Raw genomic sequence first — 54,938 nt, forward strand, 5'->3', positions numbered from 1 at the left:
GACGCGCGATGGCATCGGCCAACCAACGGCCTGAAACGCATTAGATTCGAAAGCTTCACATACTCTGAGGTGCCCCGCAGGGGCCTCGAAGGGCGAGGGCGGCCACTCCGCTGCAGGTCTCCATCCGTGCACTCCGCCACGGCATACAAAAAGAAAGCCGGCGCAAGGCCGGCTAAGACGAACGCGGCTGGACAGGGGATACTGGCCGGTTCCAAGCACTTCGTGACTGAACAATAACTTTCACTACATGCCGAGGCAGCAAAAAAGGGGCGCAACGAGAACACCCGGAGACGGCTCCGCAAAGGGGTGGGCGGCGGGGCGGATGCCGGTGCTGGCCTCGGCTTTCTTATCGGGCATTAACATCACCGGATGATGACATCCGAAACCGGCGGCGGTCTTTCTTTTCAGCGGAAGGGCGGCTTTTCGCAAAGATCCAATGCCGGCTAACCCGCCCGCGTCAGCGGGCCTTCCGCGTCAGCGGGCCGTCCCGTTGGCGGTCAACGGTGTTAGCAAGGCGCGAATGCACTGTTCACGTTCCCAAGGATGTTAAAGCGTCATCAAGGGACTATATAGCGAGCAAAATACTTGGATAATTCTCAAGAGTTCCGCATGGCCCCCATCATTTCTGTTCAGAACCTCACCAAGACCTACGCCAACGGGTTCGAGGCCCTGAAAGGCATCAACCTCGACGTCGAAAAGGGCGAGATCCTGGCGCTGCTCGGGCCGAACGGCGCGGGCAAGACAACGCTGATCTCGATCATCTGCGGCATCGCCAATCCGAGCGGCGGCCAAGTATTGGTCGCCGGCCACGACGTCGTGAAGGATTTTCGCGCCACGCGGGGGATGATCGGTCTGGTGCCGCAGGAACTGACCACCGACCAATTCGAAACGGTGTTCAATACCGTCAGCTTTTCGCGCGGCCTGCACGGCAAGAAAGCCAATCCCGCCCATATCGAGAAGGTGCTGCGTGCGCTCTCGCTGTGGGACAAGAAGGACAATATGCTGCGCCAGCTCTCCGGCGGCATGAAGCGGCGGGTGCTGATCGCCAAGGCGCTGTCGCATGAGCCGGATATTCTTTTCCTCGACGAACCCACCGCCGGCGTCGACGTGACGCTGCGCAAGGACATGTGGCATGTCGTCGAAGAGCTTCGGGCCTCCGGCGTCACCATCATTCTGACCACGCACTATATCGAAGAGGCTGAGGAAATCGCCGACCGCGTCGGCGTCATCAATGGCGGGCAATTGCTGCTTGTCGAGAACAAGGCGGCGCTGATGGCCAAGCTCGGCCGCAAGCAGCTCATTCTCGATCTGACCGAACCGCTGAGCCGCTTGCCGGATTGTTTTGCCGGCAACGGACTGACGCTGGAAGCGGACGGCAACCGGCTGACTTATGATTTCGACACCGACAACGAGCAGGAAAGCATCGCGGCACTGCTGACGCGGCTCGGCGAGAACAATATTCATTTCAAGGATCTGTCGACGCGGCAGAGTTCGCTCGAAGATATCTTCGTGGCGCTGGTGGGAGCGGGCAAATGAACGTCGAAGCGGTCAAATCGATCTATTTCTTCGAGATGGCGCGCACGCGCCGCACGCTACTGCAGAGCGTCATCTCGCCCGTCATCTCGACATCGCTCTACTTCATCGTCTTCGGTGCGGCGGTCGGCTCGCGTATCCAGGAGGTGGAGGGCGTGTCCTACGGCGCCTTCATCACGCCCGGCCTGATCATGCTGACGCTGCTCGGTCAGTGCATCAGCAACGGCTCGTTCGGCATCTATTTCCCGAAATTCACCGGCACGATCTACGAGGTGCTTTCGGCGCCGGTGGCGATGACGGAGATCCTGCTCGGTTATGTCGGGGCGGCGGCGACCAAGGGCATGCTCATCGGCTTCATCATCCTTCTTACAGCCAATCTCTTCGTCGATGTCAGGATCGAGCATCCCTTCATGATGATCCTGTTCTTCCTCTTGACGGCCGTCACCTTCAGCCTGTTCGGCTTCATGATCGGCATCTGGGCCGGCAATTTCGAACAGCTGAACCTCATTCCGATGCTGGTCGTGCCGCCGCTGACTTTCCTCGGCGGCAGCTTCTATTCGGTCAACATGCTGCCGCCCTTCTGGCAGGCGGTCAGCCACCTCAATCCGGTGCTTTATCTCGTCAGCGGCTTCCGTTGGAGTTTCTACGGGATAGCCGACGTCAACCCGGCGATCAGCCTAGCGATGATCACGGTGTTCCTGCTGATCTGCCTGGGAACACTCGCCTGGATTTTCAAGACCGGTTACCGGCTGCGCAACTGATCGTTTTCTGAAGAAGCCATCGGAAAAACTCGATGACGTCATCGGTTTCTTCCGTTTTTCTTCCGCTCCGGCCTGGGGCATCTGCTGCGCCAGCCAAGAAGGAGACGGCAGATGACGGATATCAGGATCGAAGGCGCGAAGATCATTATTGTTGGCGGCAGTTCTGGAATGGGGCTGGCGCTGGCGCGGCGTTTGCTCGGGGAAGGGGCGGCGGTGACGATCGCAGGACGCAGCGAGGATAGGCTTGCGGCGGCCCGCCGCGATCTCGATGACCATCCTGGACTGGCGACGATTGCCGTCGATATATCGCGGGAGGAAGAGGTCGCGGCGCTGTTCCGCAATAGCGGGCCGGTCGATCACATCGTCAGCACGGCGGCCGATATCGAGGGGGCCTATCAGCTGCTGCCTTCGATCGAACTTGCGGCGGCGCAAAGGGTGATCGAGAGTAAATTCTACGGGCCGCTGCTGCTGGCGAAATATGGCGCCGCCCATTTGCCGCCCTCAGGATCGATCACCTACACGTCAGGTATCGCGGCCTACCGGCCTGCGGCGCGGGGATCGGTGGTCGCAGCCGTCAATGCAGCGCTGGAAGGCCTGGTCAGGGCGCTGGCGATCGAGCTGGCGCCGATCCGGATCAACGCGGTGTCGCCGGGATGGGTGGATACGCCGATCTGGAGCTACGTCGCCGGCGATGCCAAGCAGGCAACGCTTGATGCAATGGCTGCGCGACTGCCGGCTGGACGTGTCGGCAGGCCCGGGGATATTGCCGACGCGATCCGCTTCCTGATCGGCAACGGCTTCACCACAGGCACTATCCTGCACGTTGAAGGCGGGCATCGGCTGGTTTGACGGGCTGAAGGTTTTCGGACGCTGATGCCAGCAGGAGAGAAAGCGCCGACGGCTGGACACGCCGGCGGCGCCACATCATGATCAGCGAAGCGGCAGGTGGATTGCCCGGCCATGGCAGTTCGACGACGTCGTCCCGTGTTGCCGCCTGGCCGAGTGCAAGGCGCGGCACAAGGCCGTAACCGGTGCCGGATGAAACGAGTCGGATGATCGTCGCGATGCTGTCTGCCTCGGTGACGATCGGTGGTGTGGCGATGCTCGCCTCGGCAAAAGCGGTCTCGAACAGGTGACGGTAGACGCAGCCGATTTCAGTGGCGACGAAGGACGCCGTGCTCAGTGCGGCGAGGCTTGCGGGTGGTCGGGCTTGCGAATCGCTGCCGGCAATCAGCACCAGCGGTTCGCTGCAGATGCGGCGCGTCAAGAAGCGTTCATCCTGCTGCCCGCGATCGAAGGTGAAGGCGACATCGATCGAGCCGTGCTGCAATTGCGCCAGCAATTCGCCGCTGTTACCGATCTTGAGCTTGAGGCCAAAGCGGGGGTTCTTCTTGCGAAAGAGTGACAGCCAGGGCGCCAGCCTTTCGGTGGCGATGGTTTCGAGCGTACCCAGGGTAAGGGACAGTTCGGCGCAGCCGGCTGCCGCGCTGACGGCGGTCTTCGCCTCGTCGTTCAGCGCCAATATCTCTTCGGCATAGGCCTTGAGGGCCGCGCCTGCCGGTGTCGGGACGACGCCCTGTCGGGAGCGGAGGAAGAGCTCCGCGCCCAGCTCCTGTTCCAGCGCCTGTATCTGGTCGCTGAGGCTCGACTGAGCGAGATTGACCTCGGCAGCGGTGCGCGTGAGGTTTCCATGCCGGATCACTGCGAGGAATGTCTTCAATTGTCGTGGGTTCATATCGAGCTCCGGTATGGCGCGGAGGCGCCGTGACGCAGGATATCAACAAAGCGGAACCGGCTGCAACGCAGGAGCATGGGGCGGCGACCTGCTCGTCTTGTGTTGCTGCGTATTGCGCCAGTTCCCATCAGGCGTTGCTGACAAGGACGGCGCCCGAGATGATGAGGAGTGTGCCGGCGACGAGCTTCATTGTGTCGAGTTCGGAGGCTTCGCCGAGAAAGACGGCGCCGATTGCCAGCGTCACCAGCACGTTGCAGCTCCAGATTGGGGCGAGTTTCGAGACCGGGACGCCATAAGTGAAAAGCGCATAGCCGATGAGGCCGGTGCCGACGGCAAAGCAGGCACCAGCGGTGGCAGCAAAACCGAGACCTTGGGCGGTCCAGGGGGCCGGGCGCCAGATCAGGGCGGCAATCAGGCCGGCAAGCGCGCAGGCAGCGCCGAAGGCGATCAGATAGACGGCCGAGCCGGGCTGATGTGGCGCTCTGCTTCTGGAAGATGGCGGTGATGCCCCAGAAGAAGGCGGGCAGAATGCCGCCGATGACGATCGGCCAGAGTGAATTCATTGCGAAACTCCTGTCGCACCCATGGGTCAAGGCCTCGCCGCGGGCGAGGGCCGGTCGAACATGCGGTGCCACAAGACTAGGAGTTTCTTTTTGCTCTTTGTGGTCTTGTTGTTCTTGCGCTCAAGCTGGCAGATCCGGTCTCCGCCGTAAAGCGACGGGGCCGCAATTAGTCGCGCATGCGGAGTTCGTCGGTCTGCATCTGGAGCGAGCCCAGCGTTTCCAGGAAGCTCATGCCGAGCAGGCTCTGGTCGAGCCGGCCATCCTCGGAGACGCTGGCTGCGACATTGTTGCGGACGATCGGGCCGATCGCTACCTGGTCGAGCGTGACGGGTGCTGCGCGGCCACGGCCGTTGGCAGTCATGACGGTCATGGAGTAGGTGAGGCGGGAGAGGTCGATGCCGATCCGTTCGGCATCTTCACGTGACAGCGCCACCATGCTGGAGCCGGTATCGACGAGCATCTCGATCGTCTGGCCATTGACCGCGACATCGGCTTCGAAATGGCCGTTCAGCAGCTTGTGCAGGATGATCTCCTGGCCGCCCTCGCTTGTCGTGACGACGACGGCGTGGCCGGGAACGAGGCCGGCGAGCAGCCGGTTGCCGACGCCGAGCGCTTCCTGGCGATAGAGATAGACGGTGGCGAGCGCCAGGATGATGACCAGCCAGATCATCATCTGGCGCATCGTTTCGCCAACGCTGCGCCGGCTCGCCCAGATGCCGGCCGACAGCATCAGCGCGATCGGCAGGAGATAGACGACACGGCCGAAATCATCGCTCTGCAGGCCGAGAATGCGGCCGCTGTCATTGTTGAGGATCAGCACGGCAAGGCCGATGCCGATCACGACGAGGAAGACGGTCAAACGGATCATAAAGGCCGCTCCGGCCCGGCGAGAGTTGTTTTCATGTGGTTTGACGCGGCGGCGACGCCTGCAAGCCTTGCGGGCAGCAGCGCCATGATCCGCCTTCGCTCGGTGTCGGAATAGCTCGTCCAACTGCCGATTTCTTGAAGAGACCGGCCGCAGCCGGCGCAAAATCCGGTGGCTGAAACCAGGGAGCAGAGGTGAATGCAGGGTGTTTGCATGAGCGATATATCGGAGTTTCAAAGAGCCGTGGCAAGGGCGCAAAGAGTGGCGATCTCGCAAATCTGCTGCGTTGCGCCGAGCGTATCGCCGGTGTGGCCGGCAAGCTTGCGGCGGATGAAAGCGGTGAAGGCAAATCCTGCGATGCCGGTGGCGAGCAGGCTTGCGACGAGCGGCCGCAGGCCGAAGGCAGGCCAGATCAGAAGTGCCGCGACGAAGCCGGCTGCGGCGAGCGCAAACTGCATTGCCGGCTCGTCCGGCTGGCCGGTCGAGGCGGCTACGCCATCGGCCTTTGCCGGCGCCAGGCGCTGCCAGTGCCAGGCGATGGCGCCGCGGCTCAGCGTCGCGACGGCGGGAATGGCAAGGGCGGCAGCGAGTGGCGAGGAATGGCGGGCGATCACAGCAAGCGCGGCTGCGCGGATCGCGAAGGAGAGGATCAGCGCTATCGCGCCATAGGTGCCGATCCGGCTGTCCTTCATGATGACGAGGCTCTGCTCGCGGCTCTTGCCACCGCCGATGCCATCGGCCGTATCGGCCAGGCCGTCCTCGTGCAGCGCGCCGGTGATGAGGACCTGGATGGAAAGCGCGATCAGGGCCGCCATCAGCGGATCGGCGCTGAGCCCCAAAAGCAGCAGGAGGGAGAGCGCGGGAACGACACCGATGACGATGCCCGCGAAGGGAAAGGCGCGCACCAGCCGGCCGAGCCTGCCGTCATAGCCTTTGAACAGCGATTGCGGCATCGGAATGCGGCTGAGGAAGGCGACGGCGCGGGCGGTATCGACTGCATAGTCCTTGATCTTCATTCTGCTTCGTTCTGCCAGAGCTTTCGGCTTATGGTCGCGGCGGCGCTTTTTGCAGTTGTTCGCCTCGTCCGCCCGCTTTAAGAGAGTTGCCACCCGCAAGGAAGCTGATTTGCGTGGAAAAGACAAGAATACCGGATTCATAGGAAAACCGCACAGATGAGCGTTTCAGGCCTGCCGTTCGACGATTTCCGTACCCTGCTCCGCGACCTGCCGGGGCCGGATGCCCGGGCGCTGGTGGCCGCGCGCGAACGCGACGCGCAGCTGACCAAGCCGCCGGGCGCGCTCGGACGGCTCGAGGAAATCGCCTTCTGGCTTGCCGCCTGGACAGGCCGCACACCTGCCGTCAACCGGCCGCTGGTGGCGATCTTTGCCGGCAATCACGGTGTCACCAGGCAGGGCATCACGCCCTTTCCGCCTGCGGTGACGCAACAGATGGTCGAGAATTTCGCAGCCGGGGGGGCTGCGATCAATCAGATCTGCGTCGCCTATGATCTCGGGCTGAAAGTCTTCGATCTGGCGCTCGATTATCCCACCGGCGACATCACCGAGGAGGCAGCCCTTTCCGAGCGCGATTGCGCAGCAACCATGGCCTTCGGCATGGAGGCGATCGCCGGCGGCACCGACCTGCTTTGCATCGGCGAGATGGGGATCGGCAATACGACGATTGCGGCGGCGATCAACTATGCGCTCTACGGCGGCTCGGCGCGTGACTGGGTGGGGCCGGGCACCGGTTCGGAAGGCGAGATGCTGAAGCGCAAGATCGCGGCGGTGGAAAAGGCGGTGGCGCTGCACAGCGATCATCTCGACGATCCGCTGGAGATCATGCGCCGGCTCGGCGGCCGCGAGATCGCGGCGATGGCCGGCGCCATCCTCGCCGCCCGCATGGAGCGCATTCCCGTGCTGATCGACGGTTATGTCGCAACGGCGGCGGCGGCGATCCTGAAGGCCGCCAATCCGTCCGCACTCGATCATTGCCTGATCGGCCATGTCTCCGGCGAGCCCGGACATTTGCGCGCAATCGAGATGCTCGGCAAGACGCCGCTTCTGGCGCTTGGCATGCGGCTCGGCGAAGGCACCGGTGCGGCGCTGGCCGCCGGCATCGTCAAGGCGGCCGCTGCCTGCCATTCCGGCATGGCGACCTTCGCCCAGGCAGGGGTGACCAACAAACATTGAGGCCGCGGTCGGCGCCGCCGATCCCGCGGTCGGCACTGCCGATCCGCCTGCGTTCGCTTGCGCCGCCGAGGGGGATTCGCTATTTGCGTATTCGCTCATCGAAGGGGAGGCGGCAAGCCTTCCCGGGTCTGTGACGCAACGGCAAGAGGAGAGGGCGTCTTGACCAAGCCTGCGGTGACGAAAGAGACCGGATTTCGGCATTTCCTCGCCGCGGCCAGCTATTCCTGGGCGGGCTTCCTACGGGTGCTGAAAGAGGCGGCGTTCCGCCAGGAACTTGGTTTTTTCGTCCTTTCCATCGCGGCGCTGGCGCTCGTCGGTGCAAGTGTCGGCGAGATCGTCGTCGCGGTGCTTCTGTTTCTCGGGCTGTTTTCGATGGAGGCGATGAATACCGCCGTCGAAGAGGTGATCGACCGGATTTCGCCGGAGATTTCGATCGTCGGCAAACATGCCAAGGATCTCGGCTCCTTCGCGGTAACCTGCATGATCGCCGCCTGCTGCCTCTATCTCAGCTTCGTGCTCGGCAAGCACCTGCTATTTACCTGATTCGGAAAGGCGTTCAGGCAAAACTCTTGCGCTTGCGCGCGACGGCCTGAGCTTCTTCCACGGCCGGCAGGCTCTGAAGCACGCGCTTGGCCGGCAGGATGGCGATGACCTCGGTGCCCTCGCGCAGCTTCGATTTCAGCAAGAACTGTCCGTCATGCTTGGCAAGGATCGCCTGCACGATCGGCAGGCCGAGGCCGGTGCCCTGTTCGGCGCTCTTGATGGCGATCGAGCCCTGGCCGAAGGCCGATAGCACGACGGGGATTTCTTCTTCCGGAATGCCGGGGCCGTTGTCCTTGATCGAGATGTATTGTCCGCCGCCGGCCGTCCAGCCGACCTTGACGTGGATTTCGCCGCCCTGCGGCGTGAACTTGACGGCATTGGAGAGAAGGTTGAGCACCACCTGGCGCATCGATTTCTCGTCTGCCCAGATGGCCGGCAGCTGCCGCTCGAATTGATCCGAAATGGCGATGTTCTTGGCGCGGGCGCGCAGCTGGACCATGCCGATGCAATCTTCGGTGATATCGAGAAGCGAGATCGCCTCCTCGCTCAACTCGTATTTGCCGGCCTCGATGCGGGAGAGGTCGAGGATCTCGTTGATGAGATCGAGCAGATGCTGGCCGGAGCGGTGGATGTCGCCGGCATATTCCTTGTAGGTCGGATTGGCGAGCGGTCCCATGACTTCGGCCGTCATCACCTCGGAGAAGCCGAGGATGGCGTTGAGCGGCGTCCTGAGCTCGTGTGACATGGAGGCAAGGAAGCGGGACTTGGCAAGGTTTGCCTCTTCGGCACGGCGGCGCGCCTCGTCCGACATCGATTTCGCCACCTCGAGCTCGGCGATCAGGTCGTCCTTCTCCGACTGGTAGGAGAGGATCCTGAGGTTCGACTTGAAGAGCCGGTCGCTGATATAGTTGAAGAAGACGAGGGTGGTGGTGAAGACCCCCGTCAGGCTGATTTCGAGCAGGTCGCGCGACAGGCCGCTCTTGGCGGCGAGCGCCAGGACCGCCGGCGAGAAGGCGGCGAGCACGGCGGGCGTCAGCATGAAGTTCGACATCGCCGTGACGGAGAGCGCGATCAGCAGCGTCGCACCCTTATAAAGAATGAAGCTCGACGGCTCACAGGTGTCGCAGCCCTGCAGCGCGAAGATGGCCCAGCAGCAGCCGAGCAGGAACTGGCCGGCGAGCAGCAGGCGGCGCCATTTGCGGGCGCTCTCGGGGGTGATTTCCTGCCGGCGCGCGCGCCGCGCAAGCAGGATATTGCCGGTGTGACAGGTCAGCGTCAGCAGTGCCCAGAAGAGCAATTGCGTGTTCTGTGTGAAGTAGACGCCAAGCGCGGTGACGATGACGACGAAGAGCGGCATGATCGTCGCGCCCTGCAGCATCGACGCCACATACATCTTGAGCACGTCACGGTCGAAGGAGGAATTGGACGCATGACCGGACTGAAGACGTTCGCGCGTCTGCCGCACGGCCTTCGAAACGGCCTTGTTGCGGTGGCTGCGCGACCTGTCGACAATAATCTTGTCGGTCGATGTGCTGACGCCGGTACTCATGTGCACGTTGAAACTTCATCCCAGGGTGGATAAGAGCTTAACCGGCAATTCTTAAGAAGATGTTTGCCATCTTTGCCAAGGATTTGTTTTTTAAGGAGGCGAAAGCGTGACACGGAGCCTGCGCCTGATTCGCGACGGCGTGATCGCTTTTGCCCTGCTGGCGCTCTTGGCACTGATTGCCGCCAAGCTCAACGATGCAGCACAAATCGAGCGTGCCGGTGCTTTTCATGCTGCCGACGGCGACAGCCTGACATTGGGAGACGAGCGTTTGCGCCTCGAAGGCATCGATGCACCGGAGCTTAACCAGAGCTGCGAACGGGCAGGGAGGGCCTGGGCCTGTGGGCGGGCGGCGCGCGAGGCGCTGCAGGCCTTGGTCTTGGCATCGGGAACGCTTTGCCAGGGCAGCCGGCGCGACCGCTACGACAGGCTGCTTGTCATCTGCCGGAGCGGGGCGGGCGGCGATATCAACGCCGCCATGGTGCGCCGGGGCATGGCCATCGCCTATGGCAGGTATGGCAAGGAGGAGGCCGAGGCGAGGGCAGCCAAGGCGGGTCTCTGGGCCGGGGCTTTCGAGCGGCCGCGTGATGTGCGCGATCACACGCGCCAGAAGCCCGCTTTCGACGGCGCCCTCAGTTTCATCCGGCAGATCGCCGGGTGGGAGTAAGTGCCATGACCGACGAAGCCACGCTGGAGACGCTGCGGAGCGAGATCGCCTCCTGCCGCATCTGTCGCGATAGGCCGGCGAAAGGTCCTGAATATCGACTGCCGCACGAGCCGCGGCCGGTGGCCGTGATCTCCTCGAGGGCACGCATCCTGATCGCCGGGCAAGCGCCGGGGGTCCGGGTGCATGAGAGTGGACTGCCGTTTGACGATGCCTCGGGCGACCGGTTGCGGTCCTGGCTCGGCGTTGACAGGGCAAGCTTCTACGACCGCGACCGATTCGCCATCGTGCCGATGGGCTTCTGTTTTCCTGGTTATGACGAGAAGGGCGCGGATTTACCGCCGCGCCGCGAATGTGCGCCGTTCTGGCGGCAAAGGGTGATTGCGGCGATGCCGCAGATCGAACTGGTGCTGGTCATCGGCCAATATGCGCAGGCCTGGCATATGGCTGACGAAAGGCGGGGCAGTATGACCGAGACGGTGCGGGCATGGCGCGACGGCCTTCTGTCTGGCAGGTCGCCGGCGGTGCTGCCGCTGCCGCATCCGAGTTGGCGCAACAGCGGCTGGCTGAAGCGCAATCCCTGGTTTGAGAGCGAACTGCTCCCGGTCTTGCGAGCACGGACGAAAATACTGCTTTCCTGAAACAAAATTCTTTTCGTTGCGCGGAATCGCGTTATACAAAGAAAAATAATTCGAAAGGACTGTTGTGCGCATGGACCGCCTCGACCGCAAAATACTGCGTCTGCTGCAAGAAGATTCGACCCTTGCAGTCGCCGATCTCGCAAAGAAAGTCGGGCTTTCGACGACGCCATGCTGGCGGCGCATCCAGAAGATGGAGGAAGACGGCGTCATCAAGCGGCGAGTCGCCATCCTTGATCCGGAGAAGGTCAACACCAAAGTCACCGTCTTCGTGTCGATTCGCACGGCCACACATTCGATCGAATGGCTGCGACGCTTTTCCGAGGTTGTTGCTGAATTTCCCGAAGTGGTCGAATTCTACCGGATGAGCGGGGATGTCGACTATCTCCTGCGAGTCGTCGTACCCGATATCGCCGCCTATGACGCTTTCTACAAGCGGATGATCGCCAAGATCGAGATTCGCGACGTCTCTTCCGCCTTTGCGATGGAGCAGATCAAGTATTCGACGCAGCTGCCGCTCGACTACATGATTCTGGAGAATGCCAAATCCAACGAGGACTGAAACCGGCGTGCGGCCTGCGCCGCACCCCGCAATGCGCGAGGCCGCACGCATAATCGCGCCAGGATTGAGCTGTTGGGGGCAGTTCAGCCACATTTGAGCGCCGATCTAGCGAGCGTGGAGGCAGGCAGAATGTGGTCGCACCTGCAGAAAGGCCCTAGAAATAGCGAAAAAACGCTTGAATCGCGCCAAATTCTCAAAAATAAATAGCCTGGTAACGAATACGAGGCTATGTTGACCGCAACCGGTGAGCGCTCTGTCATCATTTCGTCTCATTGGTATCGAATTCAGGACACCATGTTCTACGCCGCTGCCTTGTATGTGTTGAGTAGCCGGCGGTAGAGTTTATGCACTTCACCATTGTGTTCGACGGGGGTCGAGCGGTGGAGAATTTGACAAATGGGGCATAGCGTTTGCGGCTTGCGATGGAAGATTTCCGTCGCGGAGCCGCTTGGTGTGTTTTTCGCATAAATAATTGAAATTGTTGTATAAAAATCACGCCTACGGGGAAAGTAGCTTCGGTAGCCCTATCTCACGTGTATCCAGAATTGCTTGATAAGGCGGTGTATGGGATGACGGTTGGGCGGTTCGATCGATCCGCACGCCGAGATGGCTGTTCAAACTGGGCCGGCTTCAAATCGACTACCCGATTGGAAGCCAGCCCCGATCGACAAAGGAATGGATTGGTAAATGAACATCAGAATGGTTTTGCTTGCATCAGCAGCAGCATTTGCTGCATCGACGCCGGTTCTTGCAGCTGACGCTATTGTTGCTGCTGAGCCGGAACCGGTTGAATATGTTCGCGTCTGCGACGCTTACGGCACCGGCTACTTCTACATCCCGGGCACCGAAACCTGCCTCAAGATCGAAGGCTACATCCGTTTCCAGGTCGACGTTGGTGATCAGCCCCTCAATGGCTCGGCCAGCAACGACTCGGATTGGGATGCCAAGACCCGCGGTCAGGTTCAGTTCACCGCCAAGAGCGACACCGAGTACGGTCCGCTGACCGGCGTCATCGTCATGCAGTTCAATGCTGACAATGCCACCGACCAGGATGCCATCCTCGACTCCGCTTATCTCGACATCGCGGGCTTCCGCGCTGGTCTGTTCTACAGCTGGTGGGACGATGGTCTCTCGGGTGAAACCGACGACATCGGCTCGATCGTAACGCTGCACAACTCTCTCCGCTATCAGTACGAAAGCGGCACCTTCTACGCTGGTATCAGCGTCGACGAACTGGAAGACGGCTTCTACAAGAGCGGCGAAGGCCCGAACAACGTAGGCGTTGCCTTCGGCGTTGGCGGCACTGCAGGTGCCTTCAGCTACCAGGTCACCGGCGGCTGGGACTTCGACAACGAAGACGGCGCTGTCCGTGCAATGGGTACGGTTGACATCGGTCCCGGTACGCTCGGCCTCGCTGCCGTATACTCTTCCGGCCCGAACTCCTACTACTCCGCAGCTGAATGGGCTGTCGCTGCCGAATACGCTATCAAGGCAACCGACAAGCTCAAGATCACCCCTGGTGTTCAGTACTACGGCGACTACTATGCTGCTGGCGACGACTTCAGCAATGACGACGCTTGGAAGGTCGGTCTGACGGTCGATTACCAGATCGTCGACAACTTCTACGCCAAGGCTTCGGTTCAGTACCTCGACCCGGACAACGGCGACGACTCCACTTCGGGCTACTTCCGCCTGCAGCGTTCGTTCTAATCCACTTAGTGGATGCCCCCGGTTTTCGGGCCGGGGGCACTTCAAATCAGTTTCTGATCCGAGTGACCTCCGATCAGCTACGGGGACGGGTCCGGTCTTCCCTGCCGGGCCGTCCTTGCAGCGTTTTTAACGCGCAGTCTTCAAGGCAGTCTTTCCGGATAGCCTTTCAAGTGGTGGAAGCGGCAGGTTTGCGTATTGCACGTCGGCTTCTTGGCAATCCCGTTTCTCGTTGAACTCCCTTTTTCAATTTTCAAGCGCGCTGGATCGATCGATAACATCATCGTGCGGGACGGGAGCTATTGAGCTGCTTCTCGTCTTCGCCGTCGGCTGGCTTGCCGCAACAGGTCGCGAAAAGAAAATCCAATGCCGACAATGTGATTACAGCTTTTGGGGAGAGGCGATACAACCCTTGCAGGGGGCTGGCATTCATTCCTTTGCTCGGATAGCTTGTTCTTATGGACGATCTCAATGATTACTATTATTTCGCCGCTGTCGTCTCCAGCGGTGGTTTTGCTTCTGCAAGTCGCGATCTCAAGATACCGCGTTCGAAGCTGAGCAGGCGGGTCAGCCGGCTGGAAGACGGGCTTGGCGCAAGGCTGATAGAACGCTCGACTCGTCACTTCCGGGTGACGGAGATCGGTCAAGCTTTCTACGAAAGATGCCAGACCATCCTGCAGGAGGCCGACCGCGCCAAATCGATCGTCAGCGAAGCTCAGTCCGACCCGCAAGGCGTGGTCCGGATGGCTTGTCCGCTCGGTCTCGTCGACATTTCGGTCGGCGGAATCCTGCCTGAATTCCTGGAGCGTTATCCGAAGATCAAATTGCAGATCATCGGCTCCGACCGGCGCGCCGACCTGATCAACGAACGCATCGACCTCGAGGTGAGGGCAACCAATGAGCCGGAGACGCAGACGAGCCTGACAATGCGCAAGCTCGACCGCATCAGGCGTATCCTCGTCGCGAGTCCCTCGCTCGTCGAGCGCACCGGCGGCTTGAATTGCGTGGACGAGCTCGCCGACCTGCCGACGCTGGCAATGACGTCATGGGTGTCGTTCCACACCTGGGAACTGATCGGCCCGAATGATGCCAAGCAGGTGATCCGGCATCAGCCGCGGCTCACCTGCCGCAGTATGACCGCCATCCTCGACGCGGCCCGTGCTGGCCTCGGCTTCGGGCTTCTGCTCGAAAGTGCCTGCGAGGCGGACCTCCAGGCCGGCAAGCTGGTGCGGGTGCTGCCGGAGTGGCAATCGGAGGAGAGCCAGTTCTATATCGTCTTTACGACCGCCAAGGGCATGCCGCCGGCGGTCCGAGTGCTGATCGATTTCCTGGTCGAAAAATCCAGACATCATTGACGAAGAGGCGAGGGGTTTCGGCACTGGAGCAGGCGTCCGCCTTATCTCAGCCGGGCCAGCAGCTTTTCGTTGGCCAGTTCCCTGGCGGCATCCTTGCCAATCCATCGGGTGGTTTTATCAGCGCTTTCCGCCAGGGCGCTTGCGAGTGCGAGCGCTGGTGTATGGCAGGCGAGATTGCGCTTGCCGATACTGCGCAGTGCCCAATTGACCGCCTTGCGCACGAAGTTTCGCGGGTCGCCGGAATGGGCTTCGATCAGCGGCATCCAGGCGAGGATGGTGGCGTCGGGCTCCTTCTTCCGATGGACGGCGGCGCCTGATATCATGGCGAAGGCAGTGCGCCTGACAAATTCGCGCTCATCGGCGGCGAATTCTGACACGAGTTCGTCGAGCCGGGCCTCGACGAAGAGATCGGCGGCGCAATCGACGATCTCCCAGGAGTTAAAATCGTTGCCCCAATTTCGCGCATCGTCCGCCGTCAGCCGCTTCGGCTCGGCTGTAAAGAGGGCGAGCAGGCGGACTTCGCGGATATCGCTACTCCAGAGCTGCCTTGCCCTGGCGTGATCCTTCTTCGCTTGCCTGGCGATCGCCTTGAGATCGGGATTGGGGATGCCGAGGGCACGGTTCGTGACAATGCCGAAGCGCGCCATGCCGGCGATATTTTCCTCCGAACGCAGGGTTTCGAGATGGGCGATCAGTTCGGCTGCGTCGGAGGCTGACGTGATCATTTTTCGAGGCGGGCGAGCAACGAGGATGTGTCCCAGCGATTGCCGCCCATCGCCTGGACGTCGCCGTAGAACTGGTCGACGACGGCGGTGACCGGCAGCTTGGCGCCGTTGCGGCGAGCTTCGGTGAGCACGATGCCGAGATCCTTGCGCATCCAATCGACCGCGAAGCCGAAATCATATTTGCCGGCGTTCATAGTCTTGTGCCGGTTTTCCATCTGCCAGGAGCCGGCCGCCCCCTTGGAGATCACCTCGACGACCTTTTCGATATCGAGACCGGCGCGCTTGCCGAAATGCAGCGCTTCGGCAAGTCCCTGCACGAGGCCGGCGATGCAGATCTGGTTGACCATCTTGGTCAACTGGCCCGAACCTGCCGGTCCCATCAGACCGACCATGCGGGCATAGGCGTCGATGACGGGCCTGGCGCGTTCGAAGACGGCCTCGTCACCGCCGCACATAACGGTGAGGATGCCGTTTTCGGCGCCGGCCTGGCCGCCGGAGACGGGAGCGTCGATGAAATCGACGCCTTTTTCCTTTGCCGCGGCATAAAGTTCGCGAGCGACCTCGGCGCTGGCGGTGGTGTTGTCGATCAACACCGAACCCGGCTTCATGCCGTGCAGGGCGCCGTCCTTGCCGGATGTCACCGATCGGAGATCTTCGTCATTGCCGACGCAGACGAAGACGAAGTCGGCCCCGGCGGCGGCCTCGGCCGGGGTGGGGGCGGACTTGCCGGAGAATTTCTCGGCCCAGGCGGCGGCTTTTTCGGGCGTCCTGTTGTAGACGGTAACATCGTGGCCGCCCTTCCTCTTCAGATGACCGGCCATGGGAAAACCCATGACGCCGAGACCGATGAATGCGACTTTAGCCATATGTCCTATCCTTTTCGTCAAGCGCAGGCCCGAGGATTAACCGAAACGGCGGGAGCAGAAAAGACCCGGAAGACGGACTTCTCTTCCGATTGGCACATATGAGGCTGGCCGCATCCGAGAGCGGCTCTCCGCCGAAGGTCGGGAGTGATCGGCAAAAGCACGCGAAAAAATTTCGCTTTAAGGCGATTTCCGGGCCGCAAAATTTCAGCAAGGGCCGAATGTTGCAAATATAATTGTCGATACAGATTATAGATTTAATCATCATGGAGCCCATAGCGAACGGGTTCGACCAGCCGAAACCAGGTTTGGCGCCATTCAAAAAGGGGATAGTCATGATTTCACGTCGACAAACGCTCGGGCTTTTCGCAGCAGCCGCGGCCACGGCAATCCTGCCGGCTATCAGGCCGGCACGCGCTGCCGCCAGCGAATTCCGTATCGGCTGGCAGAAGAACGGCGTGCTTGCGCTTGCCAAGCGTCGCAGCGCACTTGAGAAGCGGTTTGCCGATCGAGGCATTACCGTCAGCTGGTCGGAATTCACATCCGGTCCGCCGCTTCTCGAAGCTTTGGGCGCCGGCGCTCTCGATTTCGGCGCGACCGGCGATGTGCCGCCCCTCTTTGCCCAGGCGGCCGGCGGGCAGCTCTATTATGTCGGTCTCTACAAGGGCAGCCCGGCAGCCTCGGCCATCCTCGTGCGCAAGGATTCGCCAATCAAGACGCTCGACGACCTCAAGGGTAAAAAGGTTGCTTTCAAGCGCGGCTCCAGCGCGCACAATGTGACCGTCAAGGTTCTGCGCAAGGCCGGCCTGAAGCCCGAGGACGTCGAGCAGCTGGACCTTTCGCCACCCGATGCCGCCGCCGCCTTTAAGAATGGCAGCATCGACGCATGGTCGATCTGGGATCCCTATCTGGCGATTGCCCAAGCCGATCCGGAGACACGCATCCTGACGACTGTCGAAGGCATCGTCGACTCCTACAGCTTCTTCCTCGCCAACCGTGATTTCACCGACGCCAACGGGCAGGTGATCGTCGACGTGATCGACGAACTCGCCAAGGTCGGCAAGTCGGCACAAAGCAATCTCGATGCGACGGTGAAAGAGCTTTCCGAGATCACCGGTGTGCCGGTTGAGGTGACGCAGGTGACATTGACGCGCAAGGGCGCCGATCTCGGCAGCGTCTCGACAATCACCGATGCCGCCGCTGCCTATCAGCAGGCACTTGCCGACGAGTTTTACGGGCTGGGCATCCTGCCGAAGAAGCTCGTGACAGGCGATATTGTCTGGCGTCCCAAGGCGAGCTGACTTTTCGCAGAGGCTGAGATTTCCGCTCAGCGGCATGAAGAGACCCTTCATGCCGCTGAGCCGGAAAAATATTCTCCAAAGCCGATTACAATAGCAATTGATATTGTCGATCTAATTGGTGGTCTATGCCAGTATCCTGGCGATCGACAGTGGACCGGAAGGCACCGGCCAGCCGCCATTTGATCGAAGGATATTTCAGATGCTCATGCACAGGCAGACACCCAGCCTTCTGGCAGCCTCCGCCGCCACCGCGATTCTCGCAAGCGCCGGCGCGACAGCGGTGCTGCGCAGGCGGACGGTTTGCGTATCGCCGCTTTCAGCGAGCCATCTCGACCGCGTGAGTTGATTTTCGAATTCGCAGCAAAGGACGCCTTCCATGACCATCACCTCAAATCCCATCAACTTCCTCTGGTTCATCCCGACATCGGGCGACGGCACCTATCTCGGCTCCTCCGAGCTCAACCGCGCGCCTGAGATCGGCTATCTCACGCAGATCGCCCAGGCCGTCGACCGGCTCGGCTATTCCGGCGTGCTGCTGCCGACCGGGGTTGCCTGCGAGGAATCCTTCGTGACGGCGGCGGCCCTTGCCGCCAAAACCGAGAAGCTGCAGTTCCTGGTGGCGATCCGCCCCGGTACGGCATCGCCTGCGTATTACGCGCGTCTTGCGACGACGCTCGACCGCATCTCCAACGGCCGGCTGCTGCTCAACATCGTCGTCGGCGGCAGCCCGGCGGAGCTTGCCGGCGATGGCATCCATCTCGAGCATGACGAGCGCTATGCCCATGCCGAGGAGTTTTTCACCGTCTTCGAGGAACTGCTGGACAAGGGTACTGCGAGCTTCGACGGCAAATACATCAAGGCGACCAATGCGCGCCTCGGCTTTCCCTCGGTACAGAATCCGCGCCCGCCGCTTTATTTCGGCGGTTCGTCGGATGCCGGCATCGATTTCTCCGTCGGCCGCGTCGACAAATATCTGACCTGGGGCGAGCCGCCGGCACAGGTTGCCGAAAAGGTCGCCAAGGTGCGCAAGGCCGCCGGCGAGCGCGGCCGCGAGGTAAGCTTCGGCATCCGCCTGCATTTCATCGTGCGCGAAACCGATGAAGAGGCATGGGAGGCGGCCGAACGGCTGATCCGCCATCTCGACGACGATACGATCCGCGAGGCGCAGGAGCGCTTCGTCCACGAATCCGACTCGGTCGGCCAGAAGCGCATGGCCGCCCTTCACGGCGGTCGCCGCGACAAGCTCGAGGTCTCGCCGAACCTCTGGGCCGGCGTCGGCCTGGTGCGCGCCGGTGCGGGCACCGCGCTTGTGGGTTCACCGAAGACGGTGGCCGCGCGCCTTCGCGAATATCAGGAGATCGGCATCGATACGGTGATCGGCTCCGGCTATCCGCATCTGGAAGAGGCCTATCGCGTCGCCGAGCTGCTTTTCCCCGAACTCGGCATCACCCGCGAGCGGCAGCGCCTAGGCTTCAACAATGAGTTCGGCCGTAAACAGGTCTTCGCCGGCGGTAGCCATGGCGGCAATCTCAAAGTCGTCTCCGGTTCCTGAGCTCGACGAAGACGCAGAGCGTGACGCCGCCGCAAGCCGCTTACGGCTTGCGGCATCCTGCTTTCGATAAGCGCGAGGACAATGCATGTCGACTTTCGATACTCCGTTCGTAAGGACGGCCGCTTCCGAAAAGGTTGGGAAGACGGGTTTACGCCTGCCGCTGCCCAGCCTGGAGAAGCTCACGCCTTACCTGGTGCCGGTGGGGATCGTGGCGTTCTGGCAGCTTGCCTCCTCTGTCGGTTGGATCTCGTCGCGTATCATGCCGTCGCCGGCCGATGTCGGCCTCGCCTTCTGGTCGACGACGGTTTCCGGCCAGTTGCCGCATGACGTGCTGGTCAGTGCCGGCCGCGCCTTTGCCGGCCTTCTCGTCGGCGGCTCGATCGGTTTCCTGCTCGGCATCGCCAATGGTGTATCGCGCATTTCCGAGCAGCTGACCGATACGACGTTGCAGATGCTGCGCACCATTCCGCATCTGGCGATGATTCCACTCATCATCCTGTGGTTCGGGATCGGCGAGGAATCGAAGCTGTTTCTGACCTCGCTCGGCGTGCTCTTCCCCGTTTATCTCAACACCTATCACGGGGTGCGCAATGTCGACCGCGACCTGATCGAGATGGGCAGGGTCTATGGCATGGGCAACTGGACGCTGTTCCGCAAGGTTATCTTTCCGGGCGCACTGCCGTCGATCTTCGTCGGCCTCAGATATGCGCTCGGCATCATGTGGCTGACGCTGATCGTATCGGAATCGATCGCCGCATCGTCAGGCATCGGTCACATGGCCAACGAAGCCCGCGAATTCATGATGACGGATGTCGTCGTGCTGGCCCTCGTCATCTATGCCGTGCTCGGCAAGCTTGCCGATGTCATCGCCCGGGCGCTGGAGAAGCGGTTGCTCAGCTGGAACCCGGCCTATCAGAAATAGGAGAGACGCCATGACATCGATCGCACATGAGCGTTTTCACGCCGCCGCCGCTGAGCCAGCCTATGCACCTACGGCGGAGCGCATTGCGCCCGCGGGGGCAGCGGCGATCAGCCTGACGGGGCTTGAAAAGAGTTTTGGGGCCAACCGCGTGCTGCGCGGCATCAACCTGCATATTCCGGCCGGCCAGTTCGTTGCCGTGATCGGCAAGAGCGGCTGCGGCAAGAGCACGTTGCTGCGCATCCTGATGGGGCTCGACGAGCCGAGTGCCGGCGAATTGCATTTCGAAGATGCCGACGGCGCGCAGGCGAGCCCGAATGCGCGTATCGTTTTCCAGGAGCCGCGGTTGCTGCCCTGGCTCAGCGTCGCCGACAATGTGGCGGTCGGGCTCGGTGACGGCATCGACAGGCGGGCGGCGCTGAAGGCGGCCGAGGCCGTGCTTGCTGAAGTTCAGCTTGGCGAGAAAGCCGGCGAATGGCCGGCGCGGCTCTCCGGCGGTCAGCGGCAGCGTGTGGCGCTGGCACGGGCGCTGGTGAGCCGGCCGGGCGTGCTGGCGCTCGACGAACCGCTCGGCGCGCTCGATGCGCTGACGCGGATCAGCATGCAGGAACTCATCAATCGCGTGTGGCGCGAACTCGGTTTCACCACTGTACTCGTCACCCACGATGTCAGCGAAGCGGTGCATCTCGCCGATCGCGTCATCGTGCTCGACGAGGGGCGGATCGCGCTCGATCTTCCCATTCCCTATCCGCATCCGCGCCGGCACGGCAACCCCGACCTTGCCGAGCTCGAAGGCCGGCTGCTTGCGGCGATCCTCGGCACCGACGGCGGCCGTTGATCCCAGCCCTGGTCGCAAAGTTGCACGACCTCGGCATAGGCGAGGCGTGTCGGCGCGAGCATGCCTGATCAGTACGAAAATGCATAGGCGCCTGGGTATGAGACACTTATTCGTCTCTGCCGAGGTGCGCCACTGCGTTCGCCAAAATCGCCAATGATAGCTTGCTCAGGTCATTTGCTTCCGGCTTGACTTACCCATACCTCCGTGGCTATAGGTTAATCCATAGCCAACGAGGTATTGATTGTAGATGTCGAACGCTCAGGACATGCTCTTCAGAACGCTCGCCGATCCGACCCGGAGGGCGCTTTTCGAACGGCTGTGCCGCGAAGGAGAAAAGACGGTCGGGGCTCTGACGGCTCGGGCAGGGGTTTCGCAACCCGTCGTCTCAAAACATCTCGGAATTCTGAAGCAGGCCGGATTGGTGCGCGACCGCCACGAAGGTCGGCAGACGCATTATAGCGCGCAGCTCGGTGCGCTGGCACCGCTGATCGACTGGACAAGCGAGATGGCCGGCTTCTGGCAAAGCCGCTTCGACGCCCTTGAGGATTTGCTGAAGAGGATGGATCAATGACCGATATATCGACCGAAACACGTTCCGTCATCATCGAACGGGAGATGCCTTTTCCCACGGACAAGATCTGGCGGGCGCTCACCCAGCCGCATCTGATTGAGGAGTGGCTGATGAAGAGCGACTTCAAACCGGTCGTCGACCATCGTTTCAACTTCAATGCCGATTGGGGCTCGGTCGACTGCCGGGTTCTGGAGGTCGAACCGAACAGGACGCTCGCATATAGCTGGGGCGCCTATGGCCTCGAAACCGTCGTCACCTGGACGCTCACGCCGACGGGCGCGGGTACGCATCTGCGCATGGAGCAATCGGGCTTCGGGCGGGATCAGCGGCAGGCCTATGGCGGCGCCAGGAGCGGCTGGCCGCAGTTCTTCGAAAAGCTGGAGGAGGTGCTGGCGCGGACAGAGTGAGGGGCGCCCCCGCAGGCAGCCCATCATCCAGGCTCATCTTTGAGGAGGGGTTGCCATTGAATTGGAGCAACTGGTTTCGGCAGATCCACCGATGGCTATCCATTGGCTTTACGGTGGCAGTCATCATCAATATCATCGCCATGCAGCAGGAGAAATCGTCCGTCTGGGTGGGCCTCTTGGCACTGTTGCCGCTCATCTTGCTCTTGCTCACCGGTCTCTACTTGTTCGTCCTGCCATATGCCACCAGGTGGCGCGGAGCGGGACGCAACGGCGGATAGGAGTGAAGGCGATGGCCGGCAAGACGTCCAAGACCGAAGCGAAGATGACCAAGAAGGCAGCCGCTATGCCGGCCACCGGGGAGCCAACCCTTCTCTCGGGCGGCAACCCTCAGATCGCCAAGGGTTACGGCGACGCTCCGGTGCAGGCCTATATCGCCGCCATGCCGGGCTGGAAAAGCAACGTCGGGCACCGCCTCGATGCGCTGATCACGCGCACCGTGCCCGGTGTGTACAAGGCCGTGAAATGGAACTCGCCTCTCTATGGCATTGAAGGGCAGGGCTGGTTCCTCAGCGTTCATTGCTTCACGAAATACGTCAAGGTGGCCTTCTTCCGCGGCACGTCGCTGCATCCTGTCCCGCCCGGGGAATCCAAGCAGAAGGAAGTGCGCTACCTCGACATCCGGGAGAATGACACATTCGACGAAGACCAACTCCTCGCCTGGGTGGAGCAGGCCAGCCAATTGCCTGGCGAACGGATGTAAGGTCATAGGCACCCCAGGTGGGCAACGAACAACCACGAAGAAAGCGACGCAATCATGAAGAAGAGCGATTCCGGGGAACGAAAAGAGGGAGTCTCTCCCTCTCAGCTGATTGACGCGAGGATCGACGAACTGCGCGATTGGCGCGGCGAGATGCTCGCCCGGGTTCGAGCACTCATCAAGCAGGCCGAGCCGGAGGTGGTCGAGGAGTGGAAGTGGCGCGGGGTTCCGGTGTGGGAGCGTTCCGGCATCATCTGCACCGGCGAGACTTACAAGAGCGCGGTAAAGCTGACCTTCGCCAAGGGCGCCTCACTGCAAGACCCTTCGGGCCTTTTCAACTCCAGCCTCGAAGGCAATACCAGGCGCGCCATCGATTTCCATGAGGGCGACGAGATCGACGAGGAGGCGTTGAAGGCACTTATTCGCGCCGCCGCAGGGCTGAATAGCTCAGCAAAGGCTGCCGGCTCCCGAAAGAAATCAAGCGGCTGAGGCTAAGCCCGCCTAATGGATAGGGCTTTCCTCGCGCTCGAGAAAAAGTTCGAGATTGTCCAGGCCGATCTCGGTGCCCTGGAGGCGGGCGCCGTTGTCGGCGTAGCCGTCGAGGAAGACCGCCTGCTCGGTGAACACCATCCTGGTGCCGGCGGGTTCGGCTTCGAAGGCGACGGTGGCGAGGGAGGCGGAGATGCGGGTTTGCCCGAGTTTCATCTCATAGGCATAGATGATGCGGGCATCGGGCACGATATCGATGTAACGGGCGTCAAAAGCGTGCAGAAGGCCGTCGGAATCGGCGACGTGGTTCCTCTCGATGCCGCCCGGGCGGAAATCAAGCGTGTAGTCCAGCTGCACCCATTCACCGTGGCAGGCGAACCATTGACGTTTGGCCTCCGGCGTCGACCAGGCGCGGAAGACCCGGGCGATCGGCACTTTCAGGTGTCGCTCGATGACGAAGGTGGCGTGTTCGGCGGATGGTGTCGTCATTCGGGAAGGCTCTCCTTTTCCTCAGCGAGATATTCATCCAGCCTGTCGAAGGCGGCGGTCCAGCGGGTCTTTCGTTGTTCCACCCAGCGTTCGACGGTAGCAAGCGCATCCTGCTGCAGGCGGTAGGTCCTCACCCGACCGGACTTTTCCGAGAGCACGAGACCGCTCTCCTCCAGCACCTGCAGATGTTTCATCACCGTTGGCAGGGCGACCGCGAGCGGTGCTGCCAGCTCGGTGACGGAGGCCGGCCCGCGGCCGAGGCGGTCGATCATGCCGCGGCGGCTGCGGTCTGAGAGCGCGTGGAACATGCGGTCGAGATTAGCTTGGCTGTCGATCATCCCGCCGCATCCCGGAAGCGGGCGGGCAGCCTGTCGTGATAAGGATAGAACTTGAAGTAGGGACGGGCCTCTTCCAACACCCTTGCAAAGGACGGGCGCGCCAGCAGCCGATCGTAATAGCCACGAAGGTTCGGCTGATCCTCTGAAAGCGGGACCAGCGTCTCTGCATAGAAGAGGGCGGGGGCTGCGGCGCAATCGGCCATGGTGAAGTCGCTGCCCGTTATCCACGGCTTGTCGGCGAGCTGTTTTTCGATCATCGCATAGGCGGTGGCGAGCATCGCCCTGGCGGCGGCCGTCTCGATTTCGTCTGCGGTGCCCTCGGGGCGCCGGCGATTGCTGACGAGCGCCTGCATCGGCGTCTGGACATAGTGGTCGAAGAACCGGTCCCACAGGCGGACCTGTAGCGCCCGGTCGATCTCCAGCGGCAGCAGGCGACCGCGGCCGGGATAATAATGCTCGAGATATTCGATGATGATCGAGGTCTCGGGAATGGTGCTGTCGCGCGCCTCATCCCTGAGCAGCGGCATCTTGCCGATCGGCCAGAAGCGGAAGAGATCGGCGCGCGAGTTCTCGTCGGATAGATCGACGATGCGATTGTCGAAGGGCGTGCCGTTTTCATAAAGCGCGATCAGCACTTTGTGGCAGAAGGAGGCGAGCGGATGTCCATAGAAAACGAGCGACATGCGGCGACCTTTCCTATCGTTGCGATAAACTTTACCGATCGACTAAGTATCAGGTCGGGAGGAATTGCGCAACAGATACTTTGCCAATCGCGCAACTATCCCGTCAGCCGACATATCTGGCGATCACCAGATGGCCGGGCGTGGGCTGGCCGTCTTCCATGCGCACGTTGATATCGGTTATCTCGACGAGTTCGAAACCGGTGGCTGCCAGCCTTTCTTTCACATAGGCATCCGCATGGGCGAAGCGCTGGTGCGGGCCGACCATGTAAGCGCGGCCGGCAAGAATCTCCTCGGGCAGGGTCTCCGACGAGAAGATGAACAGGCCGCCCGGCGCCAGGTTCTCGGCGGCGCCGAAAAACAGCGGTTCGAGCGCACCGAGATAGGGCAGCACGTCGGTGGCGGTGATGATGTCGAAGGCTTCCTCGTCGTTGTCGTCGAGGAAATCCTCGACCTCGGCGACGAAGAGCGTCTCGTAGAGATCTTTCTCATGGGCGATCTCGACCATCTTCTCCGATAGATCGATGCCGGTCATATCCTCGCAGAGGTCACGCAGGGCGCCGCCGGTCAGACCCGTACCGCAACCGAGATCGAGCAGTCGTTTGAACGGCCCGAGCTTCAGCGCCTGCAGGCGCTGGCGCACCAGCATCGGCACGTGATAGCCGAGCTGCTCGACGAGCACGTCCTCGAAAACCTCGGCATGCTGGTCGAACAAGGTCTCGACATAGGCGTCGGGCGCCCTGACCGGTGTTTCGCCGCGACCCATCGCGGCGATGCGCACGGCCGCGCCACCATGATCGTCGGGGTCGATTGCCAGGACTTCCTCATAGGCTGCCACGGCCGCGTCGACATCGCCGGCCTTTTCCAGCGCCAGCGCGCGGTTATAGGCTTCACCGAGGGCTTCTTCGTCGATCTTCTTTGCCATCGCAATCACCGTCTCTTTGTTGCAGGCATGGCTCTAAGGCCGCTTTCGATGTTTTGCAATGGCGCGTTTGCAGGCGCAGAATGGCCGAAAAGAAGACGAAGGGAGGAACGAGCCATGAAAATGGAGGAAGACAGGACGTCATCGGCACGGGAAGGAGAGGGCGCGCGGCCATTGCTGCTGCCCAGTACACCAGGCGAGGTCACCAACACGCTCATTCATTATTACCGCGGCGAACTCGGACGGATGACGAGTTGGCGCGACCGCATCGACCGGACCTCCAACTGGGCGATCACCGTCGTCGCGGCGCTGCTCTCGGTGTCGCTGTCGACGCCGACCTCGCATCACGGAGTGCTGCTGTTCGGGATGATGCTGGTGACGCTGCTGCTGATGATCGAGGCGCGGCGCTACCGCTTCTTCGATATCTACCGCGCCCGCATCCGTCAGATCGAGCGTTGCTATTTCGCCGAGATTCTGGCGCCCGAGGCCAGGAACAGCGGCGAATGGGCTATGGTGGTCGCCCGCAGCCTGCGCAAACCGCGCTTCCTGCTCAGCTATCAGGAGGCGATGCACCGCCGGCTCAAACGCAATTACGGCTGGATGTATTTCATCCTGTTGCTCGCCTGGTGCCTGAAGATCTCGACGCCGAAACTGCAGACGGAGGGCATGCCGGCGTTGCAGGCGCAGTCATGGACCTATGTCATCGACAATGCCGTGCTCGGGCCGATTCCCGGCCTTGCCGTCATTGCCATCGTCGTCGTCTTCTATCTCGGCATGCTCACTTTTGCCCTGCGCCCGGACCGTGACGAAGGCGAATTCGGTCATGGCGAGGCGCATGTCTGACGTGGCGAGTTCCGATCAGTGCAGGATGAACTCGCCTTTCAGCGCCCGCCACTCGGTTGCCGAGATCAGCTTGCGGTGGACGTAGCGCACCGAATGCAGCGGTCCGTCGAGCTTTTCTTCCCAGAATTTCAGGAAGCCGCGCATTTCGGGAAAATCGGGGGCGAGGTCGTAATCCTGCCAGACGTAGCTTTGCAGGATCGCCGGGTGGTCCGGCAGGTGGTAGAGGATCTGGGCTGTCGTCAGACCGTAGCCCTGCAGTTGTTTTTCCATGTCCTTGTGCATCGTATTCCGCTTCTTCTCGTTCCCACTCGCGCGCTTGTTAGCGCTACGTGATATGGAAACATGCGAGTGGTTAACGGAAACTTTACAGATACTTCGTGAAAGAACAATTGATTTTTAATATCAATGGCTTGGCAGCACTATACCGAGAGTGCTGCCAGCTGCTTCCTGTTCATGATGCCGTTATCCCAAAACTGCGACACACTCTTGGGTGTCATGCATCAGCGCTTGAGATGCCGGGTCAGGCGGCGCTCGATCCAGGCCCAGAGATGGCGCAATGCCTCGACGATGGTGAGGTAAAAGATCGCCGCCCAAAGATAGGTCTGGTAGTCGAAGGTGCGGGAGAAGGCGTAGCGGGTTTCGCCCATCAGGTCGAGCACCGTGATAATGGCGACGACTGCCGAGCCCTTGATCAGCAGGATGATCTCGTTGCCATAAGGGCGAAGTGCAACGATGAGAGCCTGCGGCAGGATGACCTTGCGGAAGGCGATGAATTTGTGGATGCCGAGTGCCGCGGCCGCCTCGCGCTGGCCGTGCGGTACGCTTTCGATAGCGCCGCGCAGGATTTCCGCCTGGTAGGCAGCGGTATTGATGGTCATGGCAAAAAGGCCGCAATACCAGGCGTCGCGGAAAAACCACCAGATGCCGACGGCCTCCAACTGCGGCCGGAATATGCCGAGGCCGTAATAGACCAGGAACAGCTGGGCAAGCAGCGGCGTGCCACGGAAGAAGTAGATATAGCCGTAGGCCAGCCAGTTCAGCACCCGGCTGCTCGACAGGCGCGCCATGGCGAGCGGCAACGACAGCAGGGCGCCGCAGACGACGGAAATGGCAACGAGGCTCAGTGTTACCCAGAGACCGTGCAGGTAGCGCGGCCCGTAGCGGGTGAACTTCTCAAGATCCCAGCCATTGATGACGGTGTAGACCAGCAGCGCGGCAAATAGCGCCCAAATGGCAACGAAGATATAGCCGGCGAGGCGGGCGGCCGTTACCGGTTTTGCCACTTTACGGGGGGCGGGCTGCGGCGGGATCAATGTTTCAGCGTAGCTCATCGCCGGACCTCCGAACGCTTGGCCCAGCGATCGACATAGACGAGCACAAAGGAGGAGAGGACGGCGAGCACCAGATAGAGGCAACAGGCCAAGCCATAAAAGAAGAAGGGTTCCTTGGTTACACGGACAGCGACGCTCGTCTGGCGCAGGATATCGGCAAGGCTGATGATCGAGACGTAGGAGGTATCCTTCAGGAGCACCATCCAGAGGTTCGTCAGGCCCGGCAGCGCGATGCGCACGAGCTGCGGCAGGATGATCAGGCGCAGCGTGCGGCCGTGATGCAGCCCAAGCGCGTCGCCTGCCTCATATTGCCCCTTGGGAATGGCGCGAAAGGCCGAGAGCAGCACTTCCGAACAATAGGCGGAGAAGACCACCGAAAGCGCGATGACGCCGGCGAGGAAGGCGTTGATCTCGACCGGCGGTCCGTCATAACCGACGAAGGTCAGCAGAGACTGGATCAGCATCTGCATGCCGTAATAGATGATGAAGAGCGTCAGAAGCTCCGGCAGGCCGCGGAAGATCGTGGTGTAGATGCCGGCCGCCAGCCGCAGCGGCTTTTCCTCCGACTGCTGGCCCAGCGCCACGAGAAAACCGATGACGAGGCCGATCGGCAAGGTGACGATCGCCACCGAAACGGTAACCTGCAAGCCGAGCGCAATCTCGTCGCCCCAGCCAGTATCGCCACACGCAAGAAGCGTCGACTGATCAAACCAGGTAAAGATGCCAACGGGTCCGCATAGCGGATCGAAAATGTGCACAAGTGAGCTCCAGAAGGAGCCAAGCGCGGAAGACAATCCGCCCATGCGAGAATTCCCCTCACGGCTTTTGCCGTTTTGATCTTGCCACCTTTGTCAAACAAAAATGGCGGAAGAGCAAGCCTTCCGCCATTACAGCGCCGCGCGTCTTTTCAGACGCGCAAAGGACGCTGTAACATTTTGAATGGCTGCATAATTTTATCCTTAAATCGATTCTGACTTAAGGAATTATGCAGTAGCTTTCATCGGCCAGATAACGAATTTCTTATTCGCCGTAAACGTCGAAATCGAAGTACTTATCCTGGATCTTCTTGTACTCGCCGCTGGCGCGGATCGCAGCGATCGCGGTGTTGAGCTTTTCCTTGAGCGGATCGCCCTTGCGAATGGCGATGCCTGCGCCGTTGCCGTTGATTTCCTTGTCGACCGGCAGGGTCGTCAGGATCTTGCAGCAGGAGCCGGCGTCGGACTTGACCCACTCGGAGAGAACCACGACGTCGTCGATGACGGCATCGACGCGGCCGCTGGCAACGTCGAGCTTGTATTCGTCAGCCGTCGGATAGAGCTTCAGCTCGGTGTCGGCGAGGTGCTTCTCGGCGTAGTTGGCATGCGTCGTCGAGGTCTGCGCGCCGATCACCTTGCCCTTCAGGCCGGCAACGTCAGTGATCGTCGAATCCTTCGGCACGGCGACGGCCGGCGGGGTGTTGTAGTACTTGTTGGAGAAATCGACGAGTTTGAGGCGCTCCGGCGTGATCGACATGGAGGAAACGATCATGTCGAATTTCTTGGCGTTGAGCGCCGGGATGATGCCGTCCCAATCGGTGCTGACGAAGGAGCATTCGGCCTTCATCTCAGCACAGAGCGCCTTGGTGATGTCGATATCGAAGCCCTGGATCGTGCCGCTGGCATCGACGAATTCGAAGGGGGGATAGGTCGAATCGGTGCCGATCACATATTTCTCGCCATCGGCCATGGCCGAACCGGCGAAAAGGGACATCGCCGCGATCGAGGCTGCCGCGAAAATACGGGTGGAGATATGCATGAGGATCCTCTCTGTTGGTAGCCGTCGCTCTTTTTCGCGTGGGCTGACGGCCGCAGTTCAACGGCCCAAGACCGCCTTGCGGCGATAATCAGACTTTTTTTCATGGAATTGCAACACAAATCCCATCGCAATTGGGCGGTGCAAATAGCGGGGCGAGATGAACGTCGGCAGACTGCAACATTCACGCGAGGTTAATCTCCGGCTTCCTAGAACCGGAACAAATCGGCGGCTCGGCGATTGCCATTTCGCCGTTTCGCCTCATTGCAACGCTAGGGGCGGAACCAGGGCCTGTCGGCCTTCAGGAAGCTCAAACAGGATCGAGGAAACCCGATGGGCATGAAATCAAGATTGTTCGCGAGCGCAGCTTTTCCGCTGCTTTCCCTCTCGCTGGCTTTGCAGCCGGCTTCGGCTGTGGCGGCCGCGCGCGGTGCGGCGACAGAGGCCGCAGCTGTGCGGCAGGTCGAACAGGGCAGCTTCGAGGTGGCGCAGGACGCGCCTTCCGAGGAGGAACTGCTGAAGAAAAAGAAGAAGCAGAAGGAAGAGGCTCCGGCTGAACAGGCGCCGGCCGCTGAGAAGCCGGCGCAGCAGGAAGCGCCCGCCGAAAAGCCGAAGGCCGAGCGGAAGGAAGCGCCTGAACCGAAGGCAGAGCCGGAAGCGCCGAAGGCGGAATCGCCCAGGGCGGCGCCTGCGGAGCAGCCTGAAAGCAAGCCCGAGCGGAAGGCCAAGCAGCAGGCCCAGCCCGAGGCAAAGCCGGAGGCCGCGCCGCAGCAGGAAGAGCAGCCGGTAACCCAGGAAAAGCCGAAGAAGCCGAAGAGGCAGGAGACGCAGCAGGCCGAGCCGGAGGCTCAGCCGCAGCCCGAACAGCAGCCGGCAGCAAAGAAAGCGCAGCCGGAAACGGAACAGGCACAACCTGAAGCCAAGCCGGAAGGCGGCAAGCGGGAGAAAGGGCAGGACAAGGGCCAGGGCCGGGATAAAGGCAAAGGCAAGGCCGAGACTGCCGCTCCCGAGGCGGTGACTCCGAGCGAAGAGCAGGCCAAGCCGGAGGCAAAACCGGCCGCCGAGGCGCCGGCCGAAAAGAAGCCGACAAAGGGCGAGGCCGCAGCACCCGAGGCGCCGACCGAAAAGAAGCCGACAAAGGGCGAGGCCGCAGCACCCGAGGCGCCGACCGAAAAGAAGCCGACAAAGGGCGAAGCCGCAGCTCCTGCGGATAAGACGATCGAAGGCAAGACGACCGAAGACAAGGCCGCCGCCCCGGAAGCCGCGCCCGCCGAGAAGCCGAAGGACGGCACCGCGGCAAAACCTGCCGGTGAACAGCCCACCGGCGAGCAGCCGGCCGCGCCGGCGACCGACACTGCCAAGCCGCTGCCGGATGCCAGCGGCGGCCAGCAGGTGGAGCAGGCCATTCCGGCGCCTGAAAAAGCATCGCCCGAGGAGCTGGAGCGCCGCAAGAAGATTGCCGCAGATCCGGCCAAGAGCAATGAGACCGTCGTGCTGCCGGTCGAGAACGGTGCTGCCGTACTCGATAGCGACAAGGATGCCGACCGCAGCAAGGGCCGGGAAGGCCGCCGCGACCGCGACAGGCAACGCGCCGACAGCCAGGACGTCAAGGTGCCGACCTCGGATGCCGATGCGCAGGCCGCTACCGGCGCCAAAGCGCCGGCGCCGGTCAAGCTCGAAGCTGTGACCAGCGAGAAGGGCAGGAAGCTCGATGAGCGGCCGCGATTTGCCCGCCCGGATGGTGCGCAGTTCAGCGACAGCCAAGACAACAGCCGGGTGATCATCCAGTATGATAACCGGGTGATCGTACGCGGCGACGACGACAGGCGGTTCCTGCGTGACGGCGAGCGGCCGACCTACGAGGAACTGTCGGGCGATCGCTACCGCGAGACGATCATGCGGCCGGAGGGCTACCGCATCGTCACGATCCGCAATCGCTACGGTGACATCATCCAGCGGTCGCGCGTCGATGCCCGCGGACGCGAGCACGTGCTCTATTACTCGCAGGACCTCTATGAGGATCCGGACCGCGACTATTTCGAGGATCCGGGCGCCGACCTGCCGCCGATGCGGCTGCGCGTGCCGCTCAGCGACTATATCATCGACACCCGCAGCGACCCGGACCGGGATTACTACGAGTTCCTGAGCGAGCCGCCCGTCGAGCCGGTGGAGCGTGTCTATTCGCTGGACGAGGTGAAATATTCCGCCCGTATCCGCGACAAGGTGCGCCGCATCGACCTCGACACGGTGACCTTTGCGACCGGCAGCGCCGAGATCCCTATGACGCAGGCCCGCACCCTGCGCAAGGTCGCCGACGCGATCAGCCAGGTGCTGAAGAAGGATCCGAGCGAGACCTTCCTGATCGAGGGCCATACGGATGCCGTCGGGACTGAACAGAGCAATCTGGTTCTCTCCGACCAGCGGGCCGAATCGGTCGCCAACGTGCTTTCCGACGTCTACGGCATTGCGCCGGAGAACCTGGCAACGCAGGGCTACGGCGAGCAGTATCTGAAGGTCAACACGGCAGGCCCCGAACAGGAAAACCGCCGCGTCACCATCCGCCGTGTCACCGCGTTGGTCCGCCCGGTCGCAGCCAACCAGTAATAGCGTTGCCCCTCTCCATTCGTGGGGAGGGGCACTTTTCTTGCTCCCTCTTCTCCCGGCTGGGGAGGAGAGACTCGGAGCAGCGCTTCGTCTCCTCTACTCACCGGCCTGCTTGGCTGCCTTTTCGATCACATCGGCGACCTTTTCCGCTTGGGAGGCGAAGACGGCGTGGCTGGCCTTGATCTCGGTCACGTCGCTGCCGGCGCGTCTTGCCATGTCACACTCCAGCTCGGGATTGATAGAGCGATCCTCGGTGGCAACGATCGACCAGCTTTTCTCCGCCATGCCGGCTGGGTGATCTTGGCCGAGAAAGCCTGCTTCGAGGCGAAGACCTGTGATCTTGCCATGAAAGCGGCTTCGGCTTTCGGCAGGTCGGCGGCGAAGGCCGCGGCAAAAGCGCCCGGATCGAGATAGAGATACTTGCCGTCTTTCGTTTCCTTGATATCCATGCTGCCGGCGGGCTTGGAGCTGGCGAGGCTCAGCAGGCTTTCGCCCTTGTCGGGCTGGAAGGCCGCGACATAGACGAGGCCTGCGACATTGGGGTCGTTGCCGGCTTCGGTGATGACCATGCCGCCATAGCTGTGGCCGACGAGCAGGCTCGGTCCTTGCTGGAGGTCGAGAACGCGCTTCGTCGCGGCCACATCGTCGTCGAGCGAGGTAATGGGCTGCTGGACAATGGTGACGTTGAAGCCGCGCTTTTCGAGAATCTCCGTCGCCTTGCGCCATCCCGAGCTGTCGGCGAGTGCGCCGTGGACGATCACGATGTTCTTCACCGCGGCAGCCTCTGCTGCACAGGCGATGGCGGTGGTGGCGAAGGCAAGGGCTGCCGTGAAAAGAAGACGTCTGCTCATGGGTATGACTCCTTTGGTCGTTGTTGAGGGTCGGAATTGATCAGTCTGCGGCTCAGCCGAAGGTGAAGGCGTAGGCTTGCACCCCGGAATCGAGGAAGTGGATCTCGAAATTGCGGGCGCCGACCGTGCCGGACTGGCGGACGAGCTGGTAAAGCCTTGTGGCGATCACCGTGCCTTTGCCATCGGCATCGATATCGGAGCCGTGGTCCGGCCCGGGCGCCTTGCCGTCGACCGTCACCTGGAAGCGGATCGGTTTGCCGTTGGCGCCGGGTCCGAGAACGAGATGCAGGTCGCGGGCGCTGAAGCGATAGGTAATGCCGCCGCCGGCCTGATCAAGCGTCGCCTGATCCTTGCCGACGGTCCAGGTTCCGGACAGGCCCCAGCCGTTGAGGCCGGGTTCGGCGATCGAATAGTTATGGGGCGCGTCGGATTGCAGCCCTTCGGGCGAGGCAAAATTCGCCGCCTGTTCGTAGCCGAGATAGGTTTCGCCGGAGCGGATGTTGCCAAGGTCCGGACCTGCCTCCACGCCTTTGGCATCCGGTGCGACCGGCGCACTTGAAGGCATATGGCTACCGGCCTCGCGCAGCAGGTCCTGAATGGCTTTTTCGGTCCTGACATAGTTGCCTTCGCCGAAATGGCGATAGCGGATATGGCCCTCGGCATCGATGAGATAGCCGGCCGGCCAGTAGCTGTTTTCGAAGGCCCGCCAGATTTTGTAATCATTGTCGATCGCGACGGGATAACCGAGCTTGAAGTCGCTGACCGCCTTCCTGACGTTGTCGATCTTCTTTTCGAAGGCGAATTCCGGAGCGTGGATGCCGATCACAACGAGACCCTGATCGGCATATTTTTCCGCCCAGGCCCTGACATAGGGGATCGTGCGAATGCAGTTGATGCAGGAATAGGTCCAAAAATCGACGAGCACCACCTTGCCGCGCAGCTGCTCCGTGGTCAGCGGTTTGGAATTCAGCCACTCGACGGCACCGTCAAGCGAAGGCGCATAGCCTTCGACGGGCAAATCGCTGCGGAAAGGCCTCTTCGCATCGGCCGCGGCGATCACCATGCCGTTGCTCGCCAGCTCGGAGGATGCGCCACTCAGCGGCTTTGCGTGTAGCCTGTCAAGCACGGCCTGTTCCAGCGATGCGGTGCTGGCATAGGAGAGCCGGGCGAGCAGGCTGGTATCGAGGCCGAGCGCGATGATGGCGACGCCCGCCAGCACGGCAGCGCCGAGCGCTTTACGAATCCGGTCGCCGAGGCCCAGCGAACGCTTCATGGCGGTGAATACCCTACCGCCGACCAGCAAGGCGACGGCAAGTGAAGTCGCAGCACCGGCGGCATAGGCGATCAGCAGGAAGGTTGTCTGTAGATTGGCACCCTGCAAGGCCGCCCCCGTCAGAACAAGGCCGAGGATCGGCCCGGCGCAGGGCGCCCAGAGCAGGCCGGTAGCAACGCCGAGTATAAGGGCGCTCTTGACCGTCGGCGCGGTTTGTCCGTTGCCCGTAGCGTACACAAGGTTGTTGCCGAGATCGACGACCGGCCGGGCAAGCGTGCCTGCGATGCGCGGTGAAAGCAGGCTTGCGCCAAAGAGGGCAAGCAGGACGATCGCAGCAAGCCGGCCATACTCATTGGCGCGAATGGCCCAGCTGCCACCGACTGCGGCAAGTGTGGCGACCAGCGCGAAGGTGGCGGCCATGCCCGCCAGCATCGGCAGCGTGCTTCTGACGAAGGGCTGTCCGGCGCGGGCGAAGACGAAGGGGAGGATGGGCAGGATACACGGGCTGAGGATCGTCAGCGCGCCTCCGAGATAGGCAATGATCAGCAGTGTCATCATCGTTTTCCTTTGAAACCGATTGATCGGGCTCTGGACGGCGATGGGGCCTGAACCAGCAATGGCGGGGATATGCCGGGCGGACGTATCCTCGATGTGTCCGGTTTGGCGGGGAAATGTACCGAACTATTGCGGCCGGGGCGGGCGATACAAAGCGATACAAACTGCCGCCCGGCGGTGGCCTGTGGCGAAAGCGCCGTGGCCGGTGAGAGGCTTTGCTCGGTCGGCACGATTGTATCAGAATGTATCGCGGCGGCCGGAAGCTACATGCGCATTCAAAAACCGACGGCCCGCGACATATGGGGGATACAAGCGCCAACTCATATCAGCACCGTGATCCATTCGACAGGAGAGACCGATGTCAGAGCAAATCAACCATCACCGCCGCCGCTTTTTCGGGATGACGGCAGTCGCCCTTGCTGCGGTCGAGTTCGGCGTGGCCGGCACGGCCGCCGCGCAATCGGCGCCCGCGGCATCCTTGCCTGATGTAAAGGCGGGAACCCACACGTCCTTCGAGGCGCTGAAGCAGGTGAAGGCCGGCGTGCTCGATATCGGTTACGCCGAGGCGGGGAAGGCGGATGGCCCTGTCGTGCTGCTGCTGCATGGCTGGCCCTATGACATCTACAGTTTCGTCGATGTCGCACCGCTGCTTGCCTCGGCAGGCTATAGGGTGATCGTGCCCTATCTGCGCGGTTACGGGACGACCCGCTTCCTGGACGACCAGACGCCGCGCAACGGCCAACCGTCAGCGCTCGCCGCCGATATGATCGCGCTGCTCGATGCGCTCGATATTGAGAAGGCGGTCATTGCCGGCTACGACTGGGGCGGGCGGACCGCCAACATCATGGCGGCGCTCTGGCCGGAGCGCTGCAAGGCGATGGTGTCGGTCAGCGGCTACCTGATCGGCAGTCAGGAGGCCAACAAGAAGCCGCTGCCGCCGAAGGCCGAACTTGCCTGGTGGTACCAGTTCTATTTCGCCACCGAGCGCGGCCGCCTGGGCTATGAGAGCAACACCCACGATTTCGCAAAGCTCATCTGGCAGACGGCTTCGCCGAAGTGGAACTTCGACGATGCGACATTCGGCAGGTCGGCCGCCGCCTTCGACAATCCCGATCATGTTGCGATCGTCATTCACAATTATCGCTGGCGCCTGGGACTTGTCGAAGGCGAGGCCAAATACGATGCCTATGAGACGACGCTTGCCGGAGCGCCTGTCATTTCGGTGCCGACGATCACCATGGAAGGTGACGCAAACGGTGCGCCGCATCCGCAGCCCTCCGCCTATGCCGGAAAATTCTCCGGCAGATACGAGCATCGCACGATCGGCGGCGGCATCGGCCACAATCTGCCACAGGAGGCACCGCAGGCCTTCGCGCAGGCTGTCATCGATGTCGATCGCTTCTGATCGATGAGGCCGGCCGCAGAGCCTCGTTGCTCCGGCCGGCCGAATATGCGTAGGTCGCGTCAGCCGCCTCGATGTCGACGCGGAGGGCGCGGCCGCTTCTATCGTAAGGGAACAGGAACATATGGATCATGTCGATCACATCCTGATCGTCGATGACGATCGCGAAATCCGCGAGCTGGTCTCGGGCTATCTGCAGAAGAACGGCCTGAGGACCAGCGTTGCCGCGGACGGGCGCCAGATGCGCAGTTTTCTCGAGGCCAATGCGGTCGACCTGATCGTGCTCGATGTGATGATGCCCGGCGACGACGGGCTGGTGCTGTGCCGCGAACTGCGCTCCGGCCGGCACAAGGCGATCCCGATCCTAATGCTGACGGCCCGCACCGACGAGATGGACCGGATCCTCGGGCTGGAGATGGGCGCCGACGACTATCTTCCCAAGCCCTTTGCCGCGCGTGAGCTGCTTGCCCGCATCAAGGCAGTGCTGCGGCGCACGCGCATGCTGCCGCCCAACCTGCAGATCAGCGAGGCCGGGCAGTTGCTGAGCTTCGGTGATTGGCGGCTCGATACGGTCGGCCGCCACCTTCTCGACAGGGAAGGGACCGCGATTGCGCTCAGCGGCGCCGAGTACCGCCTGCTTCGCGTCTTCATCGACCACCCGCAGCGGGTGCTCAATCGCGATCAGCTTCTGAGCCTGACACAGGGCCGCGACGCCGATCTGTTCGATCGTTCCATCGATCTCCTGGTCAGCCGGCTGCGTCAGCGGCTGGGGGACGATGCGCGCGAACCTACATACATCAAGACGGTGCGCAGCGAAGGTTATGTGTTTTCGGTTCCGGTCGAAATCACCGAGTTGCGCCAATGAGGGCGGGGATCCCCTTGTTCTCGGGTTTGATGTGGCCGAGCACGTTGCGGTCGCGGATCTTCCTGATCCTGCTGATCGGACTGGCGCTGGCCTACGGCCTGTCCTTCAGCGTGCTTTATATGGAGCGCTATATGTCGGCCAAAGCAGTGATGCTCGGCACGCTGGAAAACGACGTCGCAACCTCGATTGCCGTTCTCGACCGGCTTCCGCCAGGCGAACGCGGCGATCTCCTGGACCGGCTGGGCCGCGGCAACTACCGTTTTGTGCTCGGACCCGGCCTTGCCGGCGTGCCTGACACGTCAAGCAAGGGCGCCGAGATATCAGGCAAGATCGAGGAGGCGATCGGGCACCGCTTTCCGATCCGCATCGAACGGATTCCGGGTGAGGTGAACCGGTTGCAGGCGCATCTGACACTCAGCGACGGAAGCCCCTTGACGATCGACGTCACGCCGAAGGGCGTCATGCCGATCGCCGCATGGCTGCCCTATGTCTTCGTCATCCAGATGGCGCTGCTCATCCTCTGTACCTGGTTTGCGGTTCGCCAAGTGATCCGGCCGCTCGGCGCGCTTGCCGCCGCCGCCGATGCTCTCGACCCGAATAAGGACGGTCCGGCCTTGAGCGAGGCGGGGCCGAGCGAGGTCGCGCATGCGGCAAGGGCGTTCAACGCGATGCGGGAGAGGATTGCCCATTACCTCGAAGAGCGCGTGCAGATCCTGGCGGCCATCTCGCACGATCTGCAGACGCCGATCACCCGCATGCGGCTGCGCGCCGACATGGCGGAGGATTCGCCGGAGAAGGACAAGCTGGTGCATGATCTCGGCGAGATCCAGCGTCTCGTCCAGGACGGGATTGCTTATGCACGCAGCGCCCATGGCAACGGCGAGAAGAGCGCCCGGATCGACCTTGCCTCGTTCATCGACAGCATAGCCTACGACTATCAGGATACCGGAAAGGCCGTCACTGTCGTCGGGCTGGTTCAGGGTGCGGCCTTCACCAAGCCGCATGCGCTTCGTCGCATCCTGTCGAACTTCGTCGACAATGCGCTGAAGTTTGCCGGCGCTGCCGAGATCTGTGTCGAGCGCAGCGCCGAGAACGATATCGTCATATCGGTCATGGATCGCGGGCCGGGAATTCCGGACGATATGCTGGAAGCCGCCATGCAGCCTTTCTTCCGGCTGGAGCAATCCCGCAACCGGGAGACCGGCGGCACCGGTCTCGGTCTTGCGATTGCCCAGCAGTTGACCGCCAAGATCGGCGGGTCGCTCCGGCTCTACAATCGCGCCGGCGGCGGACTGGCGGCAGAAGTCACCATCCGTTGACATCGGCAGTCGCCCACAAAATTTCGAGATGTTTGTATGTAAAGATGTCCTCGATCTCGGATGCTACTCTTTGTGACATTTCGGGCGATTTCGGAAACATGGCGGATACGTCAGCCGGTCAAACCACACTCCGTCAACCCGGCCGCGCAGTGCGGCAGTCGCCAGGAGCGACGCAACATAAGGAGTGTTCCATGACAAAGATCGACAAGGTTCTCTATACCGGCAAGACCCACACGACGGGCGGGCGCGACGGCGCGTCGCACAGCGACGACGGCCAGTTGGATATCAAGCTTTCGCCTCCGGGCAGCAACCGCGCCGGCACCAATCCCGAACAGCTTTTCGCCGCCGGCTGGTCTGCCTGCTTCATAGGCGCGATCGGCTTTGCCGCGGCCAATCAAAAGGTAGGCTCCCCGCCGATCTTGCGGTCGACACCGAGGTCGATCTGGGAACCGCCGATGGCGGCTATTTCCTGCAGGCCCGTCTCAAGGTCAGCCTGCCGGGGATCGAAGCTGAAGTGGCAAGAGCCCTCATCGAAGAGGCGCATCAGACCTGCCCCTACTCGAAGGCCACGCGCGGCAATATCCATGTCGAATTGACCGTTGCCTGACGCACCCTCTGCCCGCCGAAGGCCATAGGTTACGGCGGGCAGAGAACAGAAGCCGAAAGCAAACAGGACGAGGCCGACCGGGCCTCGCCGATTGGAGGATCTGATGAGACTGATGATCATCTGCATTCTGGGCGCGACGGTTTTCGCCGCGCCCTGCATCTACGACGTAAGCTCGCAGGAGCCTTCGCCGCTTGTGGGCCTCGTGACGGCGGCATCCGCAGCGTCGTCTTCAGGAGAACCGCAGCCGTTCCAGCCGCTCTTTTAAGTGACCAGGGAGAGACCCGTGAAGCTCTATCAGAATGAAATTTCCTCGGCGACGTCGAGAGTCCGCATCGCGCTAGCCCTGAAGGGGCTGACGGCGGAAACACTGCCGGTGACCATCCTCGGCGAAGAGGCCGAGAGCCGGCAGGCCGGATATCGCAGCGTCAATCCGCAAGGGCTGGTGCCGGCCTTGCTGACGGATGGCGGCGTCATCACCCAGTCACTGGCGATCGTCGAATATCTCGACGAGCTTCACCCCGAACCGCCGCTGTTGCCCGACACGGCGGAGGGCAGGGCGCTGGCGCGGTCGATCGCGCTTGCAATCGCCGCCGAGATCCATGCGCTGCTGCCGCCACGCATCGGCCTGCACCTCAAAACGGCCTTCCAGGCGGATGCCGATGCCATTGCCGCCTGGAGCCGTCACTGGGTCGGCGAGGGAATGGCCGCTGTGGAGACGATGATCGCCGGCCGCAGGCATGGCGCCTTCGCCATCGGCGACCGGCCTGGTATTGCCGATATCTTTCTCTTCCCGCAGGCGATCAGCGCCCGGCGCATGGGCTTCGATCTCGCCCGCTGGCCCAATATCGCGGAGATTGTCGGCAGGCTCGAGGCGATCCCGGCTTTCCAGGAGAATGCGCCGGCGCCGAGACGATGATGCGATCAATGAAGAAGCGACCGCAAACGATGGCGGTCGTTTCTTTTCTCAGCGGTTGACCCTTGCCTGCAGATGCGCGGGATATCGATCGCCTTCCACCTTGATGGTGGCGAGCGCGCTTTCGATATTGCCGAGATCCTCGGCCGTCAGTTCGACCTCGGCGGCCCGGATGTTCTCCTCGAGGCGATGCAGCTTGGTGGTTCCGGGGATCGGCACGATCCAAGGTTTTTGCTCCAGCAGCCAGGCCAAGGCGACCTGGGCCGAGGTGGCGTTTTTGCGCCTGGCGATCTCTACGAGAAGATCGACGAGCGCCTGGTTGGCTTTTCGCGCTTCTGGTGAGAAGCGCGGCACGATGTTGCGGAAGTCCTTGCTGTCGAAGGTGGTCGTCTCGCTGATCGCGCCGGTGAGGAAGCCTTTGCCGAGCGGGCTGAACGGCACGAAGCCGATGCCGAGCTCTTCGAGCACCGGCAGGATTTCCTGCTCGGGTTCGCGCCACCACAGCGAATATTCGCTCTGCAGCGCCGTCACCGCCTGGACGGCATGGGCGCGGCGGATCGTTTGGGCGCCCGCTTCCGAGAGACCGAAATGTCTGACCTTACCCTCGGCGATCAGCGCCTTGACCGTGCCGGCCACATCTTCGATCGGGACATCGGGGTCGACACGATGCTGATAGAAGAGGTCGATGACATCCGTCTTCAAACGCTTCAACGCCTGGTCGGCCACCGCGCGGATCTGCTCCGGCCGGCTGTTCATGCCACTCTGGCCGCCATTGGCATCGAAGTTGAAGCCGAATTTCGTGGCAATCACCACCTCGTCGCGGAGGGGCGCCAGGGCTTCTCCGAGAAGCTCCTCGTTCTTGTAGGGACCATAGGCCTCGGCGGTGTCAAAGAAGGTCACGCCGCGTTCGAATGCGCGGCGGATCAGCGCGATCGCTTCCGGAATCGCTGTTGCCGGGCCATAACCATAACTCAGCCCCATGCAGCCGAGACCGATGGCCGAGACACGAAGTCCGCTCTTTCCGAGTTCACTTTTCTGCATTGCCGTTTCCTTTTCTAACCTTGGTACTGCGTGTCGGTGACGTGCTCCATCCAGTCGACGACCTTGCCGTCGAGCTGTTCCTGAATGGCGATATGGGTCATCGCCGTCGTCGGCGCTGCACCGTGCCAATGGAGTTCGCCCGGTTCGAACCGGACGACGTCGCCGGCGCAGATCTCCTCGACGGGGCCGCCTTCGCGCTGGACGCGACCGCAGCCCGATGTGACGATGAGCGTCTGGCCAAGCGGATGGGTGTGCCAGGCGGTGCGGGCGCCGGGCTCGAAGGTGACGCTGGCGCCGGCCGCGCGGGCGGGGCTGGTCACCGCAAACAGCGGGTCGACGCGCACGCTGCCGGTGAACCAATCGGCCGGTCCCTTGGCCGAGGGCTGCGAACCGTTTCGCTTGATGTCCATTTGTCTTCCTTTCCAACGTCGGGGCTGGGCCGCCCGGGCAGACAGGTCCGCCCAGGATGACAGGATATTTAGCGCCTGCGCATGGTTGCGATTAGATGGTATAAACAGCAAGAACCCATGAGGGATTTTCATAAATGTCACGCCCTGCCGTCAACGATCTCATCGCCTTCCTCGCTGTTGCGCGTGCACAGAGCTTCACCAAGGCGGCCGGCAAGCTGGGTGTGTCGCAATCGGCGCTCAGCCATACGATCCGCGGGCTCGAGGAGCGGCTTGGACTGCGATTGCTGACACGCACGACACGCAGCGTATCGCCGACGGAAGCCGGCGAACGGCTGCTTGTCTCCATCGGGCCGCGGCTCGATGAGATCGAGAGCGAACTGGCTGCCTTGAGCGCGTTCCGGGAGAAACCGGCGGGCACCATCCGCATCAATGCCGGCGAGCATGCGGCCGATGCCGTCCTCTGGCCCGCCCTGGAAAAGCTGCTGCCCGATTACCCCGATATCAATGTCGAGATGATCGTCGACTACGGTCTGACCGACATCGTTGCGGAGCGTTATGATGCGGGGGTGCGGCTTGGGGAACAGGTGGCGAAAGATATGATCGCGGTGCGCATCGGCCCCGACATGCGCATGGCCGTGGTCGGCACTCCCGCCTATTTCGCCGCCAGGCCGAAGCCGCTGACGCCGCAGGATCTCACGGATCACAATTGCATCAATCTGCGTCTGCCGACCTATGGCGGCGTCTATGCATGGGAGTTCGAGAAGGACGGGCGCGAGCTCAGGGTTCGCGTCGAAGGTCAGCTGGTTTTCAACAATATAGCGCTCAGGCTGAACGCCGTGCTGGCCGGTCTGGGGCTGGCATACATGCCGGAGAACCTGGTCGAGGCGCATCTTGCCGATGGGCGGCTGGTCCGGGTCCTCGAGGATTGGTGCCTGCCGTTTTCCGGCTACCATCTCTACTACCCAAGTCGTCGGCACACGTCTCCGGCATTCGCCCTCGTCGTCGATGCGCTTCGCTATCGGGGATAGCCGCCCATCGTTCGAGGTGCGCGAACCGGCAGATATCCGAGCCATTGAGACATTCACTCGATCGTCTCTTGCCGGAAGCGAAGTCATGGCTGCAACGATTTGACATTCCATCACTCGCCGCTAATTCACACTTAATATTGAAGGAAACAGTGAATGAATACTGCGGCACCTGCCACGAAAGCCCGGACCGGTGTGTCCGGTTTGGACACAGTTCTGGCGGGGGGGCTTTCCACGGGCCACGTGTTTCTCCTGGAGGGAAACCCAGGAGCGGGCAAAACGACTATCGCGCTGCAGTTTCTGATCGAAGGTGCACGGCTCGGCGAGCAGGGGCTTTACATCACCCTTTCGGAAACCGAGAGCGAACTCCGGGCCGGTGCCGCATCGCATGGCATGGTGATCGATGGCAATATCGAGGTCTTCGAGGTCGTGCCCCCGGAAAGCTTGCTGGATGCCGACCAGCAGCAGAGCCTGCTTTATTCGTCGGACCTTGAACTTGGAGAGACGACAAAGGAAATCTTTGCCGCTTTCGAGCGGGTCAAGCCACGGCGCGTGGTTCTCGACAGTCTGTCGGAGATAAGGCTGCTCGCGCAAAGCTCGCTGCGCTACCGCCGGCAGATCCTCGCGCTCAAACATTATTTTGCCCGGCAGGGGGCGACAGTCCTTCTGCTCGACGATCTGACTTCCGATGTGCTCGACAAGACGGTGCACAGCGTCGTGCACGGTGTCATCCATCTCGAAGAGATGGCGCCGAGCTACGGCTCCGAACGCCGACGTCTCAGAGTCATAAAATATCGCGGACAGGCCTTCCGCGGCGGCTATCACGATTTCATTATCCAGACTGGCGGCGTGATCGTCTTTCCGCGGCTCGTCGCCGCCGAACACAGGTCGAGTTACGCCCGCGATCAGATTTCCTGCAATATTGCGGAACTGGACCTTCTTCTGGGAGGTGGCCTCGAGCGAGGTTCCAGTACACTCATCCTTGGTCCTGCCGGCACTGGCAAAAGCACGTTCTCGTTTCAATTCCTGGTGGCTGCGGTCGCGCGCGGCGAGAAAGTGGCGGCCTTCATTTTTGACGAGGAGCTGGGCCTGCTCTTCACGCGGCTGAAGGCGCTCGGAATGGATCTCGAAGCCATGCGGAACGCGGGTCATATCCACATCGAACAGCTGGATGCCGCCGAACTGTCGCCGGGCGAATTCGCCCACCGCGTGCGCAACTGCGTCGACAAGTCGGATGCGAAAACCGTGATCATCGATAGTATCAACGGTTATCAGGCTTCGATGCCAGATGAGAATTCGCTGATCCTTCATATGCATGAGCTGCTGCAATATTTGAACAGGCAGGGCGCCAATACCTTCCTGACCGTTGCGCAGCACGGGCTGGTTGGTGACATGAAGGCACCTGTCGACGTTACCTATCTCGCCGATACCGTCATTCTGCTGCGTTACTTCGAGGCGGCGGGAAAGGTGCGAAGGGCAGTCTCGGTGATCAAGAAGAGGACCGGCTTTCACGAGGATACCATCCGGGAGTATCGGATAGACGCTTCCGGCTTGAGGTTCGGCGATCCTCTCGTCGGGTTCCAGGGCGTGCTTCGCGGCGTTCCCGAATTTGTCGCGCCCTTGGCGCCGCTCCTGTCGACCAATGGCGGGGATAGCGGCAATTCCTAATTCCAGCAAACCGAAAGCATTGATCTACGCCCCCGCCGGTCGCGATGCCTGGGTGGCGAGATCGCTGGTCGATGAGGCCGGGTTGACGTCGATTGCCGCCGCCGACCTGTCTATGTTCGCGTCTTCGCTCAGCGATGACATCGCGCTTGGCGTGCTGACGGAAGAGGCCGTTCGCTCGAGCGATCTCAAGCCGATCGCCGCCTGGGTTTCGGCCCAACCGAGCTGGTCAGATCTGCCGTTCATCGTACTCACCACACGTGGCGGCGGGCCCGAACGAAATCCGGCCGCTGCCAGGCTTTCCGAGGTTCTTGGCAACGTCACCTTCCTGGAACGGCCGTTCCATGCGACCTCCTTCATCAGCGTTGCCCGGACTGCTTTAAAGGGGCGCCTGCGCCAATATGAAGCGCAAGCCCGGCTCGAAGCTCTCGGCGAAGGGGAGCGACGGTTGCAGACGGCGCTCGCTGCCGGTCGTCTGGGAGCCTGGGAACTGGAACTCTCCTCGATGGCCTTGTCCGCCTCGGCGACCTGCAAGGCAGTCTTCGGCCGAGGACCGGATGATGATGTGACGCGCGACGATCTGATCACAAGCATCCACCCCGATGACCGGGACGGTGTGCTCGCAAGTCTGCGCCGGACGATCGATACCGGACACGACTATTCGATCGAACACAGGACGATCTGGCCGGATGGATCGTTGCACTGGACCGAGGTCCATGCGCAGCTTTACGCCGACAGATACGGTTCCGCCAGGAAGCTCGTCGGGGTCTGCTCCGATACCACCGCCCGCAAGACCATCGAGGAAAATCTGAGACGGCTCAATGAAAACCTCGAAGAGCGTGTGAGGGAACGGACCAGGGAGGTTAACGCCGCCCACCAGACCCTGCTCGAGGAAGTGGCTCAGCGTGAGAGAGCCGAGGAGCAGCTTCGCCAATCGCAGAAGATGGAAGCGATCGGCCAACTTACAGGTGGTGTCGCCCATGATTTCAACAATTTGCTGATGGTGGTTCTCGGAAATCTGGAGCTGCTCGGCAAGTCTGTTGCAGGAGATGCCAAGGCGACGCGTCTGGTCGACGGGGCGCTGCAGGGCGCGCGTCGCGGCGCGGCGCTGACGCAGCGGCTGCTGGCTTTTGCCAGACAACAGGATCTGCAGGTCAAGCCTGTCGATCTGGCCGAACTGGTCTCCGACATGAACGACCTGCTGCGGCGCTCCGTGGGACCCTCGGTCAGCATCGAGACCATCCTGCCGGCGACACTGCCGCCGGCACTGGTTGATGCGAACCAGCTCGAACTGGCGCTGCTCAATCTTGCCGTCAATGCCCGCGACGCGATGCCGGAGGGCGGAAGGCTGTCCATATCGCTGCGCGAGGAACAGGTCGTCGGCAATGGCGGCGATCTCGGCGAGGGAGCCTATCTCGTATTGGCGGTGGCCGACAACGGCACCGGCATGGACGCGGAGACGCTGAAGAAGGCCGTCGATCCGTTTTTCTCGACCAAGGAACTCGGAAAGGGCACGGGCCTCGGCCTATCGATGATCCATGGACTTGCCGTTCAGCTCAATGGCGCACTGCTTCTGACAAGCGAGCCTGGGCTGGGAACGACCGCCGAGTTGTGGCTTCCGGCGACCGAACGGCGCCCCGAGCGGCCGGCCGAGGCGGAGCTCTCCGTCCCGCAGGCTGCATCCAGGCTGAAGATCCTTCTGGTCGATGACGATGCCTTGATCGCCATGAGCTCGGTCGACATGCTCGAAGATCTCGGCCACGAGGTCGTCGAGGCAAATTCCGGCTCGGAGGCGCTCGAGCTGATCAGGAGCGGCCAGCATTTCGACCTTGTCATCACCGACTATTCGATGCCTGGTATGACCGGTGCACAGCTCGCTGAGGCCGCACGGGACATTCTGCCAGCGCTACCGATCGTGCTGGCCACGGGCTATGCCGATCTGCCCGCCGGCACCGATATCGATCTTCCGAGATTGGGAAAGCCCTATAATCAGGCGCAGCTTGCCAGGGAAATCAGCAAGGCGGTGGCAGGCGAAGCGGTTCCGGTGCCCAGATCCGCCAGCGGCGCCGACGCTTCAGGACCTCGTCTCTCCAAGCCCGACGATATCAGCAATGAAATCGGCGATGGCGCCTGTATCGTCTAGATCGAAGACCGGCAGGGCCGTATCCGCGACGGGATGATCGGCGGCGATTGCGCAGATATGGGGATCGCTCGGCGCCAGCGGTTCACGATTGGCGGCCTCCAGGCGGCGGGCCTCGATCTTCGGGATCGGTTCGCGCTTGTAACCTTCGATCAGCACGAGATCGCAGGGCGCGAGACGGGCAAGAATCTCCTCGAACGCAGGTTCGGGGGCGCCGCGCAACTCGTGCATGATGGCGTAGCGGGTGCCGGAGACGATGGTGACTTCGTGGGCGCCGGCCTGCCGGTGGCGGTAGCTATCGGCGCCCACCTTGTCGATGTCGAAATCATGATGGGCGTGCTTGATCGTCGAGATCCTGTAGCCGCGGCGGGTGAACTCCGTTACCAGCCGGACGGCGAGCCCTGTTTTGCCCGAGTTCTTCCAGCCGGCAATGCCGAAGATTTTCGGTGCGGTCATGCGCGAAGGGCCTCCAGCCAGCGTTCCGCCTCGACGAGATCGTCGGGCGTGTTGATGTTGAAGAAGGGATCGAGCAGGCTGGCGCGGGTCGGATGCAGCGGAAACGCCACTTCCGTCACGTCATGCCGCAACAGGAAGTCGCGCACGCGGCGCTTTTCGTCGGTGGCGATCCAGGCTTCGAGATCGGCCGCGAGCGTCACCGGCCACAGCCCGAAGACGGGATGGCTGCGGCCTTCGGAGGCGGCGATGGCGATCTGCGACGGCCGTTCCAGCGATGCCGCCAGCCGGGCCACGAGATCGGTCGGGAAGAACGGGCAATCCACAGAGACGGTGACGACATGGCTGATTGCGGGAAGGCCGGCGGCATAGGTCATGGCCGCATGGATGCCGGCCATCGGTCCTGCCTTGCCGGGAATACGGTCGGGCATGACGGGCACGGCTTCGGCGGCGGCATCGGCATTGACGGCAACGGAAAAAACCTGCGGCGAGAGCCGGTCGAGCACATGGCGGAGCAGGCTTTCGGCCCCGAGCATGACGCCCGCCTTGTCGCGGCCCATGCGTTGCGAGCGGCCGCCGGCCAGCACGACGCCTGCTATATCGGATCTGTCGAGCGGGAATTCAGTCATCATCCTGCCTCAAACCGGTGAGCGCGGCGCGGATTCCTGCGCGATCGGGGGTACGCGGCGCTTGGCTTCACGATAGAACGTATAGAGGCCGGAAGCGATGACGATTGCAGCGCCGAGGAGCGTCCAGCTGTCGGGCACTTCGGCGAAGAAGAAAAAGCCGAGGAGCGAGGAGAAGATCAGGCTGGTATAGCGGAAAGGTGCGACGAAGGAGATTTCGCCGGTGCGCATGGCGAGGATGACCGACTGGTAGCCGACGAGCACCAGAACCGAAGCGAGCAGCAGATGTCCGAGCGAGGTCGCACTGACCGGTTGCCAGCCGCCGAGCACCGGGATCAGCAATGCGCCGAAGAAAGAGATGGAGATGGCGGTGATGACGGTGATCATCAGCGAGGGAATCTCCGGGTCGATCGAGCGGGTGGCAAGATCGCGGCCGGCCGTCGTCAGCACGGCGCCGACGCAGAGCAGGGCGGCGGCGGTGAAACCTTCCGGTCCGGGGCGGATGATGATCATCACGCCGACGAGGCCGACTGTTATCGCCGACCAGCGCCGCCAGCCGACGGGCTCGCGGAAGAAGAGGGCGGCACCGAAGGTGACGACCAGCGGCAGCGACTGCAGGATCGCCGAGGCATTGGCGATCGGCATCATGCCGAGCGCGGTAATATAGGTGACGGCGGAAAACATCTCGCAGATGATGCGGAGGATGATGATCGGCTGCAGCACGATACGCCAGGAGCGCAGAGCGCCCATTTTCCTGGCGATCAGATAGACGAGCAGGCTGGTGAAGAGGCCGCGCAGGAACATGATCTCCCCGGCATTCATATAGGCGACCACGGATTTGGAGAGAGCATCGCTGGCGGAAAAGCCGGCCATCGCCATGCTCATATAGATGGCGCCCTCAGTATTGCGTGACCGCGGCATGAAGAGATTCCCGTTACCTGTGCGCCCCTTCTTAGTCGGGAAGATACATGAAGGGAATCGGATGAATGTCACACCCGGGATAAATCGATGATGCGGCGCACAATGGTGCTGACGCTGCGGCAGGCGCGTGTTTGGAAACCACAGCAAAGCAGCGTTTTAGAAGGCGAATTCCGATTTCCGGTGGACGATCATCCTCCTTCGGCTGGAACGGATCGCCGGCTGAAAGCATCGACTGTCGGCAGTTTTGGTTTGTCCGCGCGGGAAACGGGTGGCTGCATGGCCTGATGTTTGAGATGTCGGATGCCTCGACAACTGAGGAGAAACGAACATGACACTTCTGAACGACAAGGTCGCGATCATCACCGGCGCAAGCTCCGGCATTGGCCGCGCGGCGGCAAAGCTCTTTGCGCGAGAGGGTGCGAAGCTCGTGGTCACCGGAAGGCGACAGGAGGCGCTGGATGCCGTCGTCGCCGAAATCGAGACGGAGGGCGGACAGGCTGTCGCCTTATCGGGCGACGTCAGGGACGAGGCGCTGCAGGCAAGGCTTGCCGACATGGCGGTCTCGCGCTTCGGCCGGCTCGACATCGCCTTCAACAATGCCGGCATCCTTGGTGAGATGGGGCCGGTTGCCGGACTGTCGCTGGAAGGCTGGCGCGAAACGATCGAGACCAATCTCACCGCCGCCTTCCTCGGCGCCAAACATCAGTCGGCAGCGATGGGAAAAGGCGGCGGATCATTGATCTTCACCTCCACCTTCGTCGGCTACACCGCCGGCATGCCGGGCATGGCCGCCTATGCGGCTGGTAAGGCGGGACTGATTGGCTTCGTGCAGGTGCTCGCCGCCGAACTCGGCCGACAGAACATCCGCGTCAACGCCCTGCTTCCCGGCGGCACCGACACACCCGCCAGCATCACCAACGCGCCTGATGCGACGCCGGAGGTGCTCGCTTTCGTCGAGGGGCTGCATGCGCTGAAGCGCATGGCCCAGCCGGAAGAAATCGCCAATGCCGCGCTGTTCCTGGCGTCCGACATGGCGAGCTTCGTGACGGGCACGGCGATGCTGGCGGATGGCGGGGTGTCGATCAGCCGGACTTAGGATGGGTGAGGGGGCGTTTCATTTTGAAGCTGAATGGAGGATTTGACCTGAAGCAGCCATATGCCTTTCGCTTACCGCTCAAGGCGTTCGTCGCTGACGCTCCTCACCCCCCCCTCATCTGCCCTGACGGGCATCTTCTCCCCGCTGGGGAGAAGGGGGAGCAAACCGCCGACCATCGTTTCCTACCGCAAAGGTCGCAATGGGGAGCGAGGCGCTGCCACGAGTCCCTTCTCCCCAGCGGGGAGAAGATGCCGGCAGGCAGATGAGGGGGCTACACGGCGCATCCTTAATTACCTGGCTTCGCTGAGCGCCAGCGAAGTCAGTACCGCCGGCCCATGGTCTGCATCCCGCCTAAGACATAATCAACCCACCATCGACATTGATCGTCTGGCCGGTGATGTAGGCGGCGTCGTCGCTGGCGAGGAAGGTCGCCAGGCCGGCGACGTCTTCTCCGGAGCCGGCGCGTTTCATCGGGATGCCCTCGACCCATTCCTTCATCAATTCGCCGGGGGCGTAATTGCCGAGCAGCTTGCCCCAGGCCTGGTCGTTATAGGCCCACATATCCGTTTCGATGATGCCGGGGCAGAAGGCGTTGACGGTGATCTTTTCGGTGGCGACTTCTTTGGCCAGGCTCTGGGTGATGCCGACGACGCCCATTTTCGAGGCGGCATAGTGGGGCGTGTAGATGAAGCCGTCGCGGGCCTGGCCGGAGGCGGTGTTGATGATGCGGCCGCCGCGCTTGTGTTTGCGCATGCGCAGAATGGCCTCCTGGGCGCAGAGGAAGACGCCCTTGGTGTTGACGGCCATGACCTTGTCCCACTCGTTTTCGGTCAGATCCTCGATGCGGGCGATGGTGATGACGCCGGCATTCTGGATCGAGACGTCGACCGCGCCGAATTCCTTCTCGGCGGCATCATAGAGGGCAATGACGCCCGCCTTGTCGGTGACGTCGCCGATGAAGGAGATTGCCTTGCCGCCTTCGGCCCGGATCCCATCGGCAACGCCGTGGACCAGCTCCTCGTTGGCCGAGACGACGAGATTGGCGCCTTCGCGCGCAAAGCGCCTGGCGATCGCCGCGCCGATGCCGCGGCTAGCCCCGGTAATGACGACAGTCTTTTGCTCAAAGCGTTTCATGCTCTTTCCTTCCCGGTATCCGTCAACAAACAGCAAATCTGGGTGCGATCTGCGCTGTGATGCTTATTGGAGCTCGAACGGCTGCCCGAGATAATCTCGGGGAATTCAGGCCGTCTTGAGCGCCGATGACGACGCCCGACTCCTCTACCCGTTCTATCGGCGTGAAGGGCGGGCAAGACGACGATATCGCACGCCGTCTTGCCCGTTCCTTCAGCGCCTCGATCTCAGCCAGGGAGGAAGCGAGACCGTTCATTTTTTCAGTTATCACCAGCAGCAGAAGCCGCCGTCGACGAGAAGATCGACGCCGGTCACGAAACTTGCTGCATTCGACAGCAAGAACACCGCCGGTCCGACCATCTCGTCGACCGATGCCATACGCTGCATCGGCGTCTGCTCTTCGAAGAGCTTGGTCTGATGAACCATCTCCGGACGGGTGTTCATGGGCGTCGCCGTATATCCGGGGGAGATGGTGTTGACGCGAATGCCGCGGTCGACCCATTCCATCGCCAGAGACTTCGACATATGGATGACGCCCGCCTTGGAGGCGTTGTAATGCGCTTGGCTCAGCCCCCGGTTTACGATCACACCGGACATGGAGGCGATGTTGACGATGGAGCCGCGTCCATTCTTCAGCATGGCGCGAGCCTCGGCCTGGCAGGAAAGGAATATGCCTTTGAGGTTGATGTCCATCAACGTCTGATATTGATCCTCTTCCATCTCTTCCGCCGAGTTCGCGTTAGCGATGCCTGCAGCGTTGACGGCAAGCGTCAACAGGCCGAGATCCGCTTCGGTACGGGCGACGGCCTCTGCAAGGGACGATTTGCTCGTGACGTCAGCCGCGATCTCAATCGAGCGGCGGCCGGCGGCGCGAATGTGTTCGGCCGTTCTGGCCAGTCCGTCGTCGGTTCGACGGTCGAGCAGCGCCACGTCGGCGCCGCATTGCGCAAGGCCGATGGCAATGCGCTGCCCAATGCCGCTCCCGGCTCCGGTCACGATGGCGACCTGGCCGCTGAGATCGAAAAGCTTCGGGGCGTTCAGAGTGATGTCGGACACCGCTCTTCCTTTCTCTGTCTGTTTAGATGGTGGCTAGCTCCATGACCGAAACGTCATTTGCCTGGTCACGATTGAGGATCCCCGCCTGCTTGCCCTGGGCAAGTACGAGAATGCGATTGGAGACTCCGAGAACTTCCTCGAGATCCGAGCTGACGACGATGACCGCCACGCCCTGTTTGGCAAGATTGACGATGATGTCGTAGATGCCCGCCCGGGCGCCGACGTCGATGCCTCTCGTCGGTTCGTCGAGCACGACGACCTTGGGATCGCGCATAAGCCACTTGGCGATCACGACCTTTTGCTGGTTGCCGCCGGAAAGGTCCGAGGCGTATTGCTCTGCGCGGCCCTTGACGCCGAACTTGGCAACCGCCTTTTCTGCAAACGAGCGCTTGATGCGCGGCGTAATCCAACGCCCGCCCAGCTTGTCGAGATTGGCGTAGATAATGTTCTCGCTGATCCGGTGGCCGACGATCAGGCCCTGCTCCTTGCGGTCTTCCGGAACCATCACGATCCCCTTGGCGATGGCGTCCGCCGGATCGTGCAGCCTGAGTTCTTCGCCTTCCAGCTTGATCGAACCTGCACTGATTGGGTCCGCGCCCGAAATGGCGCGCACCAGTTCGGTGCGGCCGGCGCCGACCAATCCGGCAATCCCGAGAATTTCCCCGGCCCGCACCTCGAAGTTAACGTCACGGAACGCGTTATCAGGCGAGCTCAGCCCGGATACCTGGAGTACCGGACGGTCTGTCGGAACGGGCAGGGTGGGGAACAAGCGGTCAAGCGGGCGTCCGACCATGCTCTCGACGATCGTGCGCACCGGGGTCGCGCTGTCTGAGAATTCCTGCACGCGCTCACCGTCGCGAAGAACGACGATCCGGTCGGTTATCTGCTTGATCTCTTCCATGCGGTGGGAGATGTAGACGATGCCGACGCCCTCCGAGCGAAGCTTCCGCACCTGTTCGAAGAGAGCTTCCGTCTCCGCGCCGCCAAGCGCGGCTGTCGGCTCATCGAGGATCAGCAGCTTTGCGTTGAGAGCCAGAGCCTTGGCGATCTCGATGAGCTGCTGATTTGCTGTCGAAAGGCCGGCGACCGTTCGCGTTGCGGGTATGTGAAGGTTCAATCGCGCGAGCTGGTCCTGGGCCCGGCGAACCATTTGGGCACGGTCGACGACACCGTTCTTCATCGGCCAGCGTCCGATGAAGACGTTTTCCGCGATCGACAGCTGCGGCAGAAGCTGCAGTTCCTGGTGGATCAGGACGACGCCCTTGTCGATCGCTTCCCTAGGGGTGGCCGGGGCATAAGGTTGCCCCAGCCATGTCATTGATCCTTCGGACGGTGTGCGGGACCCGGCGATGATGCCCGATAGCGTCGACTTGCCCGCTCCGTTTTCACCGAGAAGTGCAACCACTTCGCCCGGATAGACGTCCAAGCTGACATTCTTCAGAACCTGGAGCGGCCCGTACCACTTGGATATGCCCCTCAGGGAAAGAACCGGGTCAGTCATGGCACACCTCCTCAAGACCTCGACTTATTAGAGCGCCGTGCGTCCGTTTGGACGCACAAAGGACGCTCTAACGCTTTGAATCTACGCATCGTGCTTTCCGAAAATCGATTCCGATTTTCGGGCCGATGCGTTACGGATGGTTGGCGATGAAGCCTGCGACGTTTTCCTTGGTCGTCAACGTGGCATCCATGAGCTGGACCGGCGGCACCTTTTCTCCGGCGACAAGCTTGGCGGCATTTTCAACCGCATCGCGGCCCATCTTCTGTGTCTGCTGGGTCGCAGTTACGTTGAAGACGCCCTTGCTGAGGGCTTCGAGAGCTGCGGTGTCGCCATCGAAACCACCAACCACGATCTTCTGCGATGGATTGGCGACCTTGATCGCCTGGGCGGCGCCAAGGGCGAGACCGTCGGCTTGGGCGAACACGATCGAAACGTCCGGATTTGCCTGCAGCATATTCTGCATGATCTGGAAGCCTTCGTCCTGGCTCCAGATGTTCGAGAACTGCTCGGCGACAACCTTGACATCAGGATATGCTTTCAGAGATTCAGCACAGCCCTTCGAGCGATCGACCTCCGGCGTCGTGCCCTTCTGGCCGTGGATGATGACCATCTTTCCCTTGCCGCCGGCTTCCTTCAGGATGTAGTCGCACACCGCCTTGGCAGAGGCGACGGAATCCGTTGCAAGGAAGGTATCGCCGGGCGCTCCCTCGGCGTTGCGGTCAACGTTCACGACCGGAATACCAGCGCTCTTCGCGAGCTTGACCGGAACGGTCGCAGCCGCCGCACCTGCCGGAATGTAGATCAGCGCGTCGATTTTCTGAGTCAGGAGGTCCTGGATCTGGTTGACCTGTGTCGGGCCGTCGCCCTTGGCGTCAACCGTGATGACTTCGATGCCGCGCTTCTTGGCTTCGGCTTCGACCGATTGCTTGATCTGGTTGAAGAAGTTTGCCTGAAGATTGGCAACGGCCAGGCCGAGCTTCTTCAGTTCCGCCGCGTGTACGGGACCGAGCATGAGGCCGAGAAGTGCAGCAGACGCGAGCATGGTGCGCGCAATTTTCATTGTATTTCCTCCGTTGTTTGATGGAACCCTCGGGTATGTCCTCCCCCTCGGGGTATTGATCCGCCCCAACATTCCGGGGCGGAATTCCGGGTCCGCCAACACGGCGGACCCTGCTCGTCAGGCGCGACGCCGACGAATGGTCTCCGCGCCGACCGCGAGCACGATGACGATGCCGATGATCACCTGCTGAAGAAACGGTGAGACGTTGAGAAGGTTGAGGCCGTTGCGAAGCACACCGATGATTAGAACGCCGATCAGCGTTCCCCCGATGCCGCCCGCGCCGCCGGAGAGCGAAGTCCCGCCGATGACGACCGCGGCGATGGTGTCCAGTTCATAACCCAGGCCACTGGATGGCTGGACGGAATCCAGTCGGGCGGCGAGCACGACGCCGGCAAGTCCCGCAAGAACGGCACTCATGACATAGACGCCGATCGTCACGAGCGGGACGTTGATGCCGGCCAGGCGCGCGACTTCGGAGTTTCCGCCCACCGCATAGAGCATGCGCCCTTCGGATCGGAAGTGCAGGAAAAGCCAGGCCGCGAGAACAACCGCAAGCATCAGAAACACCGTGGCTGTCATGACGCCGAAATGGCGATCGATCGCCAGCATCATGAACCAGTCGGGGAATCCGACGATCTGCTGGCCGTCCGTGATCATGTTTGCAACGCCGCGAGCTGCAGACATCATTGCAAGCGTGGCAATAAAGGCTGGAACCCTGAACTGCGTCACCAGAAGTCCGACGATCAGGCCTGATACCGCCGAGGCGATCAGCGCAAAGGCGATGCCGACAGGCAGCGGCAGGCCGGCGACATTGGCGGTCCAGCCCATGACCATCATCGCCAGGGCAAGTGCCGAGCCGACAGAGAGATCGATGCCGCCGATGAGGATGACGAACGTCATTCCCACGGCCATGATGCCGAGAACAGTGATCTGGTCGAGGATGTTGA

Annotated in this window: 58 protein-coding genes and 3 pseudogenes (1 of these 61 running past the window's edge); 33 read left to right on the forward strand and 28 right to left on the reverse strand. The window is 61.9% G+C overall.

The window, feature by feature from the left end; translation table 11 throughout:
• Window positions 1-609: 609 nt before the first annotated feature.
• From CO667_RS16795 to CO667_RS16805, 3 genes are all read left to right on the forward strand, one after another.
• Window positions 610-1,536, forward strand: coding sequence for an ABC transporter ATP-binding protein (locus CO667_RS16795; RefSeq protein ID WP_097619445.1), 927 nt, complete (start codon window positions 610-612; stop codon window positions 1,534-1,536).
• The gene (locus CO667_RS16800) at window positions 1,533-2,294 is read left to right on the forward strand and encodes an ABC transporter permease (RefSeq protein ID WP_097619446.1); all 762 of its coding nucleotides are present in this window, start codon (window positions 1,533-1,535) and stop codon (window positions 2,292-2,294) included. Before CO667_RS16795 ends, CO667_RS16800 begins: the two co-directional genes overlap by 4 nt.
• Before the next feature lie 111 nt (window positions 2,295-2,405).
• Window positions 2,406-3,143: an SDR family oxidoreductase gene (locus CO667_RS16805; RefSeq protein WP_097619447.1), complete on the forward strand. Its 738-nt coding sequence runs from the start codon at window positions 2,406-2,408 to the stop codon at window positions 3,141-3,143.
• Here CO667_RS16805 and CO667_RS16810 read toward each other — a convergent pair.
• The 5 genes and pseudogenes from CO667_RS16810 to CO667_RS16830 all read right to left on the reverse strand — a co-directional run bounded on the left by CO667_RS16810 (window position 3,106) and on the right by CO667_RS16830 (window position 6,473).
• Window positions 3,106-4,029, reverse strand: coding sequence for a LysR family transcriptional regulator (locus CO667_RS16810; protein WP_097619448.1), 924 nt, complete (start codon window positions 4,027-4,029; stop codon window positions 3,106-3,108). The genes CO667_RS16805 and CO667_RS16810 overlap by 38 nt on opposite strands.
• Before the next feature lie 127 nt (window positions 4,030-4,156).
• Window positions 4,157-4,592 (reverse strand): annotated as a pseudogene (locus CO667_RS16815) (EamA family transporter).
• Between the two features lie 166 nt (window positions 4,593-4,758).
• Window positions 4,759-5,460, reverse strand: a complete 702-nt coding sequence (locus CO667_RS16820) for a TIGR02281 family clan AA aspartic protease (RefSeq protein WP_097619449.1) — start codon at window positions 5,458-5,460, stop codon at window positions 4,759-4,761.
• Window positions 5,457-5,672, reverse strand: a complete 216-nt coding sequence (locus tag CO667_RS16825; protein ID WP_097619450.1) for a DUF1289 domain-containing protein — start codon at window positions 5,670-5,672, stop codon at window positions 5,457-5,459. The genes CO667_RS16820 and CO667_RS16825 overlap by 4 nt, the downstream gene beginning before the upstream one ends.
• Window positions 5,673-5,690: 18 nt before the next feature.
• Window positions 5,691-6,473, reverse strand: coding sequence for an adenosylcobinamide-GDP ribazoletransferase (locus CO667_RS16830; RefSeq protein WP_097619451.1), 783 nt, complete (start codon window positions 6,471-6,473; stop codon window positions 5,691-5,693).
• Window positions 6,474-6,629: 156 nt separating this feature from the next.
• Between CO667_RS16830 and cobT the strand changes: the two genes are divergently transcribed.
• Window positions 6,630-7,646 carry a nicotinate-nucleotide--dimethylbenzimidazole phosphoribosyltransferase gene (gene cobT, locus CO667_RS16835; protein ID WP_097619452.1) on the forward strand — a complete coding sequence of 339 codons (1,017 nt, stop codon included), beginning with the start codon at window positions 6,630-6,632 and terminating at the stop codon, window positions 7,644-7,646.
• A 159-nt stretch (window positions 7,647-7,805) separates the two neighbouring features.
• On the forward strand, window positions 7,806-8,189 hold the full coding sequence (locus CO667_RS16840; RefSeq protein ID WP_097619453.1) for a diacylglycerol kinase: 384 nt from the start codon (window positions 7,806-7,808) through the stop codon (window positions 8,187-8,189).
• Window positions 8,190-8,202: 13 nt separating this feature from the next.
• On the opposite strand, the gene CO667_RS16845 is transcribed toward CO667_RS16840, so the two are convergent.
• Window positions 8,203-9,738, reverse strand: a complete 1,536-nt coding sequence (locus tag CO667_RS16845; protein WP_097619454.1) for a HAMP domain-containing sensor histidine kinase — start codon at window positions 9,736-9,738, stop codon at window positions 8,203-8,205.
• Between the two features lie 106 nt (window positions 9,739-9,844).
• Between CO667_RS16845 and CO667_RS16850 the strand changes: the two genes are divergently transcribed.
• The 5 genes from CO667_RS16850 to CO667_RS16875 all read left to right on the forward strand — a co-directional run bounded on the left by CO667_RS16850 (window position 9,845) and on the right by CO667_RS16875 (window position 14,661).
• Window positions 9,845-10,402: a thermonuclease family protein gene (locus CO667_RS16850; RefSeq protein ID WP_097619455.1), complete on the forward strand. Its 558-nt coding sequence runs from the start codon at window positions 9,845-9,847 to the stop codon at window positions 10,400-10,402.
• Between the two features lie 5 nt (window positions 10,403-10,407).
• Window positions 10,408-11,040: a uracil-DNA glycosylase family protein gene (locus tag CO667_RS16855; protein ID WP_097619456.1), complete on the forward strand. Its 633-nt coding sequence runs from the start codon at window positions 10,408-10,410 to the stop codon at window positions 11,038-11,040.
• A gap of 70 nt (window positions 11,041-11,110) precedes the next feature.
• Window positions 11,111-11,599: an Lrp/AsnC family transcriptional regulator gene (locus tag CO667_RS16860; RefSeq protein ID WP_004678404.1), complete on the forward strand. Its 489-nt coding sequence runs from the start codon at window positions 11,111-11,113 to the stop codon at window positions 11,597-11,599.
• A 687-nt stretch (window positions 11,600-12,286) separates the two neighbouring features.
• Window positions 12,287-13,309 carry a porin gene (locus tag CO667_RS16870; protein WP_097619457.1) on the forward strand — a complete coding sequence of 341 codons (1,023 nt, stop codon included), beginning with the start codon at window positions 12,287-12,289 and terminating at the stop codon, window positions 13,307-13,309.
• A 455-nt stretch (window positions 13,310-13,764) separates the two neighbouring features.
• Window positions 13,765-14,661, forward strand: coding sequence for a LysR substrate-binding domain-containing protein (locus CO667_RS16875; protein WP_097619458.1), 897 nt, complete (start codon window positions 13,765-13,767; stop codon window positions 14,659-14,661).
• A 41-nt stretch (window positions 14,662-14,702) separates the two neighbouring features.
• Here CO667_RS16875 and CO667_RS16880 read toward each other — a convergent pair whose 3' ends face one another.
• On the reverse strand, window positions 14,703-15,386 hold the full coding sequence (locus tag CO667_RS16880) for a DNA alkylation repair protein (protein ID WP_097619459.1): 684 nt from the start codon (window positions 15,384-15,386) through the stop codon (window positions 14,703-14,705).
• Complete coding sequence (locus tag CO667_RS16885) at window positions 15,383-16,252, reverse strand: NAD(P)-dependent oxidoreductase (protein WP_097619460.1); 870 nt, start codon at window positions 16,250-16,252, stop codon at window positions 15,383-15,385. Before CO667_RS16885 ends, CO667_RS16880 begins: the two co-directional genes overlap by 4 nt.
• Window positions 16,253-16,584: 332 nt before the next feature.
• Here CO667_RS16885 and CO667_RS16895 point away from each other — a divergent pair, with 332 nt between their 5' ends.
• From CO667_RS16895 to CO667_RS16940, 10 genes are all read left to right on the forward strand, one after another.
• Complete coding sequence (locus CO667_RS16895) at window positions 16,585-17,550, forward strand: aliphatic sulfonate ABC transporter substrate-binding protein (RefSeq protein WP_097619462.1); 966 nt, start codon at window positions 16,585-16,587, stop codon at window positions 17,548-17,550.
• Between the two features lie 199 nt (window positions 17,551-17,749).
• Window positions 17,750-17,896 carry a hypothetical protein gene (locus CO667_RS35635; protein ID WP_210421745.1) on the forward strand — a complete coding sequence of 49 codons (147 nt, stop codon included), beginning with the start codon at window positions 17,750-17,752 and terminating at the stop codon, window positions 17,894-17,896.
• A gap of 30 nt (window positions 17,897-17,926) precedes the next feature.
• Window positions 17,927-19,102, forward strand: a complete 1,176-nt coding sequence (gene ssuD / locus CO667_RS16905; RefSeq protein WP_097619464.1) for an FMNH2-dependent alkanesulfonate monooxygenase — start codon at window positions 17,927-17,929, stop codon at window positions 19,100-19,102.
• Between the two features lie 85 nt (window positions 19,103-19,187).
• Entirely contained in the window at window positions 19,188-20,024 is an 837-nt protein-coding gene (gene ssuC, locus CO667_RS16910) for an aliphatic sulfonate ABC transporter permease SsuC (RefSeq protein WP_097619465.1), read from the forward strand.
• Between the two features lie 10 nt (window positions 20,025-20,034).
• Window positions 20,035-20,859, forward strand: a complete 825-nt coding sequence (locus CO667_RS16915; protein ID WP_097619466.1) for an ATP-binding cassette domain-containing protein — start codon at window positions 20,035-20,037, stop codon at window positions 20,857-20,859.
• A 247-nt stretch (window positions 20,860-21,106) separates the two neighbouring features.
• Entirely contained in the window at window positions 21,107-21,430 is a 324-nt protein-coding gene (locus CO667_RS16920; RefSeq protein WP_097619467.1) for a metalloregulator ArsR/SmtB family transcription factor, read from the forward strand.
• Window positions 21,427-21,837 carry an SRPBCC domain-containing protein gene (locus tag CO667_RS16925; protein ID WP_097619468.1) on the forward strand — a complete coding sequence of 137 codons (411 nt, stop codon included), beginning with the start codon at window positions 21,427-21,429 and terminating at the stop codon, window positions 21,835-21,837. Before CO667_RS16920 ends, CO667_RS16925 begins: the two co-directional genes overlap by 4 nt.
• 56 nt (window positions 21,838-21,893) lie before the next feature.
• Window positions 21,894-22,115, forward strand: a complete 222-nt coding sequence (locus tag CO667_RS16930) for a hypothetical protein (protein WP_097619641.1) — start codon at window positions 21,894-21,896, stop codon at window positions 22,113-22,115.
• 11 nt (window positions 22,116-22,126) lie between these two features.
• Window positions 22,127-22,597 (forward strand): DUF1801 domain-containing protein, encoded by a 471-nt coding sequence (locus CO667_RS16935; RefSeq protein WP_097619642.1) that lies wholly within the window; start codon window positions 22,127-22,129, stop codon window positions 22,595-22,597.
• A 54-nt stretch (window positions 22,598-22,651) separates the two neighbouring features.
• On the forward strand, window positions 22,652-23,083 hold the full coding sequence (locus tag CO667_RS16940; RefSeq protein ID WP_097619469.1) for a DUF1801 domain-containing protein: 432 nt from the start codon (window positions 22,652-22,654) through the stop codon (window positions 23,081-23,083).
• Between the two features lie 12 nt (window positions 23,084-23,095).
• Here the strand turns inward: CO667_RS16940 and CO667_RS16945 are convergent, their stop codons facing one another.
• The 4 genes from CO667_RS16945 to CO667_RS16960 all read right to left on the reverse strand — a co-directional run bounded on the left by CO667_RS16945 (window position 23,096) and on the right by CO667_RS16960 (window position 25,515).
• Window positions 23,096-23,572 (reverse strand): SRPBCC family protein, encoded by a 477-nt coding sequence (locus CO667_RS16945; protein WP_097619470.1) that lies wholly within the window; start codon window positions 23,570-23,572, stop codon window positions 23,096-23,098.
• Entirely contained in the window at window positions 23,569-23,910 is a 342-nt protein-coding gene (locus CO667_RS16950) for a metalloregulator ArsR/SmtB family transcription factor (protein ID WP_097619471.1), read from the reverse strand. The genes CO667_RS16945 and CO667_RS16950 overlap by 4 nt, the downstream gene beginning before the upstream one ends.
• Window positions 23,907-24,593: a glutathione S-transferase family protein gene (locus CO667_RS16955; RefSeq protein ID WP_097619472.1), complete on the reverse strand. Its 687-nt coding sequence runs from the start codon at window positions 24,591-24,593 to the stop codon at window positions 23,907-23,909. Before CO667_RS16955 ends, CO667_RS16950 begins: the two co-directional genes overlap by 4 nt.
• Before the next feature lie 103 nt (window positions 24,594-24,696).
• Window positions 24,697-25,515, reverse strand: a complete 819-nt coding sequence (locus CO667_RS16960) for a methyltransferase domain-containing protein (RefSeq protein WP_097619643.1) — start codon at window positions 25,513-25,515, stop codon at window positions 24,697-24,699.
• Between the two features lie 114 nt (window positions 25,516-25,629).
• Between CO667_RS16960 and CO667_RS16965 the strand changes: the two genes are divergently transcribed.
• Window positions 25,630-26,355, forward strand: coding sequence for a DUF2270 domain-containing protein (locus tag CO667_RS16965; protein WP_097619473.1), 726 nt, complete (start codon window positions 25,630-25,632; stop codon window positions 26,353-26,355).
• A 15-nt stretch (window positions 26,356-26,370) separates the two neighbouring features.
• Here the strand turns inward: CO667_RS16965 and CO667_RS16970 are convergent, their stop codons facing one another.
• The 4 genes from CO667_RS16970 to CO667_RS16985 all read right to left on the reverse strand — a co-directional run bounded on the left by CO667_RS16970 (window position 26,371) and on the right by CO667_RS16985 (window position 29,480).
• Window positions 26,371-26,637 carry an usg protein gene (locus CO667_RS16970; RefSeq protein WP_097619474.1) on the reverse strand — a complete coding sequence of 89 codons (267 nt, stop codon included), beginning with the start codon at window positions 26,635-26,637 and terminating at the stop codon, window positions 26,371-26,373.
• Between the two features lie 218 nt (window positions 26,638-26,855).
• A complete protein-coding gene (locus CO667_RS16975) occupies window positions 26,856-27,686 on the reverse strand; it encodes an ABC transporter permease (protein ID WP_097619475.1) in 831 nt (276 codons plus the stop codon).
• On the reverse strand, window positions 27,683-28,489 hold the full coding sequence (locus CO667_RS16980) for an ABC transporter permease (protein ID WP_097619476.1): 807 nt from the start codon (window positions 28,487-28,489) through the stop codon (window positions 27,683-27,685). The genes CO667_RS16975 and CO667_RS16980 overlap by 4 nt, the downstream gene beginning before the upstream one ends.
• A gap of 217 nt (window positions 28,490-28,706) precedes the next feature.
• On the reverse strand, window positions 28,707-29,480 hold the full coding sequence (locus CO667_RS16985) for a transporter substrate-binding domain-containing protein (protein WP_097619477.1): 774 nt from the start codon (window positions 29,478-29,480) through the stop codon (window positions 28,707-28,709).
• Window positions 29,481-29,810: 330 nt separating this feature from the next.
• Here CO667_RS16985 and CO667_RS16990 point away from each other — a divergent pair, with 330 nt between their 5' ends.
• Entirely contained in the window at window positions 29,811-32,081 is a 2,271-nt protein-coding gene (locus tag CO667_RS16990) for an OmpA family protein (protein ID WP_097619478.1), read from the forward strand.
• Window positions 32,082-32,177: 96 nt separating this feature from the next.
• Here CO667_RS16990 and CO667_RS16995 read toward each other — a convergent pair.
• Together CO667_RS16995 and CO667_RS17000 are read right to left on the reverse strand one after the other, a co-directional pair.
• Window positions 32,178-32,932: pseudogene (locus CO667_RS16995) on the reverse strand (alpha/beta hydrolase).
• A 52-nt stretch (window positions 32,933-32,984) separates the two neighbouring features.
• Window positions 32,985-34,760: a cytochrome c biogenesis protein DipZ gene (locus CO667_RS17000; RefSeq protein WP_097619479.1), complete on the reverse strand. Its 1,776-nt coding sequence runs from the start codon at window positions 34,758-34,760 to the stop codon at window positions 32,985-32,987.
• Between the two features lie 358 nt (window positions 34,761-35,118).
• On the opposite strand from CO667_RS17000, the gene CO667_RS17005 reads away from it, so the two are divergent.
• The 6 genes and pseudogenes from CO667_RS17005 (at window position 35,119) to maiA (ending at window position 39,869) form a co-directional block, all read left to right on the forward strand.
• On the forward strand, window positions 35,119-36,165 hold the full coding sequence (locus CO667_RS17005) for an alpha/beta hydrolase (RefSeq protein ID WP_097619480.1): 1,047 nt from the start codon (window positions 35,119-35,121) through the stop codon (window positions 36,163-36,165).
• Between the two features lie 121 nt (window positions 36,166-36,286).
• Window positions 36,287-37,027, forward strand: a complete 741-nt coding sequence (locus CO667_RS17010; RefSeq protein WP_097619481.1) for a response regulator — start codon at window positions 36,287-36,289, stop codon at window positions 37,025-37,027.
• Window positions 37,024-38,346, forward strand: coding sequence for a HAMP domain-containing sensor histidine kinase (locus tag CO667_RS17015; RefSeq protein WP_097619482.1), 1,323 nt, complete (start codon window positions 37,024-37,026; stop codon window positions 38,344-38,346). Before CO667_RS17010 ends, CO667_RS17015 begins: the two co-directional genes overlap by 4 nt.
• Before the next feature lie 191 nt (window positions 38,347-38,537).
• Window positions 38,538-38,953, forward strand: a pseudogene (locus tag CO667_RS17020) (organic hydroperoxide resistance protein).
• Between the two features lie 103 nt (window positions 38,954-39,056).
• Window positions 39,057-39,218 (forward strand): hypothetical protein, encoded by a 162-nt coding sequence (locus tag CO667_RS35430; protein ID WP_179874165.1) that lies wholly within the window; start codon window positions 39,057-39,059, stop codon window positions 39,216-39,218.
• Window positions 39,219-39,236: 18 nt separating this feature from the next.
• Complete coding sequence (gene maiA / locus CO667_RS17025) at window positions 39,237-39,869, forward strand: maleylacetoacetate isomerase (protein ID WP_097619483.1); 633 nt, start codon at window positions 39,237-39,239, stop codon at window positions 39,867-39,869.
• A gap of 48 nt (window positions 39,870-39,917) precedes the next feature.
• On the opposite strand, the gene CO667_RS17030 is transcribed toward maiA, so the two are convergent.
• Together CO667_RS17030 and CO667_RS17035 are read right to left on the reverse strand one after the other, a co-directional pair.
• Window positions 39,918-40,907 (reverse strand): aldo/keto reductase, encoded by a 990-nt coding sequence (locus tag CO667_RS17030; protein WP_097619484.1) that lies wholly within the window; start codon window positions 40,905-40,907, stop codon window positions 39,918-39,920.
• Window positions 40,908-40,921: 14 nt separating this feature from the next.
• The gene (locus CO667_RS17035) at window positions 40,922-41,317 is read right to left on the reverse strand and encodes a cupin domain-containing protein (protein WP_097619485.1); all 396 of its coding nucleotides are present in this window, start codon (window positions 41,315-41,317) and stop codon (window positions 40,922-40,924) included.
• 134 nt (window positions 41,318-41,451) lie between these two features.
• Here CO667_RS17035 and CO667_RS17040 point away from each other — a divergent pair, with 134 nt between their 5' ends.
• The 3 genes from CO667_RS17040 to CO667_RS17050 all read left to right on the forward strand — a co-directional run bounded on the left by CO667_RS17040 (window position 41,452) and on the right by CO667_RS17050 (window position 46,150).
• Complete coding sequence (locus tag CO667_RS17040) at window positions 41,452-42,345, forward strand: LysR family transcriptional regulator (protein ID WP_097619486.1); 894 nt, start codon at window positions 41,452-41,454, stop codon at window positions 42,343-42,345.
• 153 nt (window positions 42,346-42,498) lie between these two features.
• Window positions 42,499-44,010, forward strand: coding sequence for an ATPase domain-containing protein (locus tag CO667_RS17045; RefSeq protein ID WP_097619487.1), 1,512 nt, complete (start codon window positions 42,499-42,501; stop codon window positions 44,008-44,010).
• Window positions 43,985-46,150 carry a hybrid sensor histidine kinase/response regulator gene (locus tag CO667_RS17050; RefSeq protein ID WP_097619488.1) on the forward strand — a complete coding sequence of 722 codons (2,166 nt, stop codon included), beginning with the start codon at window positions 43,985-43,987 and terminating at the stop codon, window positions 46,148-46,150. The genes CO667_RS17045 and CO667_RS17050 overlap by 26 nt, the downstream gene beginning before the upstream one ends.
• On the opposite strand, the gene mobB is transcribed toward CO667_RS17050, so the two are convergent.
• The 3 genes from mobB to CO667_RS17065 are packed head-to-tail and all read right to left on the reverse strand — an operon-like array spanning window position 46,082 to window position 48,147.
• Complete coding sequence (mobB, locus tag CO667_RS17055; protein ID WP_097619489.1) at window positions 46,082-46,603, reverse strand: molybdopterin-guanine dinucleotide biosynthesis protein B; 522 nt, start codon at window positions 46,601-46,603, stop codon at window positions 46,082-46,084. The genes CO667_RS17050 and mobB overlap by 69 nt on opposite strands.
• Window positions 46,600-47,229: a molybdenum cofactor guanylyltransferase MobA gene (gene mobA / locus CO667_RS17060; protein WP_097619644.1), complete on the reverse strand. Its 630-nt coding sequence runs from the start codon at window positions 47,227-47,229 to the stop codon at window positions 46,600-46,602. The genes mobB and mobA overlap by 4 nt, the downstream gene beginning before the upstream one ends.
• 9 nt (window positions 47,230-47,238) lie before the next feature.
• The gene (locus CO667_RS17065) at window positions 47,239-48,147 is read right to left on the reverse strand and encodes a DMT family transporter (protein WP_097619490.1); all 909 of its coding nucleotides are present in this window, start codon (window positions 48,145-48,147) and stop codon (window positions 47,239-47,241) included.
• Between the two features lie 87 nt (window positions 48,148-48,234).
• Here CO667_RS17065 and CO667_RS34870 point away from each other — a divergent pair, with 87 nt between their 5' ends.
• Together CO667_RS34870 and CO667_RS17070 are read left to right on the forward strand one after the other, a co-directional pair.
• A complete protein-coding gene (locus tag CO667_RS34870) occupies window positions 48,235-48,432 on the forward strand; it encodes a hypothetical protein (RefSeq protein WP_143540725.1) in 198 nt (65 codons plus the stop codon).
• Between the two features lie 43 nt (window positions 48,433-48,475).
• A complete protein-coding gene (locus CO667_RS17070; protein ID WP_097619491.1) occupies window positions 48,476-49,243 on the forward strand; it encodes an SDR family oxidoreductase in 768 nt (255 codons plus the stop codon).
• Between the two features lie 351 nt (window positions 49,244-49,594).
• On the opposite strand, the gene CO667_RS17075 is transcribed toward CO667_RS17070, so the two are convergent.
• The 5 genes from CO667_RS17075 to CO667_RS17095 form a co-directional block, all read right to left on the reverse strand.
• Window positions 49,595-50,377, reverse strand: coding sequence for a glucose 1-dehydrogenase (locus CO667_RS17075; RefSeq protein WP_097619492.1), 783 nt, complete (start codon window positions 50,375-50,377; stop codon window positions 49,595-49,597).
• A gap of 264 nt (window positions 50,378-50,641) precedes the next feature.
• A complete protein-coding gene (locus tag CO667_RS17080; RefSeq protein WP_097619493.1) occupies window positions 50,642-51,430 on the reverse strand; it encodes an SDR family oxidoreductase in 789 nt (262 codons plus the stop codon).
• Window positions 51,431-51,452: 22 nt separating this feature from the next.
• Window positions 51,453-52,931 (reverse strand): sugar ABC transporter ATP-binding protein, encoded by a 1,479-nt coding sequence (locus CO667_RS17085; protein ID WP_097619494.1) that lies wholly within the window; start codon window positions 52,929-52,931, stop codon window positions 51,453-51,455.
• A gap of 130 nt (window positions 52,932-53,061) precedes the next feature.
• On the reverse strand, window positions 53,062-53,991 hold the full coding sequence (locus CO667_RS17090) for a sugar ABC transporter substrate-binding protein (protein WP_003569108.1): 930 nt from the start codon (window positions 53,989-53,991) through the stop codon (window positions 53,062-53,064).
• A gap of 117 nt (window positions 53,992-54,108) precedes the next feature.
• Window positions 54,109-54,938 carry the 3' portion of an ABC transporter permease gene (locus CO667_RS17095; protein WP_097619495.1) on the reverse strand. It continues 151 nt past the right edge of the window, so only the last 830 of its 981 coding nucleotides appear in the window; its start codon lies beyond the right edge, outside the window; it ends in the stop codon at window positions 54,109-54,111.

This window comes from Rhizobium sp. L43, assembly GCF_002531725.1.
Lineage (GTDB): Bacteria > Pseudomonadota > Alphaproteobacteria > Rhizobiales > Rhizobiaceae > Rhizobium.

Coding starts and splice junctions, on each gene's coding strand:
- CO667_RS16795 (WP_097619445.1), top strand. CDS start 610: ATGGCCCCCATCATTTCTGTTCAGAACCTCACCAAGACCTACGCCAAC.
- CO667_RS16800 (WP_097619446.1), top strand. CDS start 1,533: ATGAACGTCGAAGCGGTCAAATCGATCTATTTCTTCGAGATGGCGCGC.
- CO667_RS16805 (WP_097619447.1), top strand. CDS start 2,406: ATGACGGATATCAGGATCGAAGGCGCGAAGATCATTATTGTTGGCGGC.
- CO667_RS16810 (WP_097619448.1), bottom strand. CDS start 4,029: ATGAACCCACGACAATTGAAGACATTCCTCGCAGTGATCCGGCATGGA.
- CO667_RS16820 (WP_097619449.1), bottom strand. CDS start 5,460: ATGATCCGTTTGACCGTCTTCCTCGTCGTGATCGGCATCGGCCTTGCC.
- CO667_RS16825 (WP_097619450.1), bottom strand. CDS start 5,672: ATGCAAACACCCTGCATTCACCTCTGCTCCCTGGTTTCAGCCACCGGA.
- CO667_RS16830 (WP_097619451.1), bottom strand. CDS start 6,473: ATGAAGATCAAGGACTATGCAGTCGATACCGCCCGCGCCGTCGCCTTC.
- cobT (WP_097619452.1), top strand. CDS start 6,630: ATGAGCGTTTCAGGCCTGCCGTTCGACGATTTCCGTACCCTGCTCCGC.
- CO667_RS16845 (WP_097619454.1), bottom strand. CDS start 9,738: ATGAGTACCGGCGTCAGCACATCGACCGACAAGATTATTGTCGACAGG.
- CO667_RS16855 (WP_097619456.1), top strand. CDS start 10,408: ATGACCGACGAAGCCACGCTGGAGACGCTGCGGAGCGAGATCGCCTCC.
- CO667_RS16860 (WP_004678404.1), top strand. CDS start 11,111: ATGGACCGCCTCGACCGCAAAATACTGCGTCTGCTGCAAGAAGATTCG.
- CO667_RS16870 (WP_097619457.1), top strand. CDS start 12,287: ATGAACATCAGAATGGTTTTGCTTGCATCAGCAGCAGCATTTGCTGCA.
- CO667_RS16875 (WP_097619458.1), top strand. CDS start 13,765: ATGGACGATCTCAATGATTACTATTATTTCGCCGCTGTCGTCTCCAGC.
- CO667_RS16880 (WP_097619459.1), bottom strand. CDS start 15,386: ATGATCACGTCAGCCTCCGACGCAGCCGAACTGATCGCCCATCTCGAA.
- CO667_RS16885 (WP_097619460.1), bottom strand. CDS start 16,252: ATGGCTAAAGTCGCATTCATCGGTCTCGGCGTCATGGGTTTTCCCATG.
- CO667_RS16895 (WP_097619462.1), top strand. CDS start 16,585: ATGATTTCACGTCGACAAACGCTCGGGCTTTTCGCAGCAGCCGCGGCC.
- CO667_RS35635 (WP_210421745.1), top strand. CDS start 17,750: ATGCTCATGCACAGGCAGACACCCAGCCTTCTGGCAGCCTCCGCCGCC.
- ssuD (WP_097619464.1), top strand. CDS start 17,927: ATGACCATCACCTCAAATCCCATCAACTTCCTCTGGTTCATCCCGACA.
- ssuC (WP_097619465.1), top strand. CDS start 19,188: ATGTCGACTTTCGATACTCCGTTCGTAAGGACGGCCGCTTCCGAAAAG.
- CO667_RS16915 (WP_097619466.1), top strand. CDS start 20,035: ATGACATCGATCGCACATGAGCGTTTTCACGCCGCCGCCGCTGAGCCA.
- CO667_RS16920 (WP_097619467.1), top strand. CDS start 21,107: ATGTCGAACGCTCAGGACATGCTCTTCAGAACGCTCGCCGATCCGACC.
- CO667_RS16925 (WP_097619468.1), top strand. CDS start 21,427: ATGACCGATATATCGACCGAAACACGTTCCGTCATCATCGAACGGGAG.
- CO667_RS16935 (WP_097619642.1), top strand. CDS start 22,127: ATGGCCGGCAAGACGTCCAAGACCGAAGCGAAGATGACCAAGAAGGCA.
- CO667_RS16940 (WP_097619469.1), top strand. CDS start 22,652: ATGAAGAAGAGCGATTCCGGGGAACGAAAAGAGGGAGTCTCTCCCTCT.
- CO667_RS16945 (WP_097619470.1), bottom strand. CDS start 23,572: ATGACGACACCATCCGCCGAACACGCCACCTTCGTCATCGAGCGACAC.
- CO667_RS16950 (WP_097619471.1), bottom strand. CDS start 23,910: ATGATCGACAGCCAAGCTAATCTCGACCGCATGTTCCACGCGCTCTCA.
- CO667_RS16955 (WP_097619472.1), bottom strand. CDS start 24,593: ATGTCGCTCGTTTTCTATGGACATCCGCTCGCCTCCTTCTGCCACAAA.
- CO667_RS16960 (WP_097619643.1), bottom strand. CDS start 25,515: ATGGCAAAGAAGATCGACGAAGAAGCCCTCGGTGAAGCCTATAACCGC.
- CO667_RS16965 (WP_097619473.1), top strand. CDS start 25,630: ATGAAAATGGAGGAAGACAGGACGTCATCGGCACGGGAAGGAGAGGGC.
- CO667_RS16970 (WP_097619474.1), bottom strand. CDS start 26,637: ATGCACAAGGACATGGAAAAACAACTGCAGGGCTACGGTCTGACGACA.
- CO667_RS16975 (WP_097619475.1), bottom strand. CDS start 27,686: ATGAGCTACGCTGAAACATTGATCCCGCCGCAGCCCGCCCCCCGTAAA.
- CO667_RS16980 (WP_097619476.1), bottom strand. CDS start 28,489: ATGGGCGGATTGTCTTCCGCGCTTGGCTCCTTCTGGAGCTCACTTGTG.
- CO667_RS16985 (WP_097619477.1), bottom strand. CDS start 29,480: ATGCATATCTCCACCCGTATTTTCGCGGCAGCCTCGATCGCGGCGATG.
- CO667_RS16990 (WP_097619478.1), top strand. CDS start 29,811: ATGGGCATGAAATCAAGATTGTTCGCGAGCGCAGCTTTTCCGCTGCTT.
- CO667_RS17000 (WP_097619479.1), bottom strand. CDS start 34,760: ATGACACTGCTGATCATTGCCTATCTCGGAGGCGCGCTGACGATCCTC.
- CO667_RS17005 (WP_097619480.1), top strand. CDS start 35,119: ATGTCAGAGCAAATCAACCATCACCGCCGCCGCTTTTTCGGGATGACG.
- CO667_RS17010 (WP_097619481.1), top strand. CDS start 36,287: ATGGATCATGTCGATCACATCCTGATCGTCGATGACGATCGCGAAATC.
- CO667_RS17015 (WP_097619482.1), top strand. CDS start 37,024: ATGAGGGCGGGGATCCCCTTGTTCTCGGGTTTGATGTGGCCGAGCACG.
- CO667_RS35430 (WP_179874165.1), top strand. CDS start 39,057: ATGAGACTGATGATCATCTGCATTCTGGGCGCGACGGTTTTCGCCGCG.
- CO667_RS17030 (WP_097619484.1), bottom strand. CDS start 40,907: ATGCAGAAAAGTGAACTCGGAAAGAGCGGACTTCGTGTCTCGGCCATC.
- CO667_RS17035 (WP_097619485.1), bottom strand. CDS start 41,317: ATGGACATCAAGCGAAACGGTTCGCAGCCCTCGGCCAAGGGACCGGCC.
- CO667_RS17040 (WP_097619486.1), top strand. CDS start 41,452: ATGTCACGCCCTGCCGTCAACGATCTCATCGCCTTCCTCGCTGTTGCG.
- CO667_RS17045 (WP_097619487.1), top strand. CDS start 42,499: ATGAATACTGCGGCACCTGCCACGAAAGCCCGGACCGGTGTGTCCGGT.
- CO667_RS17050 (WP_097619488.1), top strand. CDS start 43,985: ATGGCGGGGATAGCGGCAATTCCTAATTCCAGCAAACCGAAAGCATTG.
- mobB (WP_097619489.1), bottom strand. CDS start 46,603: ATGACCGCACCGAAAATCTTCGGCATTGCCGGCTGGAAGAACTCGGGC.
- mobA (WP_097619644.1), bottom strand. CDS start 47,229: ATGACTGAATTCCCGCTCGACAGATCCGATATAGCAGGCGTCGTGCTG.
- CO667_RS17065 (WP_097619490.1), bottom strand. CDS start 48,147: ATGCCGCGGTCACGCAATACTGAGGGCGCCATCTATATGAGCATGGCG.
- CO667_RS34870 (WP_143540725.1), top strand. CDS start 48,235: ATGATGCGGCGCACAATGGTGCTGACGCTGCGGCAGGCGCGTGTTTGG.
- CO667_RS17070 (WP_097619491.1), top strand. CDS start 48,476: ATGACACTTCTGAACGACAAGGTCGCGATCATCACCGGCGCAAGCTCC.
- CO667_RS17075 (WP_097619492.1), bottom strand. CDS start 50,377: ATGAAACGCTTTGAGCAAAAGACTGTCGTCATTACCGGGGCTAGCCGC.
- CO667_RS17085 (WP_097619494.1), bottom strand. CDS start 52,931: ATGACTGACCCGGTTCTTTCCCTGAGGGGCATATCCAAGTGGTACGGG.
- CO667_RS17090 (WP_003569108.1), bottom strand. CDS start 53,991: ATGAAAATTGCGCGCACCATGCTCGCGTCTGCTGCACTTCTCGGCCTC.